The organism is Streptomyces acidicola (genome assembly GCF_009377235.1).
Lineage (GTDB): Bacteria > Actinomycetota > Actinomycetes > Streptomycetales > Streptomycetaceae > Streptomyces > Streptomyces acidicola.
Genome location: NZ_VMNX01000045.1, coordinates 1 through 47,808 on the forward strand (window position 1 = coordinate 1; position 47,808 = coordinate 47,808).

The following is a 47,808-nucleotide window of genomic DNA, read 5'->3' on the forward strand; positions in this document are numbered from 1 at the left end:
CCAGGACGAGGAACTCTCCGTCCTCGATGTGGATGTCGAGCGCGTCTACGGCGGGCTTCTCGGTGCCCGGGTAGATCCGGGTCGCCTTGTCGAACGAGACAGTGGCCATGGGTCGCAGGCCCCCTTCACCGGCAGGAACGTGCCGGACGATCCGAGTCGGACGACGGCGTCCGCTACGAGTGGTTCTGTTGGGGTGTGGTTCGTGGGAGGGCACGCTCGGGTCCGCTCTCTCCCTGCCCGGTGCCGCCCGGGGCCCCTCTCACCCGCCTTCGGTGAGAGGGGGTTTGTCGGCGATTGGAGCGCAGCCTGTGGGGAGACGGGGCGGTCCGTCCCCGGAGCTGCTCAGTGGTGGCGCAGGCGCCAGGTGTAAACGTGCTCCCAGGTGAGCGTCTGCCACCAGCGGCCCGTCCAGTCGTCGCTGCGGGTGCGGTAGAGGGTGACGGTGTCACCCGGGAAGCTGTCCGAGAAGGGCACGGGCAGTCCGGAGACGTACTCCTCGACCTCGGCGAACAGGTCCGGGCGTTCGTACATGTCGTGCGAGAGCAGCGACAGGTGGGCCTGGAACGTGTCGGCGTCGAAGGGGTTTCCCGACGGGTTGGGTGCCGGTGTCTCCAGGGGGGCGACGGCCGTGTCGATCCGGGCGGCGAGGTCCACGAACGCCGTGTTCGGGGTGATGCCGTCGGCGAGGTGGTGGACGTCGTAGACCAGCCCCACGCCCTGACGGCGGACACCCGCGTTGTGGACGGTGAAGGCGGGGACGTCGGCCACTGCCCGGGTCACGGCGTCGATGGTCTCCTCGACGGGGCCAGGGAGATGCCGGCTGCCGACCAAGGTCGCGTGCGGCGGGAACGCGCCCGCCGAGACGAGCCCGTACTGCGCCCGCAGTTGGCTGGTCACGGCGGTGACCGCGGTGCAGGTGACGGGGTCGGGGCGCAGGTAGACGCCGTAGCGGTACGGGTCTCCGGGAGCCTGTGCGAAGCGCTCGTTGGAGTCCGCGGTCGTGATTGTCGTGGTGTTGGTCGTGCTGGTCGTGTCGGTCACTGTCCCGCCTGCTCCCGGTAGTCCTTGATCTTCGCCGTCGCCGCGTCCTGCGCTGCCTTCAGGGCGCTGTCGATCGACTTCTTGCCGCTGAACGCCTGCTGCATCTCCGGCACGACCGCTTCACGCACACCCGGCATGGCGCCGCTGAGGCAGCCGGAGGTGGCCGTCGTGGCGGGGGTGTCGGCGAACTGCTTGCCGAGCACGGCGTAGGGCTCGTGCTGGGCGAGGAACGCCTTCCACGTGGACGAGTTGTCGACGTCGGTGTTGATGGGGGCGTATCCCGATGCCTTGGCGAATCGTTCCTGCGCTTCGGGGGAGGCGAGGTAGCTGACCAGCTTCCAGCCGGCCACCTGCTCGGCCGCGCTGTGTCCGGCCCGGTCCACCCACATCGCGGCGCCACCGATCGCGGCGCCCGCCGTGGACGGCGAGCCGGACAGGGGGTAGGGCAGCGCGCTGTAGCCCTTCATGCCCGCCTCGGTGAGGCCGCCGATCGCGCCGCTGGAGTTGAACATCATGGCGGTCTTGCCCGCGGCGAAAGCCGACAGGGCGGCGTTGCCGTCGTCGCCGGTGTCGAGGCCGACGCCGTCGGTGTAGAGCTTGGCCATGATGCCGAACGCGGAGCGCTGCGCCGCGCTGGTGAGGGACAGCGCCGTGGCTCCGCCCGACTTCCGGCCGTTGTCCGGCGTGCAGTAGGGGACCCCGGCCGCGGCGGTGAGCTGCTCGAACCACCAGCCGTCCAAGGGCTGGTCGATGCCCTTCACATCGGGCAGCGCGGCGTGGACCTTCCGCGCGGCCTCGGCCACGCCCGTGAGGGTGCCGAGGGTCGAGCGGTCGACCTTCGCCCGGTCCAGCAGCTTGTCGTTGACGTACAGCAGGGGCATGGACGTGTTCAGCGGTACGGCCAGGAGCTTGCCGTCGGCTGTGTAGTAGTTGCGCGCCGCCGGGCGGAGCTTGTCGAGGTCGAGGTCCTTCGGGTTGGCGGCGGCCATGTCCTGGGCGGAGACGGTCTGTCCGGCGTCGCGCAGATAGCCGCTGGTGATGTCGTTGGAGATCATGACGCTCGGTGTGCCGCCGCTGCGGATCGCGGAGGTGTACTTGGCGATGGCGTCGGCATAGCTGCCCTGGAACGACGCCTTCACCACGATCTTTCCGGCGTTGGCCTTGTTGAACGCGTCGATCTCGTTCTGCAGCGCCTGACCGGCCGGGCCGCCGAGGCCGTGCCACAGCGTCACGGTCACCGCGTTCTTCGCGCCGTCCAGCGCCGACGGTCCGGGCGCCGCGTCGGCGGCCTTCCCGTCATCGGAGCCGCCGTCGGAGCCGCCGCAGGCGGTGAGGGTCAGGGCGAGGGCGGTCGTCAGGCAGCCGGCCGCGACGCGTGCTCGCAGTCTGGCTCGGGGAGGGAGCGATGAAGGAAACGTGGACATGGCGAATCGTCTTTCTTGCTCGGTTGTGTACGGGTGAGGCTGTGGGGGGCGTCTACGTGGTGACCCGTGCCGCCAGGCCCCGGACCAGGAAGCGCTGGCCGAAGAGGACGAGCAGCAGGGTCGGCAGCAGGACCAGGAGGGTGCCGGCGTAGATGACGGCCGGTGCGGTGACCTGGTCCACGACGAGTTGGGCGAGACCGACCTGGATGGTGCGACGCTGGGGGGAGTCGGTGATGAGCAGCGGCCAGAAGTAGCCGTTCCACGCCGACAGGGCGCACCACATCGCCGCCGTGACCAACTGCGGCCGGGCCATGGGCAGGACGACGAGCACGAGGGCGCGCAGGTCACCGCAGCCGTCCATGCGGGCGGCCTCCCAGACCTCCCGCGGCAGCGCGAGGAACGCCTGGCGGAGCAGGAAGACCGCGTAGCCGGCGGCCAGGTACGGGATGACGATACCGAGCACGGTGTCGCGCAGCCCGAGCCCGCTGACGAGCTGGAAGTTGGGGATGACCAGGCTCTCCCCGGGGAAGGCCAGGGTGGCCAGCACCAGCGCGAAGGCCACGCCGCGGCCGCGCCAGCGGGGGAAGACGAGCGCGTACGCGGCCAGTGCGGCCGTGGTCAGCTGGGCGGCGGCCTGCAGGGCGGTGACGGCCACGCTGACCAGGTACTGCTGGGCGAGGGGCGCGGTGCCCAGGACGGTGCGCACGTTGTCCAGGGTGAGCCGGTCCGGCCTGGGGACGAGTCGGCCGGCGGCCACGTCGGTCGGGGGCAGCAGAGCGGTGACGACGGTGGCGTAGACGGGGAACGCGACGACCACGACCACGGCGCCCAGCCACAGCCAGCGCAGCAGCGAGGCTGCGTGACGGCGTGTCATGCCCACCTCCTCAGCACCCGGAACTGGATCGCGGTGATCAGCAGGACGAGGAGCAGCAGGACCACGGCCAGGGCCGAGGCCGAGCCGACGTGGGGGAGCGCCTCGCCGAAGGCGCGCTGGTACAGCTCGAAGACCAGCGTCGACGTGGCGTCGGCCGGGCCGCCCCGGGTGAGGACCTGGACCTGAGTGAACACCTGTAGCCCGCTGATGGTCTGGGTGACCAGGAGGAATATCAGGCTCGGCCGGAGCATGGGGATGATCACCGAGCGGGCCAGCCGGGGCCCCGACGCGCCGTCCAGTGCCGCGGCCTCGATGACGTGCTGGTCGAGTTGGGTCATCGCGGCAAGCAGGACGAGGAAGGCGAACCCGAACTCGTACCAGGCAGTGGCGATCGACACGGAGAGAATGGCCCATTCCGGAGAGCGCAGCCACTCCGGTCCGGTGACGCCGAGGTGGGCCAGCACCTGGTTGAGGGTTCCGACCGCCGGGGCGAACAGGCCCGCGAACACGGCCGCCGACGCCGCCGCCGAGTACGCGAACGGCATGGACAGCAGCACCGACACCACGGCCCGCGGCCTGCGCGCGGCCCGGCGCAGCGGGAGCACCGCGGCGAGCGCGCCGCCCACCGAGAGCAGCACGCTGAGCCCGGCTATCACCACCGTGGTGAGTAGCGCCCGGCGCAGCTCCGGATCGGTGAACAGCTCGGCGTACTGGTCGAGTCCGACGAACCGCGTCGGGTCGCCCAGCAGATCGTTGCCGTACAGGCTCAGGACGACACCGCGGACGACCGGCCAGTACGCGAAGACGAGCAACAGGCCGACGCATGGCAGGACCATCAGCGGTCCAGCGAGGCTGCGCGGGAGCCAGACCGGGCGACGTGCTGCGCCGCGGTGGAGTGGAACGTTCCCAATCATGTGTGGAACGTTCCCACTTCAGGTCCGGCAAGCGCAGTAGCCATCGAGTGAACAGTCCGCAAAAAGCGGGTCAGCCGGTCGGAGGGGCGGTCGTGCGGCCCACCACCAGCGTGCCGTTCAGCACTTGGTGGTGGTCGGGCGGCTGCTCACCGTCGAGCAACCGCACGAGAGCGTCCACGGCCCGGCTGCCGATCAGGTCGATCGGCTGGCGCCAGTGCGTCAGTCCGATCAGGGACGTCGTCAGGTCCCCGATGCCGTCGTAGCCGGTCACCGACAGCCGTTCGGGTACGGCCACATCTCGCAGGCGGAGTTGTTCCATCAGGGCGATCGCGTGCCGGTCGCTGGGGGCCATCACGGCGGTGATCTCGGGATGTCGCAGCACTTCGGTCGCCCATGCGCCGGCTGTCTCCCGATGCGGCCCCGGAATTTCGAGCACGCGTGCTCCACGCTCCCGCAGGCGGCGGGTCATGGCCGCCGTCCGTGGCCCCAGCGTCACGGAGCTGCTGGCCGGCACGGTGACCACCGCGACCTCACGATGCCCCAGATCGAGGAGGTGGCCCGCCAGCGTGGTGCCTCCCTCGTCCTCGTCGCAGTAGACGCTGGTGATGCTCGGATGCGTCTCCGGTCGCCCCGCCACCACGGTGGGCAACCGCGCGGCGAACGGCAGGATCTGCTCGCTCGGCAGCAGCCCGCTGCACACGATCAACGCCTCGACCCGCAGCATCGCGAGGGTCTCCAACGCCCGGTACTCGTCGCTCACTTCGAACCCGCCGGAGCCCGTCGCGGTGACCACCCGATAGCCGTGGAACGCCGCGCGCTCCTGCATCGCGGTGAGAAGGTGGCCGTAGAAGGGCGTCGCCGCGTCGCGGACGAACGCCCCGACGGTGTAGGTCCGGTGGGCGACCATGGCCCGGGCCACGGCGTTGACGACATAGCCCAGTTCCTCCGCGGCCCGCAGCACCCGCCGCCGGGTCTCCTCTCCTACGCTGCCGCGCCCCGAGACGACCCGGGACACCACCGACTTGGACACCCCGGCCAGCCGGGCCACGTCGATGATCGTGGGATTGCGCGGCCGGTCAGCCATCGAGCACACCCTCCTGGGCGAGCACGGTGGCGGCCGTCTCGGCTCCCGTCCACACGTGGGCGCGCCAGCCGTGGGCGCGCGCCGCCGCGACGTTTTCCTGCCGGTCGTCGAAGAACACGACGTCCGAGGAGGCACGGCCGAGCCGTTCGTCGGCGCCCCGGTAGATGAGCGGGTCCGGTTTCATCAGCCCGAGGTCGGAGGAGAAGACCAGCGTCTCGAAGAGACCGCCCCATGAGGCCCGTCGGACCGCCTTCGCCAGCGAGACCGGCGCGTTGGACAGGACCCCCAACGGTATTCCGCGGCCTGCCAACCGGGTGAGCAGTTCGCCGGCGTCGGATTCGAGGGCCGCCCAGCACTCGGTGTCGATACGGTCGAGCCGGTCGACCCAAGCCTCGTCCGGCGGGCGCCCCAGATCCTTCGCGATCCGGTGCCAGTACTCATCGGGAGAGCCGCCCAGGTCGTAGGCATCGCGGTGGGCCCAGTACGGGCCGGCAAGGTCGGACTCGGGTACGTCGAGAGCGGCGGCCAGCGCGCCCAGCGCACGGCCCGAGGGAGCCAGGACGCCGCCGAGATCCCAGACGACTATGGTTGATGATTCACTTTGGGAACGTTCCACAGGTGGGATGATAGCGACTCTCCTTCAACGCACGCCGCAACGCCCGAAGCCACGGGGCGAGCGCCGACACCGCTCCGGGTACGCCCGCGCGGGCTGGACGGGGCTGTGGTCTCGCGCAGGACGAGGCGGGTGGGCATCTGCACGTGCCCGGACGGCTCGGTATCGGGCGAGTCGCGGCGCTGCCGGCGCCGGCGTGGTCGTCGATACCGGCGACGGTGAAGCCGTCCCGGGCCCCGCCGACGACGGTGGCCAACGGCAGTCCGCAGGAGCGCAGCGCGGCGGCTTCGTCTTCGTCGGGGATGAGCAGCGGGAGCACGGCGTCCACCCGTTTGCGCACGGGCAGCTCGGTGAGGAAGCGTTCGCGCGACTCCGGTGAGCCCGGGGTGTAGAGCAGCACGTCGCAGCCTGCGGCGCTGAACGCCTTTTCGCGGTCTCGGCTCAGGTCACCAGGCCTCGGCGGTACGCATAGACGACTGCTTGTACGCGGTCGCGGAGTTGGAGTTTGGCGAGGATACGGGACACGAAGGTTTTGACGGTCTCCTGGCTTATCAGGAGGGTCGCGGCGATCTCGCTGTTGGAGAGGCCGGCCGAGATGAGGCGAAGGACCTCCAGTTCACGGGGGGTCAGCGGGATGTCGTGCGAGGTCCCCTCGAGGGGACGGATCCTGGCGGCGTACCTGCCCACGAGCTGCCGCGTCACCTCGGGGTCCAGCAGCGCCGCGCCCGCGGCCACGGTCCGGATCCCGTGGAGCAGTTGGGCCGGCGGTGCGTCCTTGAGCAGGAACCCGCTCGCTCCCGCGCGCAGCGCCTCGTAGACGTACTCGTCCAGGTTGAACGTGGTCACCACGAGCACCTTGACCGGATGCGGCACGCCCGCCCCGGCCAGCAGGCGGGTGGCCTCGATGCCGTCGAGCACGGGCATGCGTACATCCATCACCACGACATCGGGGCGCAGCCGACCCGCGAGGTCGACCGCGGCCTGCCCGTCTCCGCACTCGCCCGCGACCTCAAGGTCGGGCTGGGCATCGATGATCGTGACCAGTCCGGTGCGGATCAGCATCTGGTCGTCGCAGACCAGGACCCGGATCGGCGCGGTCACGACGGGCTGCCCGCGGGTATACGCGCGCGCACGACGAAGCCGCCGCCCGTTCGGTCTCCCGCGCTGAAGTCGCCGCCCAGGACGCCGACCCGTTCACGGAGACCGGCGAGGCCCCGTCCGCTCCCGCCGGGGGACCGGGTCCGCGAGCCGGAACCGTCCGTGCTGACCTCCACGGTGATCTCCCTTTCGCCATGGTGCACCTGGACCGAGGTGCGACTGCCATGGGCGTACTTGAGGGCGTTCGTCAGGGCCTCCTGCACGACCCGGTAGGCCACGAGGTCGGCGCTGCCGGTCGACTCCGCCGGCGTGCCCTTCTCGGTGAACTCCACCGGCTGCCCGGCCCGGCGCGTCTGCTCCACGAGCGTGAGAAGTCTGCCGACGGACGGTGTCCTGGCCCCGGTGCCGTGGTCGGGGTTGAGCAGGTCGAGCAGGTGCCGGAGGTCGGTGATGGCCCGTCGGCCGGTATCGGTGACCGTGGTCAGGGTCTGGTCGAGGCGCTCCGGCGCGGCGGTCAGACAGCGTGCCGCCTCGGCCTGCACCACCATCGCCGTCACATGGTGGGTCACGACGTCGTGGAGTTCGCGGGCGATGCGGGCGCGTTCGGCGGTCCGGGTGTCCTCGGCGACGCGGCGGCGGCGTTCGGCCTCCGCGGCCCGGTCGCGGCGCAGCCAGGCCCCGGCGCCCCAGGCGAGGGCCAGCACCGGGTAGAACGTCATGAACTCCACCGGCGGTTCGCCCGAACCGAGCTGTAGGAGCGCGACCGCCAGTGGCACATACGCCACGGAGAAGAGGAGTGCGGTGGCACGCCGGTGCCGTTCGAGATGGGCTCCCGTGCTGAGCAGCGCGATGGGCAGCGCGGTTCCCGCGAGTGTGTGGTAGCCGCGGAGCTGGTCGAGGGCGAAGCCGAGCGACACCAGGGCGAGACAGACGACCGGCCAGCGCCGGCGTACGGCGAGCGGGAGACATTCGAGGGCGACCACCACGACGGCCACCGCGTCGAAGGGGCGGTCCGGCACGCCGCCGAGCCGTGTCCCGTGGTTGGCGAAGGCCGGCACGCACGACGCGGCGAGGAACAGCAACCCCAGCGGGAGATCCCGGACGATGACGTCGAACTGGCGCCACCGTTCCGGGACCCGCCGAAGATCGATCACCGGGGGAGTGTAGCGTCGGCGGCGATCCGGTCGGCGCGCCGACGGCGGGCCGGGCGGGGCACCAGATGGCCGCGCCGACGGGCCAGCCGCAGGAACACGATCGTCAGCAGCACGCCGAACAGCACCGAGTACAGGCTTCCCTCCGGGCCGAAGTCGCCGCCGGTGATCAGCACCGGGCCGGACATCGTGGCGTCCAGCAGTCCCCGCGTAGTGCCGTTGCCCGAGACCACGGTGCTGAAGATGCCGGACGCGGCGAAGTTCCAGCCGAAGTGCAGGCCGATCGGCACCCACAGGTTGCGAGTGGCGGCGTACGCGGCGCCGAGCATGCCGCCGGCCTCGATCGCGATGGCGATGGCACCCCACAGGCCGGCGTTCGGGTTGAACAAGTGCATCAGGCCGAACAGCAGGCCGGTCAGCGCGAGCGCGATCCATGTGCCGGTGCGTTCCTCGACGATCCGGAACAGGATGCCGCGGAACATCAGTTCCTCTGTCACGGAGGCGGCGGCCATGAGGCCGAACAGCCCCGCCGCGCCCGTCAGCGAGCCCAGGCCGTTGATCTCGTAGCCCCCGAGGAAGGCGATGTTCACGATGACGGCCCCGAACATCGCGACGCCGATCAGCACACCCCGGCCGATCGCGGCCGCTGCACCCTCCCGGGCCACATCCAGGGACGGGCGGTGCTCCGTCCGCCGCACCACCCACCCGTGGACAAGTACCGCAAGTACCGCTGTCAGGAGGCCGAGGGCCGGCGTGAGCCACGGATTCCCCCGGACCGCGGCAACGCCCTGGCTGCCGATGAGGGCGACCGCCGCGACGGCCACGAGCTGCCAAACCAGTCTCACTGAAGACTCCTTCGCCCAACGCGCGGCCGGAGCGCCGCGGTTGAGTCGAACGCTACGGAGTCGGTGGTCCGGAATCGTCACCACAGGGTGGACACCTGCGCTTAGCTCGCACGGGGGACGGACACCATGTGCACGGGGCACGAGCGCGCGGCCGAAGGACTGCCGGATCGACCGTCGGGGTACTGTCCGGCGCTGTACGGGTGCTGTCGGGTCTAGCTCTGCGGGACGTCCTTGACGAACACGATCCCGTCGTTCCCGGCCAGGTGGGCCGGGTCGAGTGGGGAGTAGCCGTAGTACGGGGACACGCGGGCAGCGGGCCGTGTGTCGCCGAGGGCGGTGGCCAGCCGACGGGGGTCGACGACGCGGTGGTCCTCCGGGAGCGCGTACAGGAGTCCTTCGACGGTGTCCGGGGGCGGGGTGTCCACACCCTGGTGCCGGATCGTGCCGAGCGCCGTGGCCAGGAAGGCATACCCGCCGCCCAGGTGGGCGCTCACCAGCGCGCCCGCGCTCCACCACTCCAGCAGCGGCTGGTCCCACATGCGCATCGTGCTCTTGTGCCGCTGGAGATGCCCGTTGTGGGCGTGGACCAGTGCCGGGCCCCGTTCGGCGACGGCGCGGAGGTTGTCGGCCATCATCAGGTCCCGCAGGCCCACCAGCCGCGTCATGCGGGCCGGTGAGGTGTCGGCCATCCAGAAGTGGTAGCGCAGCAGGCCGGTTGCGGTGCGCCCGTAGAGGCGGGCACGGTCCCAGTCGTCCCGCGAGGTCGCCGTGATCAGGTGCGGCGTCTGCGCGTCGAGCAGCGCCACCAGATCGTCGGCGAGCAGCCGCAGCTCCCTGGCCTCGGCCGACTGCCCCGCGGACTGGGCCGGGTCCATCATCGCGGCGGGGTTGGTCCACCGGTCGTCGGTGCCGAGCAGGCGGTCGAGCGTTTCCGCGGTGCAGGGGAGCAGGTCCGCGTCCACCTGGGTCGAGAGACAGTCGTGGAGCGCGGTGAGGGCCTGCCGGGGGCTCGCGGCGCCGGTGATCTCCAGCGGGCCGTCGAAACCGGCGAAGCGGAGCCGCTCGGACGCGGGCCGGCCGTCGGTGTCGGCGCGGACGTTGTAGGCACGCATCCAGCGCACGAGCTCGCGGTTGGCCCCGGACGCGCCCCACCCGTGGCTGAATCCTTGCTCCATGACGTCGTCGAGCGTGCCCGTGCCCGAGGTGACGTAGGCGTCCACGACCAGGCCCATCATGCAGTCGCTCTCGATCGCGATCGTCCGGTAGCCCTCCTCCTCGACGAGCTGCTGGAAGAGCTCGTTGCGCAGGTCGAGCAGGGTGTCCTCGCCGTGGGTGGGCTCGCCCAGGGCGAGCAGCCGCGGCCGGGCCGGGAGCAGCCTCATGACGGCGGCGGCCTCGACGGCATGGGCGGTGTCCTTGATGTCGGTAACCATGCCTTCAACGCTATCGTTGAACCTTCGATTGAAACTTCTCCGCGATATCGGCAGGCCCATGGAGCGAAACCTTCAAAACGGCGAGCGGCTCAGGCCGGTTGATCTGGCACGTGGGCACGGTCTGTCCACGCAGGCGATCAGGAACTACGAGGAGGCTGGCATCCTTCCGGCCGCCAGTCGCACGGCTCACGGCTACCGCACCTACACCTCGCTGCACGCGGCGGCCCTGCGCGCCTTCCTCGCCCTGGTGCCCGGCCACAGCCACCAGACGGCGGCGTCGATCATGCGGGCCGTGAACGAGGGCACGGCCGAGGAGGCGTTCCGCCTCATCGACGAGAGCCACGCAGAGCTCCTCGACGACCGTCGGACCCTCCAGGCCGTGGAGAGCGCCCTCCGCGACCTGGCGCCCACCGGGGCGTCCGAGTCCGAGCCGACTGCGGTGCCCGAGCCCGGCGCCACGTTCATCGGGCCGCTGGCGGGGAAGCTCGGAATCCGGCCCGCGACGCTGCGCAAATGGGAGCGCGCCGGGCTGGTGCACCCGCGCCGCGACCCCCTGACCGGGTACCGCGTCTACGACGAGGCCGACGTGCGGGACGCCCGGCTGGCCCACCAACTCAGGCGGGGCGGCTACCTGCTGGAGCAGATCGCCCCGCTGATCGCCCAGGTGCGGGCGGCCGGTGGGCTGGAACCGCTGGAGGCCGCCCTGCACGACTGGCGCAGCCGACTGTCCGCCCGCGGGCGCGCGATGCTGGCCGGGGCCGCCGAACTGGAGGCGTACCTCCGCGAGCGCGGACCGGACAGGGCCTGAACCGAGCCGTCGAGGCAGTTGATCCGAGAGGGACAGGGACTGCCGGTGAACGGGTTCGATACGACGTACCGTACAATGACTCGTATGCCCCGCCACTCCCCGTCACTGGACCGGGCGACCCCGGACCGCATCGCCGAAACCGCCCTCCTCCTGATCGATGAGGGCGGCCCCGAGGCGCTGACCTTCCGTGCGCTGGCCACGCGGCTGGAGATCTCCCTCGCTTCTCTCCAGCGTCGCTGCACCGACCTGGCCGGACTGCTGGACCTGTGCACCGACCACCTGGCCGCCCGGCTGCCCGAGGCCGAGCCCGACACCGACTGGGCCGACGCCACCGAGACCCGGTTCACCGCGCTGTACCGCCTGCTGGCGGCTCATCCGGGACTGCTCGCGCTGCGTGGCACGCGCCCCTGGCTGGGCCCGAACCTGCTGGCCCGCCTGGTCGAGCCGCAGCTTGCCGACAGCCTCGCGGCCGGGATGACCCCCGAGGCGGCGATCGCCGTGTACCGGCGGATGTACCTGCTCACCCTCGGCAGCGCGAGCTTCGTCGATCACCGTGACCCGAAGTCGGCCCAGACGGCGACCCGTACGGCGCTGGCCGCGCTCGACCCGGAGGCGTTCCCGGTGCTGACCGGCCATCTCGCCGCGATCGTGCCTGCCGTGACCGACCACGAGGTGTACTACGAGGCCCTGCGCCAGCTCATCCACGCGGCCGACCCGACCGCGACGCCCGCCCCGCCTGCGGGCTCCGCGGCACCCGGTCGCCGCCGCGGAGCCTGACTCGCCGGACACCCAGCCGGGGACATCACACCGAGCCGGGACATCACGACCACCCCCCTTCATCGCCCAGGAACAGCAAGGACTTCGGCCATGAGCACCACGACTCCCACCGCACGCATCTTCAGCAGCGACAACGCCGCCGGCACCTCCCCGGAAATCATCGAGGCCGTGGCGCGGGCGGCCTCCGGGCATGCCATGCCCTACGGGGCCGACGACAGCACGGCCGCGGTCCGGCGTCGGCTGGGCGACATCTTCGAGTGCGAGGTGGACGTACTGCTGGTCTCCACGGGGTCGGCGGCGAACGCACTGAGCCTGGCGGCGCTGACTCCGCCCTGGGGCAGCGTGCTGTGCCACCGTGACAGTCACATCAACAACGACGAGTGCGGGGCGCCCGAGTTCTACACCGCAGGAGCCAAGCTCGTACCGCTCGGTGGTGACGACGCCAAGATCGACCCCCGTGAACTACGGGCGGCCGGACGGCACAAGGCCGGGGACGTACACAGCGTGGAACCCTCGGTCGTGAGCGTCACTCAGGCCACGGAGACCGGGGCGGTCTACACCCTCGACGAGATCCGCACCCTCGGTTCGATCGCCGAGGACGCGGGGCTGCGCCTGCACATGGACGGTGCCCGGTTCGCGGGAGCCGTCGCCTCCCTCGGCCGTACTCCCGCCGAGCTGACCTGGCGGGCCGGTGTCGACCTGTTGTCCTTCGGGGCCACCAAGAACGGCACGATGACCGCCGACGCGATCGTCGTCTTCGACCGCTCCCTCACCGCCGAACTGGCCTTCCGCGCCAAGCGAGCCGGTCAGCTCGCCTCCAAGATGCGTTTCCACGCCGCGCAGTTGGACGCCTACCTCACCGACGACCTGTGGCTGCACAACGCGACCCACGCCAATGCCATGGCCGCCCGTCTCCAGGAGGGACTGAAGGGCATACCCGAGGTCGGACTGCTCGGCGCCGCCGACGCCAACATCCTTTTCTGCCGTCTGCCCCAGCAGGTCACGGAGGGGCTCCTGGCCGACGGCTACGCCTTCTACCACGACCGCTGGGAGCCGGGCGTCGTCCGCTTCGTCACCTCCTTCGCCACCACTCCCCAGGACGTCGACCATCTCCTCCAAGCCGTCAGCCGGCATGCCGCCTGACGTTGGACACACCCGAGGTGTGCTTGGGCAGTGGTGAGCGGGAGTGATCCGGCGGCGCTCAGGGGCCGGTCGCCCGGCCCCTCGCCGCGGTGCCTACCGCTTGATGCCCACCCCGGTCCACAGACTGACCTCGGCGTCCGTGGGGGTGGCGTCACCGGCCGGGGCGTCGGGGCGCCAGCGGTGGCCGACGCTGATACCGGGGTCGAGGAGGTCGAGCCCGTCGAAGAAGCGCGCGACGTCCTTCTGGGAGCGGAACTGCACGGGTGTTCCGGCGTTGGTGTAGATCGCGGTGACCTTCTCCCAGGTGGACGGGTCGAAGTCGGGCGTGCAGTGGCTCAGTGCCAGGGCGCTGCCCGAGGGGAGGACGCCCAGCAGACGGTCGACGATGCCGTACGGGTCCTGGGCGTCGGTGATGAAGTGCATGAGCGCGTTCAGGGACAGGGCCACGGGCCGGCCGAGATCCAGGACCTCGGCCAGTTCGGGGGCGTCCAGGAGCGACTGGGGGTCGTTGACGTCCGCCTCGATATACGTGGTACGGCCCTGGGACGTGCTGCGCATGAGGCGCTCGGCGTACTTGAGGACGAGGGGATCGTTGTCGGCGTAGACCACCTTGGCCTCGGGCACCACGGCCTGGGCCACCTGGTGCAGGTTCGGCTCGGTGGGGATGCCGGTGCCTATGTCGAGCCACTGCCGGATGCCGTGCTCGCGCGCGAGGACGCGGGTGGCCCGGTGCATGAAGGCACGGTTCTCGCGGGCGCACACGAAGATGCCGGGATAGGCCGCGGCGACCGACTCGGCCGCCTTCTTGTCGATGTCGAAGTGGTCCTTGCCACCGAGGTAGTAGTCGTACATGCGGGCGGAGTGCGGCCGACTGGTGTCGATGTCCCGCGCGGCGTGGGGGGTGCTCATGCTGTTCCCTTCAGTGGTGTACGTCGGCGTGCCGGGCAGGCCGTGACCAGGGTGGGCCCGAATCCGTCCCGCACGTGCTCTGGTTCAGCCGGCTGCCAGGTGGTCGGCGAGGCCTCGCTTGACCCCCGCGACGAACGCGGCGATCTCTTCCGGTGTGTAGATCAGCGCGGGGCCGGCCGGATCGGCCGACTGCCGCAGGGCCACGCGGCCGTCGGCGAGTTGCTTCGTCTCCACGCACTGACCTCCGTTGGGACCGCTCCACGGACACTCCCAGCCCTGCTCGCCGAGGGCTGCCGCGGGCATTCCGTTGTAGACACTTCCGCCGGTGATGGTCATGAGTACTCCTTGCGCATGCGGTTCAACAGGGCCTTGCTGTCCGCCAAGGAGGTCAGCAGGGACATCCGGTTGTGCGCCTCAAGATGGGCCGCGACGTCGGAGCGCTGGTCGAGATACATGGAGCCGGAGAGGATCTCGCTGTAGACGATGTCGGGCAGCTCACGTTCCTCGAACCGGAAGTAGGTGAAGGGGGCGCACACCCCGAAGTGGGCGCCCGCGGAGAACGGCACGATGTCGATGCTGACGTGGTCGAGCTCCGAAGCCGCCAGGAGCCGGTCGATCTGGTCCCGCATCACCTCGGGCCCGCCCACCACGCGGTGCAGCACCGCTTCCTCCATCACGACCCACAGGGTGGGCGGGTCGGCCTTCTCCAGCAGGCTCTGGCGGCGCAGCCGCAGATCGACTCTTCGCTCCAGGTCCTCGTCACTGTCGTGCGGGAAGCCCGCGTGCAGCAGGGCGCGTGCGTATCCGTACGTCTGCAACAGCCCCGTGACGTAGTGGGGTTCGTAGGTGCGCAGGGTCTTGGCGCCGGTCTCCAGACTCACATACGCGGTGAACCAGGTGGGCAGCACATCGCGGTACGGGTACCACCAGCCGGGCTGGTTGGCCCGCTCGGCCAGCGTGACGAACTCGTCGATCTCCTGCTGGCCGGCACCGTAGGTCTGCAACAACTTCTCGACGTAGAGGGGCTTCAGGGCCACCTCCGCCTTTTCCAGGCGGCGGATGGTCAGGGGCTTCACCCGCAGGGCCTTCGCGGCGTCGTCCAGTGACACCTCCGCACCCTGCCGCATGTCCTGCAGCCGCCGGCCGAGGATCATGCGGAGAACGGTGGGCGCGCTGGTGCCTGCGCCGGAACGAGCCTCGCTCACGCTCTACCTCCTGAGGACTGCCCTGAGCACGAGTCTGACAGTGACTTGCTGATGCCGCCAGACGGATACCACCAGTCGGATACCGCCTTCCTGAAATTATCAGGCAGGCGGTTGCAGCCTGAACTCGCCTGTGAGCATAGTTACTTGTGTGAGTGATCCCGCCGGGCAACGAGCGATCCTCGTCAACTGCACTTGTGTCCGGTGGAGTTGGCGTGCTCCGACGTCCGGGTCACAAGCCGTCCCCTACCGGCGGGCCCGCTGCTCACCCTCCCCGTCTCCGCACTGCGGCCGCCCCACTATGGAAGGCGACAACCGTGTCCCCCCACACGACTCCCTCCCCCCGGCTCACGGACGTCGCGAGCCCAAGTCGAGCGCACTGGCTTGAGCTCCCCGCACAGCGTTCCAGTGTCAGAGTCGCCCGTCGCTCCATGAGCGCGCGGCTCACCGCGTGGCGCCTGCCCGGTGAGTTGTGCGCGGACGCGGAACTGCTCGTGTCGGAGCTGGCCACCAACGCCGTACGCCACACGCTCAGTACGCGGTTCCTGTGCGGCATCGGGCTCATCACGGAAGCATGTCTCCGCCTCGAAGTGCACGATCAGGACGGCACGGGCCGCGGTCTGCCCACATGCGAGCCGGGCCCGGACGACGAGAGCGGCCGCGGACTGCTCCTGGTGCAGGAGATCGCGGACAGCTGGGGAGTCGATCGATCACTGCTCACCGGGGGGAACGCCGTGTGGGCGACGCTGACCATCCCCGTGTGAACCTGGCGGGTGCACTCAAGGAGGGTCACTTCCATCCGTACGCGTACGCGGCGACCCAGGTGATGTCGAGTTGGGCGCTGCTGCCGGGAGCCGCGCCCGGCCCCTGCAAGGCACTTTCGTTCTGGAGCACCCAGGACAGTGGACGGTCCGGCACGTCGCGGGTGTCATGTCCGGTCTGCCGGCCGTCCACGAAGAACCGCACATGTCCCGGCGTCCACTCCGTCGAGACGGTGTGCCACTCCGTCCAGGTGTCGCTGCCAGGGAAGTAGCCCTGCCTGCCTCCGCCGCACGGATGATGGAAGGCGGTGAGCGGGCCCGTCCACTCACCTTCGGGATGGTCCATCTCGCAGCCCCCGCCGTAGTGCAGCCACGCCGACTTGTATCCCGGTGCGAGCTTGGTCACCCTGATACGGGCGCTGTACTTGCCGTACTTCATCTGCATGACAGCGCGCGGCACAACTGCGGCAGCATGCACGGGACCTCCGCTCTCGGGTCGCCACATCCTGATGAACATGCGTCCGTCGCCGTTCTCCGCGGGACCCACGCTCACGGTGTCCTCGGGGTGGTGGACACCCACGACATCCCGGCCCCGGTCGTCCGCCGTGTCGGGCCAACCCGCCGGATAGGCCCACCAGTTGTCGCGGTACGTGCCGCTCAGGCCTCCGCAGTACGCGGCGGAGGTGTCGACATGGTGGTCACAGTCGCTGAACGCGCCCAGCGGCACCCGGTCACCGTTGAAGTCCTCCGCGAGGACCTGCCAGAAGGGCCCGCAGTCGCCGCGGGGCAGTTCGGTGCCCGCGGTACGGCAGGCCTCGGCCGGCCCGGGCGCTCCGTCAGCACGGGGCACACCGAGGAGAACGGCCAGGAGCAGCAGACCCAGGGGGATGAGCAGGGTGCGCCTGCGACGGTGCGGTGCCGCGTGGGAACCCATCGGGAGGCCCTCCGATCCTCGGTGCGGGGGAGAGCATCCTCGCCGTACGGCCGGTGCGACGCCATCCCCGGAACGAGGCGCGTACCGGACCGTCATGCTCCGCCGCCGGGGAGGCGCACCCGCGCCCACGGCACGCTCTGCGGGACAGGACCCGGCGGACCACACTGGTGTTGTCGTCCGTCGCGACGAGTGGAGGAGAGCCGGTCATGACCACCCCAACCACCCCGTTCCCCACAGCCCGGGCCGTCAGGGTCACTCCGGAAGGGCTCCTGTGGGAGCCCAGCGAACGCTGGGTGCGCGGCCGTAAGGGTGATGTCACCGTCGTGGACAGCAGGCATCCCGTCCTGGTGTGGGAGCCCGACGTGCCGGTGCCGCTCTATGCCTTCCCCCGCGCGGAGGTCCGCGAGGATCTGCTGCGCCCGGCTAAGAATCCCCCGACGGGCGCGCACACCGGATCACGGATCTTCTACGACCTCGAGGTCGACGGTGAATTGTTCGAGAACGCGGCCTGGACGTACCCCGCCGACGACCTGGCCGGTCACATCGCCTTCGAGTGGTTCCGGCGCAGCGGCAAGGGCCTCGACCACTGGTACGAGGAGGAGGAAGAGATCTTCATCCACCCCCGCGACCCGCACAAACGGGTGGACGCCGTCCCCAGCAGCCGCCATGTCCGGGTCGAGATCGGCGGCACCGTCGTCGCGGACACCCACCGCCCGGTCCTGCTCTTCGAGACCGGGCTGCCGACGCGGTACTACATTCCGCGCGAGGACGTCCGCCTCGACCTGCTCGACCCCACCGACCACAGCACCGGGTGCCCGTACAAGGGCACCGCCGAGTACTGGTCGTTGCGGGGCGACACCGACGTGGCGCCGAACGTCGTCTGGAGCTACGCGGCCCCGCTGCCCGCGGTGGGTGCCGTCAAGGGCCTTCTCGCCTTCTACAACGAGGCGGTCGACATCACCGTGGACGGCGAACGCCTGGAGCGGCCCGTCACCCCGTTCACCAAGACGCTCCAGGCGCACCCCGCGAACCGGCCCCCGCTCGATCCTCCCCTCTGAGCAGCCGCCGGGGATCGGCGACACGGAAGGCGTACGCCGCCGCTCCGTCCGGACCGAAGCCGGTATGCGGCGGCGGCTCCGCGTAGGGCCGGTCCGAGCCCTGGACGACGGCATCGACCCCCAGCGTGCGGACCATGGCCTCGACGGCGCACGGACCGTACGTCGACGGCGGTCACGACGCTCCTCCCAACAAGCCGCGCAGTGTGCTCAGGACCTCGTCGGATCCCAGGATGTCGCGGCTCACCGCCTCCACGTCCACCCCGCAGGGCCGGTCCTCGTCCAGGCGCGGCACGATCTCCCGGATCGTCCGGTGCAGAAGCTCCGGTCCCCGCCCCAGCGTGGACGGTGCGGCCAGGTCCACTGCCTGGGCGGCGGCCACGGCCTCCACGGCGAGCAGGTGACGCAGCCGGGCCAGGACCGTGGACAGCCTTCGTGCCCCGAGCGCCGCATTGGTCGAGTCGTCCTCGACGGCGTCCGCACCGTGACGGGGGTCGGTGCACACCGGTGTGGACAGCATGCGGATCTCGGCGACGAGTGCCTGCGCCGTCTTGGCCAGCGGCGCGAAGCCCGAGCGCTCCGGACCGTACGGCGACAGGTTCGCGGGCAGCCCGCTGACGGCGGGGTCGAGCAGCCGGCGCATGCGCTCGGCGGAGAGCGACGCGGTCTGCGTCAGGGCCAGCGCGAGGGTGTCGAAGGCGAGCGCCAGGGCCGGGGTGTGGAAGTTGCCGGACGAGAGGATCTCGCCGGTGTCGGCCAGCACCACCGGATTGTCGCCGCAGCCGCCCAGCTCCGGCCCGAGCGCGTCGTCGGCGAAGCCCAGCGCGGCGTACAGCGCCCCGTGCACCTGTGCCGTGCAGCGCAGGCTGACGGGGTCCTGAACGCGCCGCGCGTGCCGGGGATCGGTCAGTTGGCCGCCCGCCAGCAGGGCGAGCAGCTCGCCCGCCGCGCGGGACTGACCCGGGGCGGGGCGCAGGCCCAGGACCCGGGGATCGAGCGGGCTCGTGTTCGCCCGGAAACCCTCGTAGGTCAGGGCCGTGACCGCCTGGGCCAAGGTGAGGACGGCGGCGGCCTCGTGCAGGGCGAGAACACCCTGTCCGGCCGCCAGCGGGCTCGCGCTGCACAGCACGTGCCCGTCCTTCGGGCCCAGCGCGGCGGGGGCGAGACCGGCCCGCCGCAGAGCCTCGGCGCCGTCGAGCACGGTGCCGCCGAACTCCGCTCGGCCCTCACCGATGACGACCAGGCCGACATGGGCCATCTGACACAGATCGGAGGCGCCGATCGACCCCACCTCGGGTAGCACGGGATGCACCCCCGTGTTGAGCATCGCCACGAGCAGCCGGGGAATCTCCGGCCGCACTCCGCTGCCTCCGCCCGCGATGCCGCTCACGCGGGCGAGGACGGCGGCACGTACGACGGGAACCGGCAGCGGATCACCGACCGCGTTGGCCCGTCCCCGGACCGTACGGACGCTGAACACCTCGAGCTCGCCGCGTGGCAGTGCGTACGACGAGCGGGTGCCCAGGCCCGTCGTCAGGCCGTAGGCCGGCACCTGGCGGTCGACGACGTCGTCCACGACCGCTCGTTCGCGCGCCAGCCGGGGCAGTACCTCGTCCGCCAGCACAACGCGGGCGCCGTGGTGGGCGACGGCGACGACATCGTCGTAGGACAGCGTCCTCCCGTCGACGACGACCTCTGCGGCGATCCCTGTCACGAGAATCGCAGCTTCTGGCCCAGGCCGCGCTCCTCGGCCTTCTTGAGCAGGGCGGCACCCAGCGCGATGTCGGAGAGCGAGAGCCCGCGGTGCCAGAACAGGTTCGTCTCGTCCGCACTCTCCCGGCCGGGTTTGCGGCCGGCGACGATCTCGCCCAACTCACCGTGCAGGTTGGTCTCGTCGAGTCTGCCGGAGTCGACGTGTGCGCGCAGCGCGCCGAACGGCCCGGCGTGGGCCTGGCCCCAGTCGTCGACGACGATCTTGTCCATGATGTCCGTGAGGCCGAGTTCGACGGCGCTGTTCGTTCCGTACGGCACGACCAGTGCGCCCGGGGTGATCCACTCGGTCCTGAGCAGCGGCTCGGGCCGCTCCAGGCGGGACGCCTCCACCACGATGTCCGCGCCCTCCACGCAGGTCTTCCAGTCCTCGGTGACGACGACGGGCTTTCCGAGTTCCCGCTCCAGTCGCTCGGCGAAGGCACGGCGGCTCTCGGGGCGACGCGAGTGGACGCGTATCTCGGTGAGGTCGAAGAGCCGGTCGAGCAGGCGGACGTTCCAGTACGACGTGGCGCGGGCACCGATGTGCCCGAGGACCCTGGCGTCCGGGCGGGCCAGGTGACGTGCCCCCAGCGCGGTGAGCGCACCGGTCCGCATCTCGGTGAGCGCGGTGGCGTCGAGCACGGCCACCGGCATGCCGGTGCGCGGGTCGAAGAGGTTCAGCAGCGCCATCTCGGAGGGCAGCCCCGCCTTGTAGTTGTCGACGTAGTCGCCCACGATCTTGACCCCGGCCAGCCCGAGCGGGGCGACATAGCCGCGGAGGACGTTGAAGTGGCCGTTGAAAGCGGGATCGGGCATCAGGTGGACGCGCGGTTCGATGACCGTCTCTCCGAGGCCTTGGGCGCGAAGCCCGTCCTCGACGGCGTCGAGTATCTCGAAGTCGGTCAGTTCGAGCTGTTCGATGTCCGAACCGTTCACGAAGGTGAACCAGACCGGTTCCATGGGTGTGTCTCCCTACGTCTGAGCTGGCCCATTCTGAACGGCACATCAGCAAGAGAATGTGGGCATTACGTGGGCATTACGGACGCCCCCGGCCTGATTTCGTGCGAACGTAACACGCCATTCACAGTCGAGCTTGACTGCCATTCAGCCACCGATAACGCTGCATGACCATATGCAGTCGGGTAAGGGGCAACCTTGATCAGATTCGACACGGTGAGCAAGAACTATCCCAACGGCACCACGGCCGTGGACGAGCTGTCCCTGGAACTGGCCGAGGGCGGCATCACGGTCCTGGTCGGTCCCTCCGGCTGCGGCAAGACCACGACGCTGCGCATGATCAACCGCATGGTGGAGCCGACGGCCGGGACGGTGAGCCTGCGCGGCCAGGACATCCGGGAGATCCGCGCCCCCGAGCTGCGCCGTGGCATCGGGTACGTGATCCAGCACGCCGGCCTGTTCCCTCACCGCACCATCCTCGACAACATCGCGACGGTTCCGCTGCTGCTCGGGTGGAACCGAAGGAAGGCGCAGGCGCGGGCGGCGGAACTGCTGGAACTCGTGGGGCTGCCCAGCGAGATGGGCAAGCGCTACCCGAACCAGCTCTCCGGCGGTCAGCAGCAGCGCGTCGGGGTGGCCAGGGCACTGGGCGCCGATCCGCCGGTGCTGCTGATGGACGAACCGTTCAGCGCGGTCGACCCGATCGTGCGGGCGGAGCTGCAGGCGGAGTTCATCCGACTGCAGAAGGAGCTGCACAAGACGATCGTGTTCGTCACTCACGACATCGACGAGGCGATCAAACTCGGCGACAACATCGCGGTGTTCCGGACCGGCGGCAGGCTCGCGCAGTTCGACACCCCCGAGCGGCTGCTCGCTCACCCCGCAGACGAGTTCGTGGCCGGCTTCGTGGGACAGGACCGGGGCATCCGACGGCTGTCCTTCGTCAAGGCGGCCGAGGTGCCGCTGCGCGATGGCCCGGTGCTGCCGGCGACCACTCCCGTGGCGCGCGCACGGGCGGCGGGCGAGCCGTGGGTGCTCGTCGTCGACGACGAGCGGCGACCGCTCGGCTGGGCCGCGGAAGCCGAACTGCCGGAGAACGGCACGCTCGCGGACGCGTCGCTCACGCGGCTCGGCCACACCTTCAGCCTCGTCGGCGACTCGGCGCGGGCCGCCCTCGACTCGGCGCTCCTGTCGCCCTCCCGGCTCGCGGTGGGCGTGGACACGGACGGCGCGGTCGTCGGAGTCGCGGACGCGTACGAGCTGTCCGCCGCGACCGCCGCCGCCGACAGGGCGGAGGCGGAGGCAGCCGGGGACAAGTCGGCCGGGGCGGAGGCAGCCTGGGACAAGTCAGCCGGGGCCGAGGAGGAGGCCGGGGGCAAGGCGGACACGGGCAGCGCGGGCGGCGGTGAAGGATGAGCGACGGCGAACCGCTCGTCCGGTGGCAGTGGATCGGCGACCACGCCGGTGAACTGGCCGACTACACCGGTATCCACCTGCGACTGGGCCTTCTGCCGGTACTGTTCGGGCTGATCATCTCGGTGCCCCTCGGGATCCTCTGCCATCGCCGGCGATGGCTGTACGGGCCGGTGCTGACCGTGGCCAACATCCTGTACTCGATCCCGTCACTGGCCCTGTTCATGATCTTCGTCAAGTACACCGGGCTGACCGAGCGCACCGTGATGATCCCCTTGACGCTCTACACGCTGTCGGTCCTGGTACCCAATGTCGTGGACGGGCTGGCCTCGGTCCCCGAACCGGTCCGGCAGGCGGCCACCGCGCTGGGATTCGGCCCGATACGGCGTGTCGTCCAGGTCGAACTGCCGATCGCCGTGCCCATCGTCATCGCCGGCGTACGCGTCGCCGCCGTCTCGTCCATCAGCCTCGTCGCCGTGGGACAACTGATCGGACAGGGCGGTCTGGGGTACTACATCACCCGTGGCCTCCAGCTCGACTTCCCGACGCCGATCGTCACCGCGATCGTGCTGATCATGCTGCTGGCGCTCACTACCGACGCGCTGCTGGTCCTGGCACAGCGACTGCTCACCCCTTGGTCCCGGAGCAAGGTGACGGCGTCATGAACGATCTCCTGAACCAACTCCGGCTCGTGGGGGACTGGCTGGCGTCCTCGAAGCAGTGGCACGGTGACGGGGGAATCCCCCAGCGGCTCCTGGAGCACCTCACCTACAGCGGTCTGTCTCTGCTGTTCGCCGCCCTGATCGGGCTGTCGTTGGGGCTGCTCGTCGGGCACACCGGCCGTGGGGCGTTCGCCGTGGCCGGCGTGGCCAACCTCGCGAGGGCGATCCCCACCTTCGGCCTGGTGGTCCTCGTCGTCACGCTCGCCGGGCTCAGCACCACGCCCGTGCTGGTCGCCCTGGTCGCGCTCGCGGTCCCGCCGATCCTCATCAACACCTTCGAGGGAGTGCGCGGTGTCGACCCCGCCACCAGGGACGCCGCGCGCGGGGTCGGCATGACCGAGTGGCAGGTCCTGGTGCGGGCGGAGGTGCCGATGGCACTGCCGCTGATCCTCCTCGGGTTGCGGATCGCCGCGATCCAGGTAGTGGCCACCGCGACCGTCGCGGCCTATCCCGGTCTCGGCGGCCTGGGCCGCTTCATCGTCGACGGACTCTCCCGCAACGACTACGAGCTGGTCATCGGCGGCTCCGCGCTCGTCGTCGTACTGGCGCTCGTCGTCCAGATCGTGTTCGCCGCGCTGCGGCGCACCATCGTCTCACCGGGCCTGCGGGCCACGGTCTCCAAGTCCTGAGCTGTCCGGGCCCTGGCCTCCGGGTTCCGAGAAAGGGAAACACCCATGAGAAGCATCCACCACGGCGCTGCCTTCGGCCTGATCGCCGCGCTCTCGCTGACCGCGTGCGGCGGCGGGAACGACAGCGACAGCAATCCGCTGACGGGAGGCGACGGCGGTGACGGCAAGTCCATCGTCGTCGGCTCGGCCAACTTTCCCGAGAGCCAACTGCTCGCCGAGATCTACGCCGAGGCCCTTGAGGCCAAGGGCCTGAAGGTGACGCGCAAGTTCGACATCGGCGCCCGTGAGGTCTACTACGACCAAGTGGTCAAGGGGGGCATCCAGGTCTTCCCGGAGTACAACGGCGCGCTGCTGGCGGTGGCGGTCGACAAGACGAGCACCGTGACCAGCACGGAGGACATCAACGCCGAACTGAAGAAGAAACTCCCGTCGGCGGTGACGATCCTGGACTCCGCCGAGGCCGAGGACAAGGACTCGGTCACGGTCACGGCCGAGACCGCCAAGAAGTACGACCTCAAGAGCATCGCCGACCTCAAGCCGGTGGCGGGGGACTGGACGATCGGTGCCGGCTCGGAGTTCAAGACCCGTATGCAGGGCGGGGTCGGTCTGAAGAAGATCTACGGCGTCGAGTTCGGGAAGTTCCAGCCGCTCGACGCGGGCTCCCAGAGCACCCTGCTGAAGCTGCTCAACTCGAACAAGGTGCAGGCCGCCAACATCTACACCACCGATCCCGCGATCATCGAGGACAGGCTGGTGGTACTGGAGGACCCGAAGAACCTCTACGCCTCACAGAACGTCACGCCCCTGATCTACAAGTCCGCGGTCAACGACAAGGCCAAGTCGGCGCTCAACGCGGTCTCGGCGGAGCTCACCACCCCGGACCTGCTGGAAATGATGAAGAAACTCGTCAACGACAAGGAGGACGCCGCCACGGTCGCGAAGGAGTGGCTGACGAAGGCCGGCCTTACGAGCTGACCGGTTCGGCCGATGTCCACACCGCAGGGGGACCTGAACGGGCTCCGTCGGCCGGTCCGCGACGGAGCCCGCTCGTCCGTGATGATGGAGGGTCAGGCGGTGTGCAGCGTCAGGCCGTAGCGGTTGAGGATCTCGTTGACGGGCTGGTACCAGGTCTCGCCGCCGGAGCTGCAGTTGCCCCAGCCGCCGGAGGTGACGCCCTGCGCCTGGTCGCCGCTGATGAAGGAGCCGCCGGAGTCACCGCCCTCGGCGCAGACGCTCGTCTTCGTCATCTGGTGGACGGCGCCCTGGCTGTAGTTGACCGTCTCGTTCTTGGCCAGGACGGCGCCGCAGCGCCAGTGCGTGGTGGAGCCGGAGCGGCAGATGGACGTACCGACGGGGGCTTCGTTGGAACCGCGGACGAGCTGGTCGGGGATGGTGCCCCAGCCCAGGACCACCGGTACGGTCCACCAGCCGCTGCCGACGTTCACCCAGGCGTAGTCGTTGTCAGGGAACGAAGACCCCTGGAAGTTGCCGACGTACGAGCGGTCCCAGCCGTACACCGCGGCACCGGCACCGCCGCAGTGCCCGGCGGTGACGAAGCCGCCGTGCACCGAGAAGCCTATGGAGCAGCGGACGTTGCCGGTGTAGTAGGGGTCGCCGCCCACGGTCCCGGCGGCGAAGGTCTGCGGTGCGGCGGGGGTCTGCTTCACGGTCACGGGGCCCGTCTGACGGGCTTGTGCCAGGAAGTCCTGGACATCGTTGTCATCCTGGCGGGCGGTGACGACGTTCACGACGACCTTGTTGGCCTTGGGGTCGACGTACCAGCTGCCGACACCGGCGGGCGCGGACAGGTCGTCGATGCGCGCCTTCGCCGCGTCGAGCTGCTGCGCGCTGTGCTTCACGAGGCGCACGGTCGCGCCGGTAGCGCGGATGGCCTCGGTGTCCGCGCTGCGGGTGACGGCGACAGTCAGCTTTCCGCTGTCGGCGTCGAACCACGAGCCGCCGTACGACGACCCGGCGGCACGCTTCGCCTTCCGCTCCACGGCCGTCGCGGTCTTCTCCGCGGCCAGGCGTGCCTCGGTCTGACTCCTGGTCAGGCCCAGATCGCGCTGCATGGCGGAGAGGAGCTCGGGGGAGGCCGGCGCCTCGGCCGAGCGGGCCGGGGAGTCCGCGGCGGATGCGGGCAGGGTGCTCGCGGTGACCCAGGTGCCGAGCAAGAGGAGCGCGGACAGTCCGGTGCGCAGGGCTGTTGTGCGTCTCAAGGGAGTGCCCCTTCGTTGTTCCAGCAGAGTGGGGGTGGAACAGCAGAGCTTGAGAGCGCTCTCACTTGCATGCGGGGCAGAGCATAGCCGGGGCACACGGGAAGGTCCATGCCAATTACAGGCAATGAGTAGTGACGCGGTGAAGGGTCAACGTCCTTACGGGGCCCACCGGTTGCTCACGTGAACGAGTCCGCTGTCCGGCGTGGAGCGCGAGTTGCGGGGCTTCCGGGCGTCACGTCGCGGAGCTGGCCCAGGTGCTCCCGGTGGCGTACGGGGTCGGCTGCCTCAGCTCCGCGAGTGCTGAGGCGCCTGTGTGGGGTGCCCGCCCGCGCACCCGCTCCCGATGTCTGTCCGTCGGCGCTGTTCAGCGCTGGTAGAGCCCCACGAGGGTGCCGCTCGCGAGCTGTCGCTTCTCGATGATCCGATGCACCTGGTCGGCGCTGGGTGCGTCGGGGAGCACGCACGGTTCCGAAAGGGCGTAGAGGCGGAAGAAGTAGCGGTGCGCTTTGTCTCCAGGAGGCGGATGTGGTCCGTCCCAGCCGTGGTCTCCGAAGCCGTTGACGAGTTCGGTGCCGCCGGGCGGGATGTGCCCCGCGTCCACACCGTCGCTGTGGGGGTCGATGCCCACCACGATCCAGTGCGCGAAGGTGCCCGATGGTGCGTCCGGATCCTCGCACATGAGCAGCAGTTCGGCCGCGTCGTCCGGTGCGCCGCTCCATGTCAGCGGCGGGGACATGTTCTCGCCCTCGTAGGCGTACCGCCGCGTGATGAAGGAGTGATCGTTGAATGCATTGCTGGTGAGGTCGATGTCAGTCATGTGGCCCGAGGTACCCGCATCGGCCAGGCGTACCCGCCCTCCGGTGCTGGTGACCGGGATGCCCATTGACGTGCCCACGGCGAAGTCTTAGTGTCCGGCGCAGAAAGCGCTTACCCGTAGGCTCGCAGTAAGCCGACCACCCGGAGACGACCGATGCGTCCGAAGCCCGGCACCTTCACCGCGCACTCAGCCACGGCAGCCCTGCTGAGCCTTGCGGCCACCACGCTCGTCGCCCTGCCGGGCGTCACGGCGCACGCGGCGTCGCCCTTGGCGAACACCCTGTACGTGGCGACGAACGGGAACGACAGCGACTCGGGGACGCTGTCGGCACCGCTCAAGACGATTCAGCGGGCAGTGGACCTGGCACAGCCGGGATCCACGATCCTGATCCGCGGCGGCACCTACGCGCCGACCACGAACATCCAGCTGCTGAAGAGCGGTACGGCGAGCGAGCCGATCACGATGAGCAACTACAACGGCGAACGCGTCGTCATCGACGGGGAGGGCATGCCGTACACCCCCGGAGAGGTGGGTTCCACCATCCCCCGCGCCCAACGCGGCGCGATCCACATCGAGGGCGAGCACTGGAGGCTCTCCGGGCTGGAGATCGTCCACGGGCCCTACGGGGTCTTCGGCGTGGACACCAGCAGCAACGTCTTCGACCGACTCGTCACCAGGGACAACTACGAGTCGGGCCTGCACCTTCAGGGCGCGTCCAGCGAGAACCAGATCGTCAACCTGGACAGCTACGGCAACCGCGACCCGCGCAAGAACGGGGAGAGCGCCGACGGTCTGGCCATCAAGGAGGGCTCCGGCAGCGGCAACGTCGTACGCGGCGCCCGGTTGTGGAACAACTCCGACGACGGGCTGGACTTCTGGATGTTCGACGCGTCACCCATCCTCGTCGAGAACAGCTTCGCCTGGGGCAACGGGTTCAACCGGTGGAACCTGCCCGACTTCACCGGTGACGGCAACGGGTTCAAGATGGGCGGCAACGGTGTGGCGGCCGACCACACCGTGCGCAACAGCATCGCCTGGGACAACTCCGCCGGCGGCTTCGTCGACAACAACAACCCCGGTCGGATGAAGATCGACCGCTGTACGGCGTGGCGCAATCCGAAGACCGGATTCAACTTCAGCCGCTCCTCCAGCACCCTGACGAAGAACCTGGCAGTGGCCAACGGCATCGACGCCTCGCTGGGCTCCACCTCCACGGGCAGCGGCAACTCCTGGGACCTCGGCGGCACATGGTCGTTCGTGAGCACCGACCCGAGCACGATCACCGGACCCAGGGCGGCCGACGGCTCCGTCCCGCCCTCCACGTTCCTGCGCCCTGGCAACGGCGCGGACCTCGGGGCACGGATCTGACCTGACCTGACCTGAGCCGGCCCGGCCCGATCCGGGTGATCTCCGAGGCCGCCGCCGCCGGAGGTGACGCGGACACAGCCCTTGAAACTGCGCAACGCGTCCCGCCCCGGGTCCGCCCTACTCCTCCGGCAGCGAGCGCAGCACCGCCTGGGCGATGGCGTCCGCCTGGCGGAACATGTCCGCGTTGGCGTGGGCCCGCGCGCCGATCGCAGTGTTCCAGTGGATCCCCTCCGTGGGGATGCCGAACGCGTACAGCCCCCGGTTCGGGCGCCCGTCCGTGCGGCGCACCCGCAACTCGGGCAGTTCCACGTCCACCGCTCCGGTCGCCTCCGGCGCGTCCGCGCCTCCCGCGACATGCGGGCGGGCCAGGCCCGAGACGAGCAGGCCACGCAGCAAGGGGTCCGCGGTGCTCGCCAGGTCCGCGCCCGGCAGCCAGGCGTCGAGCAGTGCGTGGGTCGTCGCCGCCGGCCCGCCGGTGGTCGGGGAGACCGCGTGGAATCGGCTCTCCCCCCGGTCGACGGTGACGGTCGGCCGGGCGCCCAGGAACTCCACGACCCCCGCCTCGTGGAGGGCGATCAGCTCGGCGATCCGCAGCGCCGGAGGCCCGCTCGACAGATGCGCGCCGAACGCCCGGAACCAGGACAGCTCGCGGTGCGAGGGACCCGTCAGCACACCGGAGATGACGATCCGCCGCACCTGCCCCTTGACCGCCGCCACCGCGCCGGCCGCCGCCTTCAGCGGGCTCCGCCCGGGATCCCGGGCCGCTTCCAGGTCCTCGCGCAGCCGCTCGGCGAGCCAGCCTCCGAAGGCCGTCCGGTCGGCGAACCGCAGCCCGGCCAGCGGCCGGTCGAGCGCCAGCAGGTCGAAGCGGTCCGCCGGGTCTGGCACTTCCCGGTCGAGCAGGTCCGTCCACTGCTCCGACCCGTGCTCCACGGCCGCGTACCGCTCCAGGAAGCCGGGCGTTCGCACGGCGTCCGGGCGGACCGCCAGCAGCGCCCGGTACCAGGCCGCCCCCGCTTCCTTGGCGATCAGCGGCCAGACCTCCGCCATGAACCCGACGGTGCCGGGCTCCCGCGAGGTCAGGCGTTCGACGGTCGCGCCGTCGAAGTGGCGCAACGTGTGACCCTCAGGCATCCGGCCGGGCGCCTGGCCCCGGGCCAGATAGGGCACGCCCCGGCCCGAGCCGACGATCAGCCGTGGTTCGCGCCCGGACGGCCGGTAGCGCAGCCGTCCGCCAACGGTCGTGAACCGCCCGCCCCGGCCGTGCGTGAGCAGCGCCATGTGGTCGAAGAAGTTGAGTGCGAGACCGCGTACGAGCACCGGTTCGCCCGGCGGCAGCAGATCCAGCGGTGCCTCGTGGGGCTGCCCCGGAGGGACGTACACCAGCCCCGACTCGCGGGCCGCCGCAGCGAGTTCCAGCTGCTCCGGGGCAGGACGCCGGTCGGTGTGGCCGGTGGCGAGGACCACCGCGTCCACGACCAGCGCGCTGCCGTCGTCCAGCCCGAGCCGCAGCCGGCCGGCCCCTCCCCCGCTGTCCCCGCTCTCCTCGTCGAGCGCGACGGCCCGTGCGGGATGGTGGACGACCTGGATGCCCGGCGCGGCCAACGCCACGATGCGCTCATGCGCCCACACCAGATAGCGGCCCATCTCGGCCCGCCCGGGATGGTCCCAGGGCGCCAGGTCCGGAGCGTGGTCGCGGGCCCAGTCCAGGAAGGCGGGCCCGGTGGTGGCCGGACCGGCCATCCGTACGCTGCTGTCGGGGAACGCGGTGGCGTGCCCGGCGAGGGTGTTCATCAGCAGGTGCTCGGGCTGTCCCGGGTGCCACACACGGCCGGCGCCGGGCGACCGGGGCTCGACGACATGCAGTCGGGCCGCCCGGTGGCCGAGGCCCGCGATCAGCCGCTCCAGTACGGCGGTGCCGCGCGGCCCGGCCCCGACGACCGCGATGTGCGCCGTACGCCCGGTCACGCCGCCGTGTCCCAGATGTCGGCCAGGACACGCTGGAGGTTGCCGCCGAGGACCTTGACGACGTCCTCCGCGCTGTAGCCGCGGCCCACCAACAGCTCGGTGATCACCGGCAGGTCGGCGGGGGTGCCCATGCCCTCGGGGTGGATGCGGTCCAGGTCGAGGTCCTCGCCGACGATGGGGATCTCGGGGTAGAGCCGGCGGACCCGCGCCATGCCCTCGCGGGAGTACTTGCGCTCGTCACCGACGTCGGTGCCGACGATGACGTGGTCGATGCCGACCAGCTCGACCAGATAGTCGATGTTGTCGGCGAACACCTGCGCGCTCGGCCGGCGGGTCAGACCGTCCTTGTCCAGGAACCCGGACTTGGAGGCGAGCCCGAAGACCCCACCGCGCGCGGCCAGTTCCCGTACGACGACGTCGCTCTTGTTGCGCGGGCTGTCCACGAAGTGGGTCAGCCCCGCATGGGTGACCAGGACCGGCTTGTCGGACAGTTCGATGGTCTCCAGCGTGGAGCGCTCACCGGTGTGCGACAGGTCCAGGGCGACGCCGAGCGCGTTGCACTCCTTGACCAGGGAGCGGCCGAATCGGCTCAGACCGCCGTTGGCCGTCTCACCGCTGCCGTCGCCCGCGTAGTTCCGGTTCTGGTAGGTGAGCCCCATGAAGCGCAGGCCCATCTGGTGGAAGGCCGCCAGCCGCCACAGGTCGTCGCCGACCGGCTTGCTGTCCTCGAACCCGGCGAACCAGGCGACGGAGCCCTCGGCCTTGGCGCGGGCCACGTCCTGAAGGCCGAACGCCTGGAAGACCCGCCCGTCCGTCTCGGCCAGCCGTCGCTGCCAGCCGACGAGGGCCGCGGCCGCCGCGTCGTAGTCCTGGGAGATGGACACCGCGTGGTTGAGCGCCGTCACGCCGGAGGCGGCGAGCTTGCCGAGATAGGTCTCGTCGGCCCACGCCAGCGGGGTGCAGTCGAGGGCGTTGAAGACCACGCTGTCGCGGTGGAGGGTGGCGGGATCGAGGGGCACGGGGGAACTCCTTGGCACAGAGCGGTACTACCGAGCGGTACATGGGCGGTAGTTGGGCGGTACAGGGGCGATACAGGGGTGATTTCCGGGAGGGTCAGCCGGAGCGCAGCGAACGGCGCAGGCCGAGGCCGCGCTCGACGAGCACGACCACGACGACGGACAGCAGGACGAGCAGCACCGACAGCGAGGCGATCGAAGGATCACTGCGGTACTCGACGTACTGGAGTACGGCGACCGGCAGGGGCACGGTGTTCTGCCCGGACACGAAGAGCGAGATCACCGTCTCGTCGAAGGACAGCAGGAAGGCGATGACACCTCCGGACAGCAGCCCCGACCGGATGGCGGGGAGCGTGATCCGGCGGAACGCCGTGAAGCCGCTCGCCCCGAGGGTCCGGGCGGCCTCCTCCGCGCGCGGGTCGGCCGACATCAGGGCCGCCGACACGGTGCGTACGACGTAGGGCACCGTCACGCCGAGGTGGGCCAGGATCAGCCCCCAGTACGTGTCGGTCAGCGGGATCGGCGCAAGGATCAGCAGCAGCGCGAGGCCGAGCACGATGTGCGGCACCAGCAGCGGCGACAGGAAGGCCGCCTCGATCGCGGACCGGCCCCGGAACCGCAGCCGGGTGAGCGCCAGCGCGGCCGGCACCCCCGCGATCATGGCGAGCAGCGCGGTCACCGCGGCCGTGACACCGCTGACCTGGATACCCAGGCGGAACGACTCGTTGGCGAACACCTGTCCGTAGGCGTCGAAGGTGAACCCCTGCGGCGGGAACCGCAGATAGGTCGCGTCGTCGAACGACTCCACCAGCACCACGAGGATCGGGGCGAGCAGGAAGAGATAGAGGGCGACGAGGACGGCCGCCCACCCGGCCCGGCCCAGCCGGTGGGCCCACGGCATCCGGCCCGTGCGGCGTACGGTCATGAGCGTGCCCCCTGCGGTCCGGTGAAGCGGGCTTCGAGCACCTTCTGGGCGCGCAGGTACACCGCGATGACCACCCCGAACAGGGCGAGCAGCAGCACCGACAGAACGGCGGCCACCGGCCAGTCCAGGGCGGTGGTGGCCTGGTCGTAGATCTCGGTGGCGAGCACGAACACCCGGCCGCCGCCGATGAGGCGGGGAGTGACGTAGCCGCTGAGGCTGAGCACGAAGACCATCAGCGCCGCGGTGAGCACACCGGGCAGCGTCAGCGGCAGCACGACCCGGCGGAAGACGGTGCGGCGGGGCGCGCCCAGCGAGGCGGCGGCGTGCTCCAGCTCGGGGTCGAGCCGGCCGAAGCCGCTGATCATGGCGAGGATCGCGAACGGCATGTAGATCTCCGTCGACGCGATGACGACGCCGGTGAGGTTGTTGGCCAGTTGCAGGGGTTCACTGATGATCCCCAGTTCGCCGAGCGTCTTGTTGACGAGCCCCTGGTTGCCGAGGATCGCCATCCAGCCGAAGGTCCGGGCCACCGAGGAGATCAGCAGCGGCGTCACGGCCAGCGCGACCAGCAGGCCGCGCCAGCGGCTGGTGGTGCGGGCCAGGAACAGCGCCAGCGGATAGGAGACGACGAGCGTGCAGACGGTGACGAGGACGCCAAGTTCCACGGTCTGCCCGATGACATTCCACCAGTGGGCACTGCTCAGCACCTCGGCGAAGGTGGCGAACGACACGGTCTGCCGGATGAGGCCGCCCTCCCCCGACTCGTTGAGCGACATCCGCAGCACCCACACCAGCGGCATGGCGTAGGTGAGCAGCAGCGCGACGATCCCGGGCGCCAGCAGCGCGAGCGCGTGCCGGCCGGGCCCGCGCGGCCGCACCGGTCTCACCGCCGGCGCGGCCACCGCCTCGGCGGTCATGACGGGTCCGCCACGAGCCGGGGAGCCTCCGGGTCCCAGGAGAGCGCGACCTCGGCGCCGGGGCCGTGGGACGCCTCGCTGCCGGTGGGCCGCTCCACGTCCAGCACCGGCCCGTCGTCACCGAGCCGCACCCGGTAGGCCACGGTCTCGCCCGCGTACGCCGCCGACAGCACCGTGCCGCGGGCGCCGCCGCTCTCCGGTGCCGCAGCCGCCAGGGCGATGCGGTGCGGGCGCAGCATGACGGTGGCGGGGCGCCCGGTCTCGACGGGGTCACCGGCGGCCGGCACCTTGCCGAGGCCCGGCAGCTCCACCAGGGTGCGCTCGCCGTCGCGGCCCCGGGAGGTGCCCTCGACCATGTTGGCCCGGCCCACGAAGCGGGCGACGAACGGCCGGGCGGGCCGCTCGTAGATGTCCTGAGGGGTGCCCGTCTGCTCGATGCGGCCCTCGTTCATCACAGCGACGGAGTCCGCCATCGACAGGGCTTCCTGCTGGTCGTGAGTGACGAACACGGTGGTGATGCCGGTCTCGCGCTGGATACGGCCGATCTCGTCCTGCATCGTCGAGCGCAGCCGCGCGTCCAGGTTGGACAGCGGCTCGTCCAGCAGCAGCACCGACGGCTCGACGACCAGCGCACGGGCCAGCGCGACCCGCTGCTGCTGCCCGCCGGACAGCTGCGCGATCCGCCGCCCGGCGAGGTGCCCGAGCCGGACCAGCTCCAGCGCCTCGCCGACCCGGCGCTTCACCTCCGCCTTGCCGACCGCCCGCATCTCCAGGCCGAAGGCGACGTTGCGGGCCACGTCCAGGTGGGGGAAGAGCGCGTACGACTGGAAGACGACGCCCATGTCACGGCGGTGCACCGGCACATCGGTCAGGTCACGTCCGTCGACCTCGATACGGCCCGCGGTGGGCGCCACGAGACCGGCGATCAGCCGCAGCGTCGTCGACTTCCCGCAGCCGGACGGGCCCAGCACCGCGAGGATCCGGCCACGCTCCACCGTGAGGTCGATCCCGCGCACGGCGGCGCCGTCCGCACCCGGATACGTCTTGGCCAGCCCGCTCAGGACCAGATGGGGGGTGTCACCCACCGATGACCTCCTGCTTGATGCGGTCGACCCAGGTGGTGTAGCGCGTGGTGAGCCAGTCCCAGTCGGCCGGGATCTGGTTCTTCGCTTGCGTCTCGGACGCGGTCGTACGGGCCTTGACGGCCGCGGACAGCGACGCGTCCTGGTTGACGGGGGCGTAGAAGGCGGCCTCGTCGAACGCCTTCTGGGCCTTGGCGCCGATGGCGTAGTCGATGAACTTCTGCGCCGCCGCGGCATGCGCCGAGTTGTTGACCAGGTTGATCGTGTTGATCTGGGTGACCGTGCCCTCCTTGGGCAGCACCGGCTGCACGACGCCGCCGGACGAGTCCTTGTAGTACTGGCCGCGGGCGTTCCAGCCGACGGCGACGTCCGCCTCGCCGGACTGCACCGCGGTGTACACGTCGGGGGAGGGCTGCCAGGTCTCCACGCCACCGGAGAGGCTCTTCAGCTTCTTGATCGCCGGATCGATGTCCGTCTTGTAGTCGGCACCGAGGATCTTCTCCAGGGCGATGATCAGGGCGACGCCCCGGGTGTCCGCGATGGGCATCGCCAGCTTGCCCTTGTACGCCGGGTCCCACAGGTCGTTCCAGCTGGTGGGGGCCTGCTTGACCTTCTTGGAGTTGTAGAGGATCGACAGGCTGTCGATGCTGAAGCCGGGGCCGTAGCCGTCCTTGTTGCGCGCGGACTCGACGAGCCGGTCCAGGTTGGGCACCTTCGCCGTGTCGAGCTTGGCGAACAGCTTCTCCTGGTTGGCCGTCGGGGCGACCGAGCGGTCGATGAGGGCCACGTCGGCGACCGGCCGTGACTTGCTCGCGCGCAGCTTCGCCAGCACCTCGGCGGAGTTCTGGATGGGCACGTACTTGACGGTGATGTCCGGGTTGGCCTTCTCGAACGGGTCGATCACCGTCTTGGTGAACGCGTCCTGGAAGGTGCCGTAGAAGCCCATGAACGTGATGGTCTGCTTGCCCCCTCCGTCGCCCGAACCACCGGCGGGCGAGGCGGCGTTGGAGGAGCAGGCGGTGGCGAAGAGGGCGGTCGCGGTCAGTGCCGCGGACGCGGTGAGGACAGAGCGAAGGGAGGGCATGTCGTTCTCCGGGGAGAGTCGTCGGGGGAGCAGCGGGGGAGCGGCGAGGGCGACGTCCGGCCGGCCCGGCACCACGTACGGCCGTGGGCGTCAGCCGGACGTCCTGCTACAGGACTCGCGGGCGGCCGGGCCGTCGCTGTCGCCGTCCGGCCGCTGTGACGGCTCGGCGTCGCCGAGGACCAGCATCAGCCGGTTCGCCCAGGCGAACAGCGCGACGGAGTACACCAGATCGGTCAGTTCCACCTCGGTCAGCCCGGCGGCGCGCAGCGCGGCCACGTCTGAGGCATCGGTGCGCGGCGGGGTGAGCGTGTGCCGCTCGGCGAACCGGGCGATGGCCGCCGGACGGGGCGAGGCGGCCAGCGCGGCGCCGCCCGTGTGCAAAACCTTCTCGGCGGCGGCCTCGTCACGGGAGAGCTGGGCGTACTTGCGGCCGTGCACCGAGGCGCAGTACACGCAGCCGTTGATCCGCGAGACGAGCAGCGTCGCAAGCTCCCGCTCGGGCCTGGGCAGGCCGCCGCGGCCGTACATGACCGTGTTGTAGACGTGCGTGCGGTGGTCGAGGGCCGCGGGGTCGTGCAGCAGGGTCCGGTAGTAGGGGGAGGCGACCGAGAGCGTGGCGTGCGCGTCGATCACCGCCTGCTGTACGGCACTGAGGGAACCGGCGTCCACGGCGGGGATGCGCGGCTGCCAGGTGAGCTGGGCCAGGGTGAAGACGGGGGCCGTGAGCGGCTCCTCGGCGACCGGCTCGCCCGTGGGCTGCTCGCCTGTGGGCCGATCGTCCGCGGGGTCTACGGCCGTGCCGGGGGCGGCCGCGGGTGCCGGGGGTGCCGGGGGTGCGTCGAGCAACGCCAGTCCGGCGGCGACCCGGGCCTCGAAGGCTGCGAAGGCGCAGATCTGGGCGAGCGAGACGATCTCGGCCGGACCGAGGCCCTGGGCGGTCAGATCGCCCAGGGCCTCGGGGCTTGCGGCGCGGGGTGCGCGGGTGACGGCGTCGGTGAAGCGTCTTACGGCATCGAGGAGGGCGGGATCACCGGCCGGCGGCTCGGTGCTCGTGGCTCCGGCGGTCGCCGGGCCGTCCGCGGCCTCGGCGGAGTAGGTGGCGGCCAGGTCCGGGCGGCCCGTGAGCAGGGCGACCCGTGCGGCAGCCCAGGCGCGCAGGCCGGGAGTGAGGGCACCTGAGGACTCGGGGGCGAGCAGGGCGCGCCGGGTGGCGTCCATGTGCTCGACGAGTCCGGGGCGGTAGGGCGTGCCGTCCCTCATGTCTGTCCTCCTCACCGACGGGCCGGTCCATGCAGACGTCCGCTCAGTGAGACGTGGCGGGTCGTGGCCGGAGGTGCAAGGTAGCCCCGGCTCCGAGCGCCGCGCAAAGGGCTGTGCTGCCTGTAACAAAGCTGTTCAGGGCCTGGGAGAGGGGTGCTGTGGAGCCTCGTGACCCGGTACCTGATGCAACAGGCTTCCGGTCGGTCGTGGCAGACTTCGCGAGAAGGCGGGCAGGTGACCTCACCTGTTGCAACAGGTGAGGGCGGCCTGGGGGGTGGATCCCCCTCCGGCGCCGGTGGCGCGGCCTCGACGTTTAACAAAACTTCTCGAATGATGAGACATTGTCCAGAAAGTGAGACGTATGGAAGTCGCTGCCTATCGGGCGGTCGCCGCCGATCTGCGTCGCCGGATCGAACAGGGTGAGATCGCACCGGGCGAGCCGCTTCCCTCACGCGCCGACATCGCCCGTACGTACGGCGTCGGCTCGAACGTCGCCGCCGCCGCGGTGCGGTCCCTGGAGACGGACGGACTCGTCAAGGGCCGGGCAGGGGTGGGCGTCTTCGTCCGCGAGCCGTCCTCGTCGACGACCATGGCCAGGTCGTGGACGCACCAACGGCTCCAGGGAAGACTGGCGGTCGACGGCGGACGCGACAGCTCCGACGACCGTTCGGTGCGCAGCACCCCGCACTCCAGGACCGAACCGGCCGGGGACGACGTCGCCCGGCGCCTGGGCATCGCGCCGGCGGACCTCGTGGTGCGCAGCGAGTACCTCCTGGCCCGGGACGGCAGACCGGCCATGTTCTGCGTGAGCTGGGAGTCGCTCAGCATCACCGGCGGCACACCGGTCGCCCTCCCCGGAGCCGGCCCCATGGCGGGCCACAGCGTCATCGCCCGTATGTCCTCCATCGGGCTGGACATCACCCGCTCCACCGAGACGGTCACGGCCCGGCCCGCCACCCGGGAGGAGGCGGACGCCCTGGACGTGGTGCAGGGCGCTCCCGTCGCGGCGATCGAGCGCACCTACTACGCCGACGCCCGCGCCCTGGAGACCGCCGACCTGGTGGTCCCCGGCGAACGCTTCCGGCTCGCCTACGAGATACCCGCGGTGTCCGACGGCGTGGACATCGCCTGAGCGGGGGCGCCCGTCAGTTGGGCGCGCCCGGCGGGATGCGGGGCAGCGGTTCGACCCGTACCGCATCGGGGTCCGCCAGATAGGCGGACAGCAGCTCCGCGGCCTCGTACTCCTGGGCACCCTCCTGCCCGCGGCCCGCGGGACGCCGCAGATCGGCGGCGAGCCGGCGCACCACGGCAAGGACCTCGGCCCGGACCGGCGCGTGCAGCCCGGTGCCGCCCAGGACGGTCAGCAGATGGTGCAGGAGCAGCCAACCCGCCGTGTACTGGACGGCGGCGCCTGCCGTGACACTGGAAGGGACCGGGTCGGTGCGCCGCCACGTGGCGGCCAGAGTCGCGTCCAGCAGCTCGGTCACGCCGGGCACGGCGGGGTCGACGGCATGCTGCCAGGCGAGACGGTTCAGACGACCGGGCTCCAGGAGCTGTTCGGTGACCATCGCCGCGGCCGTCCGTGCCGCCGCGAACGGATCGAAGACACGTCCCGCCAGGGTGTCGAAGTACTGCGAGGTCCGGCCGTAGCGGATGCCCGGGGGAGTCAGCACCGCCAACGCCCGGTCGGGCAGAGCCAGTTCCTCGGCGCGCAACAGCTCCGTCAGTGCGCTCACGGCCCGCCGCTGCAGCATGGCGTCCACGGCCACGGTCCCGCCGCCGTTCTCCCCGGCCCGCCCGTACGCGTAGCGGACACCGCCGATCAGGCGGGCCACGGCCGCCACCTCGTGCCGGTGCAGCAGATGCAGGAGCACGATCCGCTCCTCCAACTCCCCGGTCTGCCGGTCGGGCGGCAGCACGCCGGGGGAGAAACCCGACAGCGCGACACGGCGCACCCGCAGACACGCGGCGAGCGCGTCCAGCGCGTCCCCGGCACCCGGCATCACCCAGGGCACCCCGTCGGGATGTCCGGCCTCCGGCCCGCGTCCGTCCTCGTCGGTGACGTACACCAGCCCGGCCGCCGCGGCCTCGGCGCGCAGCGCGGCGAGCGCGTCCTCCTCGTCGCGGCCCGGGAACTCGCCGTAGGCGTGGGCGACCAGGAAGTGGTCCCAGGGGCCAAGGCCGGTGCCGAAGGCGGCGGACAGATCGAGCCGCCCCTCAGCGGTCACCCCGATGTGCGGGTGCGGGTAGTCCATCACCGAGGGCCGGGGGTGCCGGGTACTGGCGAAGTTGTGCATGAAGCCGAGGGCGTGTCCGATCTCGTGGGCCGCGAGCTGGCGGACCCGGGCCAGGACCAACTCCTCCACGGCGGCGACACGTTCCGCTTCCTCGGGATGACCGTAGGGCGCCAGCAGGGCCTCGCCCAGCGCCCGCACCTGGTCGAGGCGCTGCGAGCCGAGCCGTACCCGCGCGGTCAGGATCTCGCCGGTCCGGGGGTCGGTGAGCGCCTGACCGTGCGACCAGCCGCGCCCGGCGCGATGCACCCAGACCACCGCGTTGACATCGGGGTCGTACGGGTCGAAGTCCGCGCCGCCCACTTCCACCCGGTAGGCGTCCGCCTGCCCGATCCGGGCGAAGGCGTCCTGCCACCAGTTGCCGCCCTCGACCACCGCCGAGCGAAACGGCTCCGGGACCGCCGGATCCACCTGGAAGACGATCGGCCGCCGGACCCGCGCCGGGTCCGCCCCCGTCCGCTCCAGCCGGAACCTGGGCTGCACCTTGACCTGGGTGTCCGCCGTCCCGGCCAGCCGGTGGTCGGTGTAGCCGATGCCGTAGCCGCCCGAGGCGGGGTGGTAACGCCGGGGCGGCAGTGGCGGATCGGGCAGCCGCATCAGCTGGAGCTGCTGGACGAAGGTGAGGACGGCCGGATCGGCGGCGGCCTCCCGCACCGCCGCACCCTGTCCGGGCCCCCGGAAGGTGAGCAGGGCCGGCAGCCGGACGCCACAGGGACCGGTGCGGCTGCCGGCCGTCAGGGGAAGGCTGGTCGAGGAGTCGAGGACGTAGTCACCCTGCCCGTGCTCGCGCAACTGCTCCGCGATCCGGTCGTGGTCGGTGACGACGAGACCGGTGACATCGACGACCACGACACCGTCGTGCTCCCGGAGCACCGGTCCGCTCCACACGACGGAGGGCGCGAAGGATTCCGCACCGGCCCGTACGGCGGCCGGATCGCCGCTGGTCCGGACGTGCTTGTTCCGTACGAGGAACAGCACCCGGTTTCCGACGCGCCGGAACTCCGCGAGCCGGACCTTCCCCGCCCGTCCCCGGTCCAGCCGCAACTCACTGGAGCCGAGGCCCTGGGCCAGGGAGACCATGAGCAGGAAGGCGGAGTCGAAGTCCCGGACGCCGATCAGTACCCGGCCGGGCTCACACTCATCGGTGACGAGTTCCAGGAACTTCGGGGACTCCGGAGAATCCTCCCCGGCGCGAGAAGCGCGGGCATCGTTGTCGGCCATGCCGGTGTCTCCAGGTGCTGTGTTGCGGCGGTACATCGTAGGCGAGGGGACACCGGCCGGCGGGGCCGTGTGCCCGGCATCGGACGGACGGCTGCGGATGGACGGCTGCGGATGGACGGCTGCGGAGGCACGGCTGCGACGCGGAGGCGGTGAGCGCACCGCTCATGCGGAGCGCACACCGCAACTGCAGCCCTAGCGTCCCAGAGCCTTCAGGATCGTTCCCAGTTGCCGGACCGGCTCGGGTCCGGCCATCCGCAACACGACCGTGTCCGCACCGGCCTCCGCCAGTTCGCGGACCTGTCCGGCAGCCTCCACGGCTGTGCCGGACACGGTGAACACCTGCTCGGCCGGGCGGCCGAGCCAGGCACTCTGGCCCTCGACCTGAGGCCGTAGCGCCTGCGTCACCTGGTCGGCGTCGTCGCCCACGCAACAGAAGGCGAACACCGTCAGCGTGTGGTCGGCAGTGGCTCCGCCCTTGTCGATCAGTGCCCGAGCGCTCTCCAGGTCACGCGGCCCGTGCCCCTCGGCGATCAGTGTGCCGTCGGCGACCCGCCCGGACAGCTCCAGCGAGCGGGGCCGCACGACACCCGCGACCAGCGGCGGCGGCTCCGCGGGCGGATGCACCAACTCGACACCGTCCAGGCGTACTTCCCGCCCGTCCATTTCGACGCGCCCCCCACGCAGCAAGGCGCGCACGGAGGTGATGGTCTCCTCCAGCAGAGCGAGGGGCGACCGCGCCGCGACGCCGACCGACGCCATCCATTCCTGCACCCCGTGCCCGATCCCGGCCACGAGCCGACCCGGGAACACCCGTGCCAGCGTCGCCACCTCCATCGCCAGCAATGCCGGACTCCGCAGCGGCGCGGGCATGATCCCGATGCCGACCCGCAGGCGTTCCGTCGCTCCGAGCGCGACGGACGCGGCTGACACCCCTCCGGGCCACCCGAGGTCCTCGACCACCCAGAGGTCGTCCGCTCCGAGTGCCTCGACCTCGCGTGCGAACCCGGGCAACCCCTCCGGAGCCCAGTCACGGTCGTACATCACACCGATCCGAATCCTCGTCATGCACGGAAATCTATGTCCGCCCAGGCGAGTGATCAATGGTGTCAGGCGGCGGTGGCCGGGGTCAGGTCAGTGAGCAGACGGAGCCGTTGAGGGTGAAGGCGCCGGGGCTGGGGTTGGCGGTCGCGCGGGTGGCCGTGAAGCCGACGGTGACCGAGCCCGCCGCGGGGATCGTCGCGGTGTACGAGGCGGAGGCGACGCTGACCTCGGCGCCGCTCTGCGTCGCGGTGCCGCCCCACAGGTTGGTGATGCGCTGGCTGTCGGGGAAGGTCCAGCGGAGGGTCCAGCCGTCGATCGCCGTGCTGCCGGCGTTGCGGATGACGATCTCGCCCTGGAATCCGCCGGACCACTCGTTGGTCACCCGGTAGCCGACGCCGCAGGCCGCCGAGGATCCGCCGGAGGCGGTGGTGACCGTCACGGTGCCGGAGCGTGGTGAGCGGTTGCCGGCGGCGTCGCGGGCGTAGACGGCGAAGGCGTAGGAGGTGGACGGGGCGAGGCCGGTGACGGTGGTGGAGGTGGCGGCCGTGCTGGTGGCCGCGGTCTCGTTCCCGCCGTTGACGCGGACCACGTCGTAGCCCGTGACGCCGACCGCGTCGGTGGCGGCGGCCCAGGTCAGCCTGACGGACGAGGAGGTCACGGCGGAGGCGGTCGGTGTCCCGGGAGCGGTCGGGGGAGTGGTGTCGCCGCCGCCCGAGGCGTAGATGCTGGCTTCCTTCGAGGTGGCGGCGATGCCGTTGGCACCGTTGAACACGCGCCGGCCCCACGAACTGAGCTGGTTGGGATTGAAGTTGACCGCGAGGTCGAGGATCGGGTCGGTGTTGCCGCTCCAGGACCAGGCCAGGTAGCCGAGCCTCAACTGCTGCGCGGCAGCCATCATGGTGTCCTCGTCCGGGTCGCCCCACTGGTCGGCCGGGCCGCCGAACTCACCGATGAGGATCGGGAGTTTCGCGTTGACGAAGGCGTTCAGGTAGTCGGTGATCTCCGCCGCGGTGTCGTAGACGCTGTACATGTGGATCGAGAAGATCAGGTTGCCGGTGGTGTCGGCGGCATAGACGGACTGGGCGTTGGCGCGCATGACGCCCTGCCAGTCCTGGCCCCAGTTGGGAGCGTCCACCATGATCGTGTGCTCGAAGCCGGCGTTCCGCAGCTTCTTGATCGCGGCGATGGTGGGATCGGTCCAGCCCTCGGGATTGGTGTTGCCCCAGGGCTCGTTGCCGATGTTGATGACGACGTAGTTCTCCTGGCCCGCGAGCACGCTCTTCAGACCGATCCAGTACTCGGCCGCCTGGTCGAGGGTCCCGGCCGCGGCATCCTCGCCGTAGCCGGTGGTGTCGTGCACCTCCAGGACGCAGATGAGCCGGTTGGCCTTGCACTGGGAGATGACGTTCGCCACGTCCGAGGCGCTGTTCGCGGTCCAGCGATGGCCGTCGGCGAGAACCACCCGCACGGTGTTGGCGCCCAGCGCCTTGACGTCGGCCAGCGACTGCGTCTGGTTCGGATACCAGGTGTGGGCGTGGTTGACGCCCCGCATGACGAAATCGTTGCCGTTGCCTTCCAGCAGACGGCCGTTGCTGATGTGGAGGCCGGTGGCCGCTGCCTGGGCAGGCGTGGCGAGGGAGAGCAAGGGGACGAGCAGGCTCAGGAGGGCGGCCACGACGGCGGCCACTCGTGGGGCGGTGCGGGTGCGGGATCTCATGGCGGCTCCCAAGGGTGAGATGGGGTGACGGTGCGTCAGGAAGAAGCGGTGTGCGCCGTACAAGTCACAGTCGCCGACGGGGCGCCGGCCGTTGCCGGGGCGCTGGCGATGAAGCCGAAGGTGGCGCTCGCGCCGGGAGCGAGGGTGCCGTTCCATGCCTCATTGGTGACGGCGGCCGTGCCGTCGGTCGTCGTTGTGAGGGTGCCTCCCCAGATCTGGGTGAGGCGGGCGCCGTCGGCCGGTGCGACGGTCACGGTCCAGCCTGAGACGGGGGACGTGGACGTGTTGGTCACCGTCACCTCACCCTGGTAGCCGCCCTGCCAGACGGACGGGGCCCGGAACGACGCGGAGCAGGAGGGCTGACCGCCGCCCGGGTCACCGGGATCGCCCGGGTCGTCAGGATCACCGGGGTCCCCTGGGGTACCTGTGTCGAGCAGCGCGGTCAGGGCCGGGTACCAGCGGGCGGCGATCTTGTCGTCGCCGGAGGCGTTGGGGTGTACGCCGTCGTAGGTGTCCGTGGCGGTGCTGAAGCCCGTCCACTGGTCGACCACGGTCACGGGGGAGCGGTCGGTGCTCGTCGTCCGGGCCCAGTCGGGGATCCGGGCGTTTAAGTCGACAACGCGCTGGGCGCACGCCGTGCAACTGCCGGGGTTCATCGGGATGAGCTGCGCGACGAGGATCTTCATGTCCGGGTTGGAGGCCCGCATCTGCTCCACGAGCTTGGAGTAGGCGGCGAGAATGCGGTCGGGTGCGATGGCACTCCAGACGTCGTTCGTGCCGAAGTGCATGACAACGATGTCCGGCAGGGTGGCGGCCAGTCGACCCGGCAGGAGGTTCTGATCCGCCACGTTGGTGACCAACTCGCCGCCGTGGCCCTCGTTGTCCCCGTCGTGCGGCTGTCCGCAACCCTGGGGGCCGAGGGTGCCGACGAAGTCGATGTCCGTGTAGCCGGAGCTCTGCAGCCGGTTCCACAGCACCGCCCGCCAGCAGCCCGGCGAGCCGGTGATCGAGTCGCCCAGCGGCATGATGCGTACGGCCCTCGCCGTGGGGTCCGCGGCGGCTGTGGCGCGGGGCGCGAGCGGTCCCCCGATGGCCAGGAGCAGGGCGGCCAGGAGGCCGAGAACCGGAATGATCCGCACGGAGGGGTTCCGTGGTGGTGAGTGGCGGGTGCTGCGCATGATGGTCCCTTCCCTCGTAAGGTGGGAGCGCTCCCATGAGCCATCAAGCCACCTTGTCATTTACACGTCAAGGCCCAAGGCGGGTCGTCAACGGAGTGCGGCGGCCGTACCCAGCGCGGCCTCGCCGCCGACCGGCAGGGGCGTGAACCGGCTCGCCCTGCGGAAACTGATGATCCATCAGGCGTACGGGCACCATGGGGTTGCACGGCGCGCAGATCCTGGCGACGCTGTTCGACGGCATCACCCGGCACTCGCCGGAGGGCCACTGGATCCCCGACAGCGGTGGCCCGATCCCACTCCGGCCAACCTCGTGGAGGGCTGACCGTCGTGACACCATCGCTGAAAATGTCACATTGGCCCACCGACACCTCCCGCCCGGTGCTGGATCTGACCGCGGGCGATGTGCTGCGCCAGGCGGCCGCCGCCGTACCGGACCGTGTGGCACTCGCCGAAGTCGCCCCGCCCGGCGCCTCGTTGTCCGGAGCGGACCGCACCGACCGTACCTGGACCTATGCGCGGCTGCTCACCGACGCCGAACGAGCCGCGTCCTGGCTGGCCGCGCGCTTCGCGCCGGGCGAGCACATCGCCGTATGGGCGCCCAACCTCCCCGAATGGGTCGTGCTCCAGTACGGCGCGGCGCTGGCCGGACTGGTCCTGGTGACCGTCAACCCGGCCCTGCGCGAAGCCGAGTTGCAGCACGTGCTGTCGCAGTCGCGGGCCTCCGGGCTGCTCCTGACCGACTCCTTCCGGGGTGCGGACATGGCCGCGACGGCGGACCGCCTGCGACCGCGTCTTCCCGTGCTGCGCGAGCAGATCTCCTTCACCGGATGGCTCGACGATGTCCGCCGCACCCCACCGGGGCCGCTGTCGCCGGTCGATGCCGGAGCCCCGGCGCAGATCCAGTACACCTCCGGCACCACCGGAGTGCCCAAGGGAGCGTTGCTGCACCATCGTGGGCTCGTGACCAACGCCGCCTTCGTCGCGGCCCGCGCCCGGTTCCCCGAGGGCGGCGTATGGGCGAGCGCGCTGCCGCTGTTCCACACCGCCGGCTGCGGGCTGACCGTGCTGGGCACCGCCCTGAACAGGGGCACCCTGGTGCTGCAGCAGCTCTTCGACCCCCAACTCGCCCTGGACGCCTTACAGAAGTGGCGGGCCACCCTGTTCGCCGGCGTGCCGGTGATGCACGCCGCCCTCCTCGCCCACCCCGGCTTCGGCTCCTACGACCTCCAGGCCTGCGAGGTCCTGGTGTCCGGTGGCGACGTGGTCCCCCCGGCGCTCATCGAGGAGGCCGAGCGCAGGTTCGGAGCCCGGTTCTCCACCGTCTACGGGCAGACGGAACTCAGCCCCGTCATCGCCCAGACCAGCCCCGATGACAGTGCGCACGACAAGCGGTACACGACCGGCCGGCCGCTGTGGCAGGTCGAGGTCAAGGTCGTCGCGCCCGGCGGCACGGACATCGTGCCACCGGGTGAACCGGGGGAGATCTGCGCCCGCGGATACCAGGTCATGCTCGGCTATCACGACCTCCCCGTCGCCACCGCCCGGACCGTCGACCCGGACGGCTGGTTGCACACCGGCGACCTGGGCAGCATGGACGAACGCGGCTTCGTGACCATCACCGGCCGTCTCAAGGACCTGATCATCCGCGGGGGCGAGAACATCTACCCCGCGGAGATCGAGACCGCGCTCGCCGCCCATCCGCTCGTCCGGCAGGCCGTCGTGCTCGGCATCCCCGACCCGGAGTGGGGCGAACAGATCGCCGCCGTGGTCCGTCCCGCCGATCCCGGCCGCCCACCCACCGCCGCCGAACTCCACGACCACATGCGCACCGCCCTGGCTCCCCACAAGACACCACGCCACTGGTACGTGGCCGATGACATCCCCGTCAACGCCATGGGCAAGACCCAGAAGTTCGTCCTGCTCCAGCGCATCATCGATGGCGATCTGATCGAACCAGGCATCTGACGAACCATCTTTGGCGGGTGCACCACGAATACATCGACTACATCGACGGGTGATTAATCATCACTCACGCGGTCTTTCGGGAGACGAGACCTTCAGGCTCCGCAGCCTTCCTGTGTTGTCGAATGATCCGAAGCCCACCCTGCCGGAGGCGAGGGTGGTGTCGACAGCGGTCATCAGCGGACGCTTCGAGCCGTCGACGTAGACCGCGATCTCGCCGCTGCTCGCACAGCGCACCACCCGCACCCTGTGCCAGTCGGTGTCGTCGATGGCGGGTGGTGCGCCCGTCCTGCCGTTCCACTGGTCCTCGATCCGCACCCGGTCGGCATCGTTGACGACGAACACGCCGTTGTGCGGGTAGATGGTGTTGTCCGAGGACAGATGGACGTACGAGAACCTTGTGTCCGACTGGTAGTCGAAGACGATGATCACGTCCCGATTGGTGATCTCGACGGGGGTGTCGATCCGAACCTCCGCGTCGATCCGTACGTCGCCGTACTCCCGGCCCGCCGTCAGCACGGCGTACTCGAACGGGCGGCGCGGCCCCGGGCGTTGGACTCCTGCCTCGGCGAGTACGGCCTCGCGGCCCGGGAACCGCCACTTGGCCGGGGTGACCGGCGCCCAGTTCGCACCGTCCATGACATGGGTGAGCCGGGAGCCGTCGGTGTCGCAGGAGGCGAACGTGCGGGTGCCGGTGACCTTCCAGATCTTCCCGTTGGCCTTGGACAGCAGATACAGCTCGCCGTCGGCGTCCCGCCCGAAGCGCAGGTCCACCCGGCTGTCCCCGGCCAGATCCCGCATCGTGACGCGCTTGCCGCTCTCGTCGTACAGCATGAGCTCGTACAGCTGGGCGAGATCCTTGCTGCCGCGCCGCATGTCCTTGGTGTCCGCGAACAGCAGACGTCCGTCGACGAGGTCTCCGAAGATGTACGTGCCGCGCAGCTCGGGCAGGTCACGGCCGCGGTAGACGAAGCCGCCGACGATGGCCCGGCCGACATCGGAGCGGCAGTTCCAGTCAGCGGGCGGATCGTGGTCGTAGGCGGCGACGGGATACGTGTAGCCGTACCGCTCGTCGTCCTCGGGGAGCGTGAGGAGCCGCTCGCAGGGGTTGGCGGGTGTCCTGTCGAAGACGAAGGCTCCTTCGCGTTCGCTCCAGCCGAGGTTGTCGCCCGCGCGTACCTCGTAGACGGACTCCACGGCGTGCTCGCCGATGTGACCGAGGTACATGCGGTGGCTGCCGCTCGGGTCCCAGCTGAAGCGGTGCGGGTCGCGCATGCCGTACGCGTAGATCTCGCCCAACGCGCCGGGAGTGGAGGTGAACGGGTTCCCGGCCGGGATGCCGTACTTGCCGTTGGCGCTGTCGGTGCCCCGTGGGTCGATGCGCAGGATCTTGCCGTGCGGCAGGGCGAGGTCCTGGGGCTCCGTGTTCCGCACGCCCTCGCCGCCGTCGCCGACGGCGACGTAGAGCAGGCCTCGGTCGGGGCTGTCGGGCCGGGCCGTGGGGTTGAAGTCGATCTGCTGGATGCCGTGGATCGTGCCCGCGAAGCCGATGCGCAGGACCTCGCGACGGGTGCCCCGGAAGCTGTCGGCCGCAGGGTCGTCGGCGGTCCACTCGGTGATGACGCCGTGGTACTTCGTCGTGGCGGTCTGCCGGAAATCGGGTACCGCGGTGGTGGCGGAGGCCAGTTCGGTGTGGACGGTGTAGAAGCGGCCGTTGCGCCGGAAGCCGGGGTCGAAGGTGACGAACCCGAAGCCCTGGCCCATGCCCTGGCTGGCGAAGAACCGCGGGGCGAAGGCGGCGGCGACGTCGAGGTAGACACGCGGCGTGCCGTCCTCGACCAGGTACAGCTTGCCGTTGAGGTCGGGGACGGCCATCCGGCCCGACCGGTCGGGGAGTTCGCTCAGGTAGTTGATGCGGGCCTGCCGTACGAGCCGTGGATCGGTGACCGGGCCGGGTGACGGCTCGGTCTTCGGGAAGGCGGCGTACTCCTCGACGGTCAGCCCGATCCCGGAGACGGCGGGCCGCTCGGGTATGGGGTCGGTGACGGGGTCGCCGGCCGCGTACGCCGTGCCGGGGAGGGCGACGAGGGCCGACAGCAGCAGGGCGAGGACGACGAGAGGCGCCAGTAAGAGGGCTCTCGGTCTCACGCAGGGGGATGCGGGCACGGGTGACACTCCTTCGTGACGCGGAGGGGTGGCG

At 70.7% G+C, this 47,808-nt stretch carries 43 protein-coding genes and 1 pseudogene; 12 read left to right on the forward strand and 32 right to left on the reverse strand.

Features of this window, described 5'->3' with window-relative positions; translation table 11 throughout:
- The 12 genes and pseudogenes from FPZ41_RS14830 to FPZ41_RS14885 all read right to left on the reverse strand — a co-directional run.
- Positions 1-109 (reverse strand): annotated as a pseudogene (locus FPZ41_RS14830) (sugar ABC transporter ATP-binding protein); the annotation flags it as partial.
- 233 nt (positions 110-342) lie between these two features.
- Complete coding sequence (locus tag FPZ41_RS14835) at positions 343-1,041, reverse strand: 2'-5' RNA ligase family protein (RefSeq protein WP_322620243.1); 699 nt, start codon at positions 1,039-1,041, stop codon at positions 343-345.
- Positions 1,038-2,465: an extracellular solute-binding protein gene (locus FPZ41_RS14840; protein WP_152862803.1), complete on the reverse strand. Its 1,428-nt coding sequence runs from the start codon at positions 2,463-2,465 to the stop codon at positions 1,038-1,040. The genes FPZ41_RS14835 and FPZ41_RS14840 overlap by 4 nt, the downstream gene beginning before the upstream one ends.
- A 52-nt stretch (positions 2,466-2,517) precedes the next feature.
- Positions 2,518-3,339 (reverse strand): carbohydrate ABC transporter permease, encoded by an 822-nt coding sequence (locus tag FPZ41_RS14845; RefSeq protein ID WP_152862805.1) that lies wholly within the window; start codon positions 3,337-3,339, stop codon positions 2,518-2,520.
- A complete protein-coding gene (locus FPZ41_RS14850; RefSeq protein WP_194236091.1) occupies positions 3,336-4,175 on the reverse strand; it encodes a carbohydrate ABC transporter permease in 840 nt (279 codons plus the stop codon). Before FPZ41_RS14850 ends, FPZ41_RS14845 begins: the two co-directional genes overlap by 4 nt.
- A 148-nt stretch (positions 4,176-4,323) precedes the next feature.
- Entirely contained in the window at positions 4,324-5,337 is a 1,014-nt protein-coding gene (locus FPZ41_RS14855; protein ID WP_152862809.1) for a LacI family DNA-binding transcriptional regulator, read from the reverse strand.
- On the reverse strand, positions 5,330-5,953 hold the full coding sequence (locus tag FPZ41_RS14860; protein ID WP_152862811.1) for an HAD family hydrolase: 624 nt from the start codon (positions 5,951-5,953) through the stop codon (positions 5,330-5,332). The genes FPZ41_RS14855 and FPZ41_RS14860 overlap by 8 nt, the downstream gene beginning before the upstream one ends.
- Entirely contained in the window at positions 5,934-6,350 is a 417-nt protein-coding gene (locus FPZ41_RS48260; protein ID WP_228022737.1) for a type 1 periplasmic-binding domain-containing protein, read from the reverse strand. Before FPZ41_RS48260 ends, FPZ41_RS14860 begins: the two co-directional genes overlap by 20 nt.
- A 41-nt stretch (positions 6,351-6,391) precedes the next feature.
- Complete coding sequence (locus tag FPZ41_RS14870; RefSeq protein ID WP_322620244.1) at positions 6,392-7,051, reverse strand: response regulator transcription factor; 660 nt, start codon at positions 7,049-7,051, stop codon at positions 6,392-6,394.
- Positions 7,048-8,202, reverse strand: coding sequence for a sensor histidine kinase (locus FPZ41_RS14875; RefSeq protein WP_322620245.1), 1,155 nt, complete (start codon positions 8,200-8,202; stop codon positions 7,048-7,050). The genes FPZ41_RS14870 and FPZ41_RS14875 overlap by 4 nt, the downstream gene beginning before the upstream one ends.
- Positions 8,199-9,044, reverse strand: a complete 846-nt coding sequence (locus FPZ41_RS14880) for a CPBP family intramembrane glutamic endopeptidase (RefSeq protein WP_322620246.1) — start codon at positions 9,042-9,044, stop codon at positions 8,199-8,201. Before FPZ41_RS14880 ends, FPZ41_RS14875 begins: the two co-directional genes overlap by 4 nt.
- 212 nt (positions 9,045-9,256) lie before the next feature.
- On the reverse strand, positions 9,257-10,477 hold the full coding sequence (locus FPZ41_RS14885; RefSeq protein WP_152862813.1) for an erythromycin esterase family protein: 1,221 nt from the start codon (positions 10,475-10,477) through the stop codon (positions 9,257-9,259).
- 58 nt (positions 10,478-10,535) lie between these two features.
- On the opposite strand from FPZ41_RS14885, the gene FPZ41_RS14890 reads away from it, so the two are divergent.
- The 3 genes from FPZ41_RS14890 to FPZ41_RS14900 all read left to right on the forward strand — a co-directional run bounded on the left by FPZ41_RS14890 (position 10,536) and on the right by FPZ41_RS14900 (position 13,205).
- On the forward strand, positions 10,536-11,285 hold the full coding sequence (locus FPZ41_RS14890; protein WP_152862815.1) for a TioE family transcriptional regulator: 750 nt from the start codon (positions 10,536-10,538) through the stop codon (positions 11,283-11,285).
- Positions 11,286-11,369: 84 nt separating this feature from the next.
- Entirely contained in the window at positions 11,370-12,062 is a 693-nt protein-coding gene (locus FPZ41_RS14895; protein ID WP_152862818.1) for a TetR/AcrR family transcriptional regulator C-terminal domain-containing protein, read from the forward strand.
- A 90-nt stretch (positions 12,063-12,152) separates the two neighbouring features.
- On the forward strand, positions 12,153-13,205 hold the full coding sequence (locus tag FPZ41_RS14900; RefSeq protein ID WP_152862820.1) for a threonine aldolase family protein: 1,053 nt from the start codon (positions 12,153-12,155) through the stop codon (positions 13,203-13,205).
- Between the two features lie 93 nt (positions 13,206-13,298).
- Here the strand turns inward: FPZ41_RS14900 and FPZ41_RS14905 are convergent, their stop codons facing one another.
- From FPZ41_RS14905 to FPZ41_RS14915, 3 genes are all read right to left on the reverse strand, one after another.
- Complete coding sequence (locus FPZ41_RS14905) at positions 13,299-14,114, reverse strand: SAM-dependent methyltransferase (protein ID WP_152862821.1); 816 nt, start codon at positions 14,112-14,114, stop codon at positions 13,299-13,301.
- Between the two features lie 84 nt (positions 14,115-14,198).
- Positions 14,199-14,450 (reverse strand): DUF397 domain-containing protein, encoded by a 252-nt coding sequence (locus FPZ41_RS14910; RefSeq protein WP_131562005.1) that lies wholly within the window; start codon positions 14,448-14,450, stop codon positions 14,199-14,201.
- A complete protein-coding gene (locus FPZ41_RS14915; protein ID WP_131562003.1) occupies positions 14,447-15,319 on the reverse strand; it encodes a helix-turn-helix domain-containing protein in 873 nt (290 codons plus the stop codon). The genes FPZ41_RS14910 and FPZ41_RS14915 overlap by 4 nt, the downstream gene beginning before the upstream one ends.
- Before the next feature lie 314 nt (positions 15,320-15,633).
- On the opposite strand from FPZ41_RS14915, the gene FPZ41_RS14920 reads away from it, so the two are divergent.
- The gene (locus FPZ41_RS14920; RefSeq protein WP_322620247.1) at positions 15,634-16,080 is read left to right on the forward strand and encodes an ATP-binding protein; all 447 of its coding nucleotides are present in this window, start codon (positions 15,634-15,636) and stop codon (positions 16,078-16,080) included.
- 25 nt (positions 16,081-16,105) lie between these two features.
- Here FPZ41_RS14920 and FPZ41_RS14925 read toward each other — a convergent pair whose 3' ends face one another.
- Complete coding sequence (locus FPZ41_RS14925) at positions 16,106-17,011, reverse strand: glycoside hydrolase family 16 protein (protein WP_152862825.1); 906 nt, start codon at positions 17,009-17,011, stop codon at positions 16,106-16,108.
- 206 nt (positions 17,012-17,217) lie between these two features.
- Here FPZ41_RS14925 and FPZ41_RS14930 point away from each other — a divergent pair, with 206 nt between their 5' ends.
- On the forward strand, positions 17,218-18,069 hold the full coding sequence (locus tag FPZ41_RS14930) for a DUF427 domain-containing protein (protein WP_152862827.1): 852 nt from the start codon (positions 17,218-17,220) through the stop codon (positions 18,067-18,069).
- Between the two features lie 172 nt (positions 18,070-18,241).
- Here the strand turns inward: FPZ41_RS14930 and FPZ41_RS14940 are convergent, their stop codons facing one another.
- Both FPZ41_RS14940 and FPZ41_RS14945 read right to left on the reverse strand, forming a co-directional pair.
- Positions 18,242-19,780, reverse strand: coding sequence for an HAL/PAL/TAL family ammonia-lyase (locus tag FPZ41_RS14940; RefSeq protein WP_322620248.1), 1,539 nt, complete (start codon positions 19,778-19,780; stop codon positions 18,242-18,244).
- Entirely contained in the window at positions 19,777-20,778 is a 1,002-nt protein-coding gene (locus FPZ41_RS14945) for an ornithine cyclodeaminase family protein (RefSeq protein WP_152862831.1), read from the reverse strand. The genes FPZ41_RS14940 and FPZ41_RS14945 overlap by 4 nt, the downstream gene beginning before the upstream one ends.
- A 195-nt stretch (positions 20,779-20,973) precedes the next feature.
- On the opposite strand from FPZ41_RS14945, the gene FPZ41_RS14950 reads away from it, so the two are divergent.
- Genes FPZ41_RS14950 through FPZ41_RS14965 form a run of 4 tightly spaced genes read left to right on the forward strand, consistent with a single transcriptional unit; the run spans position 20,974 to position 24,514 of the window.
- On the forward strand, positions 20,974-22,191 hold the full coding sequence (locus FPZ41_RS14950) for an ABC transporter ATP-binding protein (protein WP_152862833.1): 1,218 nt from the start codon (positions 20,974-20,976) through the stop codon (positions 22,189-22,191).
- Positions 22,188-22,853, forward strand: coding sequence for an ABC transporter permease (locus FPZ41_RS14955; RefSeq protein WP_152862835.1), 666 nt, complete (start codon positions 22,188-22,190; stop codon positions 22,851-22,853). The genes FPZ41_RS14950 and FPZ41_RS14955 overlap by 4 nt, the downstream gene beginning before the upstream one ends.
- On the forward strand, positions 22,850-23,539 hold the full coding sequence (locus FPZ41_RS14960) for an ABC transporter permease (RefSeq protein WP_152862837.1): 690 nt from the start codon (positions 22,850-22,852) through the stop codon (positions 23,537-23,539). The genes FPZ41_RS14955 and FPZ41_RS14960 overlap by 4 nt, the downstream gene beginning before the upstream one ends.
- 54 nt (positions 23,540-23,593) lie before the next feature.
- The gene (locus tag FPZ41_RS14965) at positions 23,594-24,514 is read left to right on the forward strand and encodes an ABC transporter substrate-binding protein (RefSeq protein ID WP_322620251.1); all 921 of its coding nucleotides are present in this window, start codon (positions 23,594-23,596) and stop codon (positions 24,512-24,514) included.
- Positions 24,515-24,606: 92 nt separating this feature from the next.
- Here the strand turns inward: FPZ41_RS14965 and FPZ41_RS14970 are convergent, their stop codons facing one another.
- On the reverse strand, positions 24,607-25,758 hold the full coding sequence (locus FPZ41_RS14970; protein WP_152862841.1) for a S1 family peptidase: 1,152 nt from the start codon (positions 25,756-25,758) through the stop codon (positions 24,607-24,609).
- Positions 25,759-26,122: 364 nt separating this feature from the next.
- Complete coding sequence (locus FPZ41_RS14975) at positions 26,123-26,575, reverse strand: YbhB/YbcL family Raf kinase inhibitor-like protein (protein WP_152862843.1); 453 nt, start codon at positions 26,573-26,575, stop codon at positions 26,123-26,125.
- Positions 26,576-26,728: 153 nt separating this feature from the next.
- Here FPZ41_RS14975 and FPZ41_RS14980 point away from each other — a divergent pair, with 153 nt between their 5' ends.
- The gene (locus FPZ41_RS14980) at positions 26,729-27,943 is read left to right on the forward strand and encodes a right-handed parallel beta-helix repeat-containing protein (RefSeq protein WP_152862845.1); all 1,215 of its coding nucleotides are present in this window, start codon (positions 26,729-26,731) and stop codon (positions 27,941-27,943) included.
- A gap of 117 nt (positions 27,944-28,060) precedes the next feature.
- On the opposite strand, the gene FPZ41_RS14985 is transcribed toward FPZ41_RS14980, so the two are convergent.
- The 7 genes from FPZ41_RS14985 to FPZ41_RS15015 all read right to left on the reverse strand — a co-directional run bounded on the left by FPZ41_RS14985 (position 28,061) and on the right by FPZ41_RS15015 (position 36,195).
- Complete coding sequence (locus tag FPZ41_RS14985; RefSeq protein WP_194236092.1) at positions 28,061-29,911, reverse strand: FAD/NAD(P)-binding protein; 1,851 nt, start codon at positions 29,909-29,911, stop codon at positions 28,061-28,063.
- Positions 29,908-30,930: a dipeptidase gene (locus FPZ41_RS14990; protein ID WP_152862849.1), complete on the reverse strand. Its 1,023-nt coding sequence runs from the start codon at positions 30,928-30,930 to the stop codon at positions 29,908-29,910. The genes FPZ41_RS14985 and FPZ41_RS14990 overlap by 4 nt, the downstream gene beginning before the upstream one ends.
- A gap of 94 nt (positions 30,931-31,024) precedes the next feature.
- On the reverse strand, positions 31,025-31,852 hold the full coding sequence (locus FPZ41_RS14995; protein WP_228022738.1) for an ABC transporter permease: 828 nt from the start codon (positions 31,850-31,852) through the stop codon (positions 31,025-31,027).
- Positions 31,849-32,769 carry an ABC transporter permease gene (locus FPZ41_RS15000; protein ID WP_152862851.1) on the reverse strand — a complete coding sequence of 307 codons (921 nt, stop codon included), beginning with the start codon at positions 32,767-32,769 and terminating at the stop codon, positions 31,849-31,851. Before FPZ41_RS15000 ends, FPZ41_RS14995 begins: the two co-directional genes overlap by 4 nt.
- Positions 32,766-33,854: an ABC transporter ATP-binding protein gene (locus tag FPZ41_RS15005; protein ID WP_322620249.1), complete on the reverse strand. Its 1,089-nt coding sequence runs from the start codon at positions 33,852-33,854 to the stop codon at positions 32,766-32,768. Before FPZ41_RS15005 ends, FPZ41_RS15000 begins: the two co-directional genes overlap by 4 nt.
- Entirely contained in the window at positions 33,847-34,935 is a 1,089-nt protein-coding gene (locus FPZ41_RS15010) for an ABC transporter substrate-binding protein (protein ID WP_152862853.1), read from the reverse strand. Before FPZ41_RS15010 ends, FPZ41_RS15005 begins: the two co-directional genes overlap by 8 nt.
- A 90-nt stretch (positions 34,936-35,025) precedes the next feature.
- Positions 35,026-36,195 (reverse strand): peroxidase-related enzyme, encoded by a 1,170-nt coding sequence (locus tag FPZ41_RS15015; RefSeq protein WP_152862855.1) that lies wholly within the window; start codon positions 36,193-36,195, stop codon positions 35,026-35,028.
- Between the two features lie 361 nt (positions 36,196-36,556).
- Between FPZ41_RS15015 and FPZ41_RS15020 the strand changes: the two genes are divergently transcribed.
- On the forward strand, positions 36,557-37,327 hold the full coding sequence (locus tag FPZ41_RS15020) for a GntR family transcriptional regulator (RefSeq protein ID WP_152862857.1): 771 nt from the start codon (positions 36,557-36,559) through the stop codon (positions 37,325-37,327).
- Between the two features lie 13 nt (positions 37,328-37,340).
- On the opposite strand, the gene FPZ41_RS15025 is transcribed toward FPZ41_RS15020, so the two are convergent.
- From FPZ41_RS15025 to FPZ41_RS15040, 4 genes are all read right to left on the reverse strand, one after another.
- On the reverse strand, positions 37,341-39,710 hold the full coding sequence (locus tag FPZ41_RS15025; protein ID WP_152862859.1) for a zinc-dependent metalloprotease: 2,370 nt from the start codon (positions 39,708-39,710) through the stop codon (positions 37,341-37,343).
- Between the two features lie 192 nt (positions 39,711-39,902).
- Complete coding sequence (locus FPZ41_RS15030; protein WP_152862861.1) at positions 39,903-40,775, reverse strand: LLM class flavin-dependent oxidoreductase; 873 nt, start codon at positions 40,773-40,775, stop codon at positions 39,903-39,905.
- A gap of 61 nt (positions 40,776-40,836) precedes the next feature.
- Entirely contained in the window at positions 40,837-42,468 is a 1,632-nt protein-coding gene (locus FPZ41_RS15035) for a cellulase family glycosylhydrolase (RefSeq protein WP_152862863.1), read from the reverse strand.
- Positions 42,469-42,503: 35 nt separating this feature from the next.
- On the reverse strand, positions 42,504-43,646 hold the full coding sequence (locus FPZ41_RS15040; protein ID WP_152862865.1) for a GDSL-type esterase/lipase family protein: 1,143 nt from the start codon (positions 43,644-43,646) through the stop codon (positions 42,504-42,506).
- Between the two features lie 345 nt (positions 43,647-43,991).
- Here FPZ41_RS15040 and FPZ41_RS15050 point away from each other — a divergent pair, with 345 nt between their 5' ends.
- Complete coding sequence (locus tag FPZ41_RS15050) at positions 43,992-45,611, forward strand: class I adenylate-forming enzyme family protein (RefSeq protein WP_152862867.1); 1,620 nt, start codon at positions 43,992-43,994, stop codon at positions 45,609-45,611.
- A gap of 60 nt (positions 45,612-45,671) precedes the next feature.
- On the opposite strand, the gene FPZ41_RS15055 is transcribed toward FPZ41_RS15050, so the two are convergent.
- Positions 45,672-47,774, reverse strand: a complete 2,103-nt coding sequence (locus FPZ41_RS15055; RefSeq protein WP_322620250.1) for a PQQ-dependent sugar dehydrogenase — start codon at positions 47,772-47,774, stop codon at positions 45,672-45,674.
- Positions 47,775-47,808: the final 34 nt, after the last annotated feature.

What these genes read in the sequence shown, in the direction of transcription:
- FPZ41_RS15030 (WP_152862861.1), bottom strand. Translation starts at nt 40,775, where the DNA reads ATGACGAGGATTCGGATCGGTGTGATGTACGACCGTGACTGGGCTCCG.
- FPZ41_RS14855 (WP_152862809.1), bottom strand. Translation starts at nt 5,337, where the DNA reads ATGGCTGACCGGCCGCGCAATCCCACGATCATCGACGTGGCCCGGCTG.
- FPZ41_RS14945 (WP_152862831.1), bottom strand. Translation starts at nt 20,778, where the DNA reads ATGGAACCGGTCTGGTTCACCTTCGTGAACGGTTCGGACATCGAACAG.
- FPZ41_RS14845 (WP_152862805.1), bottom strand. Translation starts at nt 3,339, where the DNA reads ATGACACGCCGTCACGCAGCCTCGCTGCTGCGCTGGCTGTGGCTGGGC.
- FPZ41_RS15015 (WP_152862855.1), bottom strand. Translation starts at nt 36,195, where the DNA reads ATGAGGGACGGCACGCCCTACCGCCCCGGACTCGTCGAGCACATGGAC.
- FPZ41_RS14995 (WP_228022738.1), bottom strand. Translation starts at nt 31,852, where the DNA reads ATGACCGTACGCCGCACGGGCCGGATGCCGTGGGCCCACCGGCTGGGC.
- FPZ41_RS14895 (WP_152862818.1), top strand. Translation starts at nt 11,370, where the DNA reads ATGCCCCGCCACTCCCCGTCACTGGACCGGGCGACCCCGGACCGCATC.
- FPZ41_RS15050 (WP_152862867.1), top strand. Translation starts at nt 43,992, where the DNA reads ATGTCACATTGGCCCACCGACACCTCCCGCCCGGTGCTGGATCTGACC.
- FPZ41_RS14900 (WP_152862820.1), top strand. Translation starts at nt 12,153, where the DNA reads ATGAGCACCACGACTCCCACCGCACGCATCTTCAGCAGCGACAACGCC.
- FPZ41_RS14910 (WP_131562005.1), bottom strand. Translation starts at nt 14,450, where the DNA reads ATGACCATCACCGGCGGAAGTGTCTACAACGGAATGCCCGCGGCAGCC.
- FPZ41_RS15020 (WP_152862857.1), top strand. Translation starts at nt 36,557, where the DNA reads ATGGAAGTCGCTGCCTATCGGGCGGTCGCCGCCGATCTGCGTCGCCGG.
- FPZ41_RS14885 (WP_152862813.1), bottom strand. Translation starts at nt 10,477, where the DNA reads ATGGTTACCGACATCAAGGACACCGCCCATGCCGTCGAGGCCGCCGCC.
- FPZ41_RS14930 (WP_152862827.1), top strand. Translation starts at nt 17,218, where the DNA reads ATGACCACCCCAACCACCCCGTTCCCCACAGCCCGGGCCGTCAGGGTC.
- FPZ41_RS15040 (WP_152862865.1), bottom strand. Translation starts at nt 43,646, where the DNA reads ATGCGCAGCACCCGCCACTCACCACCACGGAACCCCTCCGTGCGGATC.
- FPZ41_RS14980 (WP_152862845.1), top strand. Translation starts at nt 26,729, where the DNA reads ATGCGTCCGAAGCCCGGCACCTTCACCGCGCACTCAGCCACGGCAGCC.
- FPZ41_RS14840 (WP_152862803.1), bottom strand. Translation starts at nt 2,465, where the DNA reads ATGTCCACGTTTCCTTCATCGCTCCCTCCCCGAGCCAGACTGCGAGCA.
- FPZ41_RS15025 (WP_152862859.1), bottom strand. Translation starts at nt 39,710, where the DNA reads ATGGCCGACAACGATGCCCGCGCTTCTCGCGCCGGGGAGGATTCTCCG.
- FPZ41_RS15000 (WP_152862851.1), bottom strand. Translation starts at nt 32,769, where the DNA reads ATGACCGCCGAGGCGGTGGCCGCGCCGGCGGTGAGACCGGTGCGGCCG.
- FPZ41_RS14975 (WP_152862843.1), bottom strand. Translation starts at nt 26,575, where the DNA reads ATGACTGACATCGACCTCACCAGCAATGCATTCAACGATCACTCCTTC.
- FPZ41_RS14955 (WP_152862835.1), top strand. Translation starts at nt 22,188, where the DNA reads ATGAGCGACGGCGAACCGCTCGTCCGGTGGCAGTGGATCGGCGACCAC.
- FPZ41_RS14850 (WP_194236091.1), bottom strand. Translation starts at nt 4,175, where the DNA reads ATGGTCCTGCCATGCGTCGGCCTGTTGCTCGTCTTCGCGTACTGGCCG.
- FPZ41_RS15010 (WP_152862853.1), bottom strand. Translation starts at nt 34,935, where the DNA reads ATGCCCTCCCTTCGCTCTGTCCTCACCGCGTCCGCGGCACTGACCGCG.
- FPZ41_RS14925 (WP_152862825.1), bottom strand. Translation starts at nt 17,011, where the DNA reads ATGGGTTCCCACGCGGCACCGCACCGTCGCAGGCGCACCCTGCTCATC.
- FPZ41_RS14960 (WP_152862837.1), top strand. Translation starts at nt 22,850, where the DNA reads ATGAACGATCTCCTGAACCAACTCCGGCTCGTGGGGGACTGGCTGGCG.
- FPZ41_RS14890 (WP_152862815.1), top strand. Translation starts at nt 10,536, where the DNA reads ATGGAGCGAAACCTTCAAAACGGCGAGCGGCTCAGGCCGGTTGATCTG.
- FPZ41_RS14905 (WP_152862821.1), bottom strand. Translation starts at nt 14,114, where the DNA reads ATGAGCACCCCCCACGCCGCGCGGGACATCGACACCAGTCGGCCGCAC.
- FPZ41_RS15035 (WP_152862863.1), bottom strand. Translation starts at nt 42,468, where the DNA reads ATGAGATCCCGCACCCGCACCGCCCCACGAGTGGCCGCCGTCGTGGCC.